At 59.8% G+C, this 56,173-nt stretch carries 58 protein-coding genes (1 of these 58 cut by a window edge); 11 read left to right on the forward strand and 47 right to left on the reverse strand.

Annotated features, from left to right (window positions below; translation table 11 throughout):
* The first annotated feature begins 188 nt into the window (after positions 1-188).
* The 3 genes from ACZ9IM_RS09470 to ACZ9IM_RS09480 all read left to right on the forward strand — a co-directional run bounded on the left by ACZ9IM_RS09470 (position 189) and on the right by ACZ9IM_RS09480 (position 1,305).
* Positions 189-503: a hypothetical protein gene (locus ACZ9IM_RS09470; RefSeq protein WP_476223769.1), complete on the forward strand. Its 315-nt coding sequence runs from the start codon at positions 189-191 to the stop codon at positions 501-503.
* 54 nt (positions 504-557) lie between these two features.
* Positions 558-812, forward strand: a complete 255-nt coding sequence (locus ACZ9IM_RS09475) for a hypothetical protein (protein WP_427625923.1) — start codon at positions 558-560, stop codon at positions 810-812.
* 112 nt (positions 813-924) lie between these two features.
* Positions 925-1,305, forward strand: coding sequence for a Rho termination factor N-terminal domain-containing protein (locus ACZ9IM_RS09480; RefSeq protein ID WP_476223770.1), 381 nt, complete (start codon positions 925-927; stop codon positions 1,303-1,305).
* A 135-nt stretch (positions 1,306-1,440) separates the two neighbouring features.
* Here the strand turns inward: ACZ9IM_RS09480 and ACZ9IM_RS09485 are convergent, their stop codons facing one another.
* The 10 genes from ACZ9IM_RS09485 to ACZ9IM_RS09530 all read right to left on the reverse strand — a co-directional run bounded on the left by ACZ9IM_RS09485 (position 1,441) and on the right by ACZ9IM_RS09530 (position 12,567).
* Complete coding sequence (locus ACZ9IM_RS09485) at positions 1,441-2,370, reverse strand: PfkB family carbohydrate kinase (protein WP_476223771.1); 930 nt, start codon at positions 2,368-2,370, stop codon at positions 1,441-1,443.
* Complete coding sequence (locus ACZ9IM_RS09490; RefSeq protein ID WP_427625920.1) at positions 2,363-3,829, reverse strand: purine-cytosine permease family protein; 1,467 nt, start codon at positions 3,827-3,829, stop codon at positions 2,363-2,365. Before ACZ9IM_RS09490 ends, ACZ9IM_RS09485 begins: the two co-directional genes overlap by 8 nt.
* A gap of 209 nt (positions 3,830-4,038) precedes the next feature.
* Positions 4,039-5,046 carry an ADP-ribosylglycohydrolase family protein gene (locus tag ACZ9IM_RS09495; protein WP_476223772.1) on the reverse strand — a complete coding sequence of 336 codons (1,008 nt, stop codon included), beginning with the start codon at positions 5,044-5,046 and terminating at the stop codon, positions 4,039-4,041.
* Positions 5,043-5,756, reverse strand: coding sequence for a GntR family transcriptional regulator (locus ACZ9IM_RS09500; protein ID WP_008067814.1), 714 nt, complete (start codon positions 5,754-5,756; stop codon positions 5,043-5,045). Before ACZ9IM_RS09500 ends, ACZ9IM_RS09495 begins: the two co-directional genes overlap by 4 nt.
* A 221-nt stretch (positions 5,757-5,977) precedes the next feature.
* Positions 5,978-6,946 carry an L-arabinose ABC transporter permease AraH gene (gene araH / locus ACZ9IM_RS09505; RefSeq protein ID WP_007903950.1) on the reverse strand — a complete coding sequence of 323 codons (969 nt, stop codon included), beginning with the start codon at positions 6,944-6,946 and terminating at the stop codon, positions 5,978-5,980.
* A 9-nt stretch (positions 6,947-6,955) separates the two neighbouring features.
* Entirely contained in the window at positions 6,956-8,500 is a 1,545-nt protein-coding gene (araG, locus tag ACZ9IM_RS09510) for an L-arabinose ABC transporter ATP-binding protein AraG (protein ID WP_427625918.1), read from the reverse strand.
* A gap of 66 nt (positions 8,501-8,566) precedes the next feature.
* Entirely contained in the window at positions 8,567-9,571 is a 1,005-nt protein-coding gene (locus ACZ9IM_RS09515) for a substrate-binding domain-containing protein (protein WP_427625917.1), read from the reverse strand.
* A 121-nt stretch (positions 9,572-9,692) separates the two neighbouring features.
* Entirely contained in the window at positions 9,693-10,511 is an 819-nt protein-coding gene (locus ACZ9IM_RS09520) for an SDR family oxidoreductase (RefSeq protein WP_476223773.1), read from the reverse strand.
* A gap of 273 nt (positions 10,512-10,784) precedes the next feature.
* Positions 10,785-11,660 (reverse strand): SMP-30/gluconolactonase/LRE family protein, encoded by an 876-nt coding sequence (locus tag ACZ9IM_RS09525; RefSeq protein ID WP_476223774.1) that lies wholly within the window; start codon positions 11,658-11,660, stop codon positions 10,785-10,787.
* Between the two features lie 190 nt (positions 11,661-11,850).
* On the reverse strand, positions 11,851-12,567 hold the full coding sequence (locus ACZ9IM_RS09530) for a FadR/GntR family transcriptional regulator (protein WP_050683259.1): 717 nt from the start codon (positions 12,565-12,567) through the stop codon (positions 11,851-11,853).
* Positions 12,568-12,815: 248 nt separating this feature from the next.
* Here ACZ9IM_RS09530 and ACZ9IM_RS09535 point away from each other — a divergent pair, with 248 nt between their 5' ends.
* Positions 12,816-13,688 carry an esterase/lipase family protein gene (locus ACZ9IM_RS09535; RefSeq protein ID WP_427625913.1) on the forward strand — a complete coding sequence of 291 codons (873 nt, stop codon included), beginning with the start codon at positions 12,816-12,818 and terminating at the stop codon, positions 13,686-13,688.
* 57 nt (positions 13,689-13,745) lie between these two features.
* Here ACZ9IM_RS09535 and ACZ9IM_RS09540 read toward each other — a convergent pair whose 3' ends face one another.
* The 17 genes from ACZ9IM_RS09540 to ACZ9IM_RS09620 all read right to left on the reverse strand — a co-directional run bounded on the left by ACZ9IM_RS09540 (position 13,746) and on the right by ACZ9IM_RS09620 (position 27,521).
* The gene (locus ACZ9IM_RS09540; protein ID WP_008067797.1) at positions 13,746-14,306 is read right to left on the reverse strand and encodes a DUF1285 domain-containing protein; all 561 of its coding nucleotides are present in this window, start codon (positions 14,304-14,306) and stop codon (positions 13,746-13,748) included.
* Positions 14,307-14,322: 16 nt separating this feature from the next.
* A complete protein-coding gene (locus tag ACZ9IM_RS09545; protein WP_007903975.1) occupies positions 14,323-14,928 on the reverse strand; it encodes a DUF4823 domain-containing protein in 606 nt (201 codons plus the stop codon).
* Between the two features lie 239 nt (positions 14,929-15,167).
* Positions 15,168-16,136 carry a GTP 3',8-cyclase MoaA gene (locus tag ACZ9IM_RS09550; protein ID WP_427625911.1) on the reverse strand — a complete coding sequence of 323 codons (969 nt, stop codon included), beginning with the start codon at positions 16,134-16,136 and terminating at the stop codon, positions 15,168-15,170.
* A 139-nt stretch (positions 16,137-16,275) separates the two neighbouring features.
* Positions 16,276-16,914, reverse strand: a complete 639-nt coding sequence (locus tag ACZ9IM_RS09555; RefSeq protein WP_008067794.1) for a TetR/AcrR family transcriptional regulator — start codon at positions 16,912-16,914, stop codon at positions 16,276-16,278.
* 394 nt (positions 16,915-17,308) lie between these two features.
* Complete coding sequence (locus ACZ9IM_RS09560) at positions 17,309-18,100, reverse strand: TatD family hydrolase (protein ID WP_476223775.1); 792 nt, start codon at positions 18,098-18,100, stop codon at positions 17,309-17,311.
* 14 nt (positions 18,101-18,114) lie between these two features.
* Positions 18,115-18,471, reverse strand: a complete 357-nt coding sequence (locus tag ACZ9IM_RS09565) for a PilZ domain-containing protein (protein ID WP_008014345.1) — start codon at positions 18,469-18,471, stop codon at positions 18,115-18,117.
* 43 nt (positions 18,472-18,514) lie between these two features.
* Complete coding sequence (locus ACZ9IM_RS09570; protein WP_008067787.1) at positions 18,515-19,501, reverse strand: DNA polymerase III subunit delta'; 987 nt, start codon at positions 19,499-19,501, stop codon at positions 18,515-18,517.
* Positions 19,494-20,126, reverse strand: a complete 633-nt coding sequence (gene tmk, locus ACZ9IM_RS09575) for a dTMP kinase (RefSeq protein ID WP_476223776.1) — start codon at positions 20,124-20,126, stop codon at positions 19,494-19,496. The genes ACZ9IM_RS09570 and tmk overlap by 8 nt, the downstream gene beginning before the upstream one ends.
* A 19-nt stretch (positions 20,127-20,145) precedes the next feature.
* Positions 20,146-21,360: an endolytic transglycosylase MltG gene (gene mltG / locus ACZ9IM_RS09580; RefSeq protein WP_427625906.1), complete on the reverse strand. Its 1,215-nt coding sequence runs from the start codon at positions 21,358-21,360 to the stop codon at positions 20,146-20,148.
* A 3-nt stretch (positions 21,361-21,363) separates the two neighbouring features.
* Entirely contained in the window at positions 21,364-22,179 is an 816-nt protein-coding gene (pabC, locus tag ACZ9IM_RS09585; RefSeq protein ID WP_476223777.1) for an aminodeoxychorismate lyase, read from the reverse strand.
* Positions 22,179-23,423 carry a beta-ketoacyl-ACP synthase II gene (gene fabF / locus ACZ9IM_RS09590; RefSeq protein ID WP_008067780.1) on the reverse strand — a complete coding sequence of 415 codons (1,245 nt, stop codon included), beginning with the start codon at positions 23,421-23,423 and terminating at the stop codon, positions 22,179-22,181. The genes pabC and fabF overlap by 1 nt, the downstream gene beginning before the upstream one ends.
* Positions 23,424-23,531: 108 nt before the next feature.
* Positions 23,532-23,768 (reverse strand): acyl carrier protein, encoded by a 237-nt coding sequence (gene acpP / locus ACZ9IM_RS09595; RefSeq protein WP_003175607.1) that lies wholly within the window; start codon positions 23,766-23,768, stop codon positions 23,532-23,534.
* 191 nt (positions 23,769-23,959) lie between these two features.
* On the reverse strand, positions 23,960-24,703 hold the full coding sequence (gene fabG, locus ACZ9IM_RS09600; RefSeq protein WP_305425726.1) for a 3-oxoacyl-ACP reductase FabG: 744 nt from the start codon (positions 24,701-24,703) through the stop codon (positions 23,960-23,962).
* A 16-nt stretch (positions 24,704-24,719) separates the two neighbouring features.
* Positions 24,720-25,658, reverse strand: coding sequence for an ACP S-malonyltransferase (gene fabD / locus ACZ9IM_RS09605; RefSeq protein ID WP_427625904.1), 939 nt, complete (start codon positions 25,656-25,658; stop codon positions 24,720-24,722).
* Between the two features lie 124 nt (positions 25,659-25,782).
* Positions 25,783-26,793 carry a phosphate acyltransferase PlsX gene (gene plsX / locus ACZ9IM_RS09610; RefSeq protein ID WP_476223778.1) on the reverse strand — a complete coding sequence of 337 codons (1,011 nt, stop codon included), beginning with the start codon at positions 26,791-26,793 and terminating at the stop codon, positions 25,783-25,785.
* A 4-nt stretch (positions 26,794-26,797) separates the two neighbouring features.
* Complete coding sequence (gene rpmF / locus ACZ9IM_RS09615) at positions 26,798-26,980, reverse strand: 50S ribosomal protein L32 (RefSeq protein ID WP_003179396.1); 183 nt, start codon at positions 26,978-26,980, stop codon at positions 26,798-26,800.
* A 13-nt stretch (positions 26,981-26,993) separates the two neighbouring features.
* The gene (locus ACZ9IM_RS09620; RefSeq protein WP_004371317.1) at positions 26,994-27,521 is read right to left on the reverse strand and encodes a YceD family protein; all 528 of its coding nucleotides are present in this window, start codon (positions 27,519-27,521) and stop codon (positions 26,994-26,996) included.
* Positions 27,522-27,626: 105 nt separating this feature from the next.
* Here ACZ9IM_RS09620 and ACZ9IM_RS09625 point away from each other — a divergent pair, with 105 nt between their 5' ends.
* Positions 27,627-28,205 carry a Maf family protein gene (locus tag ACZ9IM_RS09625; protein ID WP_476223779.1) on the forward strand — a complete coding sequence of 193 codons (579 nt, stop codon included), beginning with the start codon at positions 27,627-27,629 and terminating at the stop codon, positions 28,203-28,205.
* Between the two features lie 67 nt (positions 28,206-28,272).
* Here ACZ9IM_RS09625 and sppA read toward each other — a convergent pair whose 3' ends face one another.
* The 3 genes from sppA to rluC are packed head-to-tail and all read right to left on the reverse strand — an operon-like array spanning position 28,273 to position 30,900.
* On the reverse strand, positions 28,273-29,262 hold the full coding sequence (sppA, locus tag ACZ9IM_RS09630; protein ID WP_476223780.1) for a signal peptide peptidase SppA: 990 nt from the start codon (positions 29,260-29,262) through the stop codon (positions 28,273-28,275).
* Positions 29,263-29,288: 26 nt separating this feature from the next.
* Entirely contained in the window at positions 29,289-29,951 is a 663-nt protein-coding gene (locus ACZ9IM_RS09635) for an HAD-IA family hydrolase (RefSeq protein ID WP_476223781.1), read from the reverse strand.
* Positions 29,938-30,900 (reverse strand): 23S rRNA pseudouridine(955/2504/2580) synthase RluC, encoded by a 963-nt coding sequence (gene rluC, locus ACZ9IM_RS09640; protein WP_008014368.1) that lies wholly within the window; start codon positions 30,898-30,900, stop codon positions 29,938-29,940. The genes ACZ9IM_RS09635 and rluC overlap by 14 nt, the downstream gene beginning before the upstream one ends.
* Positions 30,901-31,600: 700 nt before the next feature.
* On the opposite strand from rluC, the gene rne reads away from it, so the two are divergent.
* Positions 31,601-34,783 (forward strand): ribonuclease E, encoded by a 3,183-nt coding sequence (gene rne, locus ACZ9IM_RS09645; protein WP_476223782.1) that lies wholly within the window; start codon positions 31,601-31,603, stop codon positions 34,781-34,783.
* Positions 34,784-34,978: 195 nt separating this feature from the next.
* On the opposite strand, the gene ACZ9IM_RS09650 is transcribed toward rne, so the two are convergent.
* The 12 genes from ACZ9IM_RS09650 to ACZ9IM_RS09705 all read right to left on the reverse strand — a co-directional run bounded on the left by ACZ9IM_RS09650 (position 34,979) and on the right by ACZ9IM_RS09705 (position 46,442).
* On the reverse strand, positions 34,979-35,572 hold the full coding sequence (locus ACZ9IM_RS09650; protein WP_476223783.1) for a nucleotidyltransferase family protein: 594 nt from the start codon (positions 35,570-35,572) through the stop codon (positions 34,979-34,981).
* Complete coding sequence (locus ACZ9IM_RS09655; RefSeq protein ID WP_427627277.1) at positions 35,569-36,552, reverse strand: XdhC family protein; 984 nt, start codon at positions 36,550-36,552, stop codon at positions 35,569-35,571. The genes ACZ9IM_RS09650 and ACZ9IM_RS09655 overlap by 4 nt, the downstream gene beginning before the upstream one ends.
* Positions 36,552-38,873 carry a xanthine dehydrogenase family protein molybdopterin-binding subunit gene (locus ACZ9IM_RS09660; RefSeq protein ID WP_476223784.1) on the reverse strand — a complete coding sequence of 774 codons (2,322 nt, stop codon included), beginning with the start codon at positions 38,871-38,873 and terminating at the stop codon, positions 36,552-36,554. Before ACZ9IM_RS09660 ends, ACZ9IM_RS09655 begins: the two co-directional genes overlap by 1 nt.
* Positions 38,870-39,340: a (2Fe-2S)-binding protein gene (locus ACZ9IM_RS09665; protein WP_048395810.1), complete on the reverse strand. Its 471-nt coding sequence runs from the start codon at positions 39,338-39,340 to the stop codon at positions 38,870-38,872. Before ACZ9IM_RS09665 ends, ACZ9IM_RS09660 begins: the two co-directional genes overlap by 4 nt.
* A gap of 247 nt (positions 39,341-39,587) precedes the next feature.
* A complete protein-coding gene (gene murB / locus ACZ9IM_RS09670) occupies positions 39,588-40,607 on the reverse strand; it encodes a UDP-N-acetylmuramate dehydrogenase (protein ID WP_476223785.1) in 1,020 nt (339 codons plus the stop codon).
* Positions 40,604-41,068, reverse strand: coding sequence for a low molecular weight protein-tyrosine-phosphatase (locus ACZ9IM_RS09675; RefSeq protein ID WP_427627270.1), 465 nt, complete (start codon positions 41,066-41,068; stop codon positions 40,604-40,606). Before ACZ9IM_RS09675 ends, murB begins: the two co-directional genes overlap by 4 nt.
* A complete protein-coding gene (gene kdsB / locus ACZ9IM_RS09680; RefSeq protein WP_476223786.1) occupies positions 41,068-41,832 on the reverse strand; it encodes a 3-deoxy-manno-octulosonate cytidylyltransferase in 765 nt (254 codons plus the stop codon). The genes ACZ9IM_RS09675 and kdsB overlap by 1 nt, the downstream gene beginning before the upstream one ends.
* Positions 41,829-42,014, reverse strand: coding sequence for a Trm112 family protein (locus ACZ9IM_RS09685; RefSeq protein WP_003174668.1), 186 nt, complete (start codon positions 42,012-42,014; stop codon positions 41,829-41,831). Before ACZ9IM_RS09685 ends, kdsB begins: the two co-directional genes overlap by 4 nt.
* A gap of 25 nt (positions 42,015-42,039) precedes the next feature.
* On the reverse strand, positions 42,040-43,050 hold the full coding sequence (gene lpxK / locus ACZ9IM_RS09690) for a tetraacyldisaccharide 4'-kinase (protein ID WP_427627266.1): 1,011 nt from the start codon (positions 43,048-43,050) through the stop codon (positions 42,040-42,042).
* Positions 43,050-43,478 carry an ExbD/TolR family protein gene (locus ACZ9IM_RS09695; RefSeq protein WP_427627264.1) on the reverse strand — a complete coding sequence of 143 codons (429 nt, stop codon included), beginning with the start codon at positions 43,476-43,478 and terminating at the stop codon, positions 43,050-43,052. Before ACZ9IM_RS09695 ends, lpxK begins: the two co-directional genes overlap by 1 nt.
* Entirely contained in the window at positions 43,475-44,110 is a 636-nt protein-coding gene (locus ACZ9IM_RS09700) for a MotA/TolQ/ExbB proton channel family protein (RefSeq protein ID WP_008067747.1), read from the reverse strand. Before ACZ9IM_RS09700 ends, ACZ9IM_RS09695 begins: the two co-directional genes overlap by 4 nt.
* Positions 44,111-44,207: 97 nt before the next feature.
* Positions 44,208-46,442, reverse strand: a complete 2,235-nt coding sequence (locus tag ACZ9IM_RS09705) for a DNA internalization-related competence protein ComEC/Rec2 (RefSeq protein WP_476223787.1) — start codon at positions 46,440-46,442, stop codon at positions 44,208-44,210.
* A 136-nt stretch (positions 46,443-46,578) separates the two neighbouring features.
* Here ACZ9IM_RS09705 and ACZ9IM_RS09710 point away from each other — a divergent pair, with 136 nt between their 5' ends.
* Entirely contained in the window at positions 46,579-47,094 is a 516-nt protein-coding gene (locus ACZ9IM_RS09710) for a DUF2062 domain-containing protein (protein WP_192343982.1), read from the forward strand.
* 84 nt (positions 47,095-47,178) lie between these two features.
* Here the strand turns inward: ACZ9IM_RS09710 and ACZ9IM_RS09715 are convergent, their stop codons facing one another.
* The 4 genes from ACZ9IM_RS09715 to ACZ9IM_RS09730 all read right to left on the reverse strand — a co-directional run bounded on the left by ACZ9IM_RS09715 (position 47,179) and on the right by ACZ9IM_RS09730 (position 50,346).
* A complete protein-coding gene (locus ACZ9IM_RS09715; RefSeq protein WP_007905224.1) occupies positions 47,179-47,958 on the reverse strand; it encodes an ABC transporter permease in 780 nt (259 codons plus the stop codon).
* Complete coding sequence (locus ACZ9IM_RS09720) at positions 47,955-48,887, reverse strand: ABC transporter ATP-binding protein (RefSeq protein ID WP_454187452.1); 933 nt, start codon at positions 48,885-48,887, stop codon at positions 47,955-47,957. The genes ACZ9IM_RS09715 and ACZ9IM_RS09720 overlap by 4 nt, the downstream gene beginning before the upstream one ends.
* Positions 48,888-49,019: 132 nt before the next feature.
* On the reverse strand, positions 49,020-49,643 hold the full coding sequence (locus ACZ9IM_RS09725; protein WP_427627255.1) for a glutathione S-transferase family protein: 624 nt from the start codon (positions 49,641-49,643) through the stop codon (positions 49,020-49,022).
* 43 nt (positions 49,644-49,686) lie between these two features.
* Entirely contained in the window at positions 49,687-50,346 is a 660-nt protein-coding gene (locus tag ACZ9IM_RS09730) for a transglutaminase-like domain-containing protein (RefSeq protein WP_427627253.1), read from the reverse strand.
* A gap of 248 nt (positions 50,347-50,594) precedes the next feature.
* Here ACZ9IM_RS09730 and ACZ9IM_RS09735 point away from each other — a divergent pair, with 248 nt between their 5' ends.
* Together ACZ9IM_RS09735 and ACZ9IM_RS09740 are read left to right on the forward strand one after the other, a co-directional pair.
* Complete coding sequence (locus tag ACZ9IM_RS09735) at positions 50,595-53,042, forward strand: acyl-CoA dehydrogenase (RefSeq protein WP_476223788.1); 2,448 nt, start codon at positions 50,595-50,597, stop codon at positions 53,040-53,042.
* A 100-nt stretch (positions 53,043-53,142) separates the two neighbouring features.
* Positions 53,143-53,550 (forward strand): PA2817 family protein, encoded by a 408-nt coding sequence (locus ACZ9IM_RS09740; RefSeq protein WP_007905217.1) that lies wholly within the window; start codon positions 53,143-53,145, stop codon positions 53,548-53,550.
* 194 nt (positions 53,551-53,744) lie between these two features.
* Here the strand turns inward: ACZ9IM_RS09740 and ACZ9IM_RS09745 are convergent, their stop codons facing one another.
* Complete coding sequence (locus tag ACZ9IM_RS09745) at positions 53,745-54,743, reverse strand: LysR family transcriptional regulator (protein ID WP_476223789.1); 999 nt, start codon at positions 54,741-54,743, stop codon at positions 53,745-53,747.
* Between the two features lie 90 nt (positions 54,744-54,833).
* On the opposite strand from ACZ9IM_RS09745, the gene ACZ9IM_RS09750 reads away from it, so the two are divergent.
* Together ACZ9IM_RS09750 and ACZ9IM_RS09755 are read left to right on the forward strand one after the other, a co-directional pair.
* Positions 54,834-55,460, forward strand: coding sequence for an alanyl-tRNA editing protein (locus ACZ9IM_RS09750; RefSeq protein WP_476223790.1), 627 nt, complete (start codon positions 54,834-54,836; stop codon positions 55,458-55,460).
* Between the two features lie 92 nt (positions 55,461-55,552).
* Positions 55,553-56,173 carry the 5' portion of a 2OG-Fe(II) oxygenase gene (locus ACZ9IM_RS09755; protein ID WP_305446515.1) on the forward strand. 150 nt of this gene lie beyond the right edge of the window, so only the first 621 of its 771 coding nucleotides appear in the window; its start codon is at positions 55,553-55,555; its stop codon lies off the right edge, out of view.

Below are 56,173 nucleotides of genomic sequence, written 5' to 3' on the forward strand. Positions count from 1 at the left end.
TTTCTGGGCGGTCAGCCCCGCTGTAACAAAGGGTGGCCGCTGGCGTGGGGGGGTTTCTAATTGGGTTCCCCGGCCGCGCGGGTAAATCTTTGACAACGCCCCCTGGACCACTCGTCGTTCATCAGGCACCAATTCAGCTCGGGAAGGACCAATATCGGGTAAGGACTCTAATCAACGGAGACGACACCATGATCACGTCCCGACTGACCGCCCTCGCTCTCACCACGCTGCTCTCCTCTGTTGCGCTCGCCGCGACCAGCTCTTCCGGGACCGACCCGACCGATCCACTCCAAAGGCCCGAATCTGCGACCACCCAAGGCATCGATAGCGGCCGATCGCCTTCTCCGACGGACACAGACCCACGGATTTATCACGACGACGCGGGCGCTCAGGGCGGGATGAATACACCCGGCCCTCAGACTCCCGACAACGCCGGAACCGGCGTCGGCTCGAAAACCACCACCGGTGGCTCGGGCTCCGAAGGCCGTAGCGTCAATCAATAAAATCGCCGATGCGAGCGACCTGCAATACCTATCCGTCCTAACGAAGAGGTAACCATGAACGTCGATAAAAACCTGGAAAAAGAAGTCCTGACCCGTCTGCTACACGCCCACCCAAATGGCCTGGGCAAGGAGGTTCTGGACAATTACCGGGGGGAGAAAGTCGTGGCCAGCACCCTCGCCACTCTGCAGGAACGCGGGCTGATCCAGCACGGTCATGTGATCTGCAACGAAGCCGGCGAGCACTCGCTAAACCTGCCGATCAAACTCAGCGCCGCTGGGGTTGAAGCGGCGCGCAAGCTGGATGTCTAACTGAGTAGGCGCTGCAACAGGTTGCGATCTTTTGCCTGTGAATGTTTGAAGAGCAAAGATCGTCCGAACGCGGCTCGAGCCTTCGCCAGCGCCTACAACCAGGAGAAGTCCCATGCCTCGTGGAAGCAAAGACAAATACACCGCCGAGCAAAAACGCAAGGCCGAACACATCGAAGAAAGCTATGAGCACAAAGGCGTGTCGAAAGATGAAGCCGAAGCTCGCGCCTGGGCCACGGTGAACAAGCAGTCGGGCGGCGGTGAACGCGCCGGCGGCTCGGGGCGCAAGAAGCCGGCCAGCGCCAAGTCTGCAGATCGCAAGGAGTCAGCCCGGCGTGCGGTGGCCACCCGTGAAGGCAAGCCGCGCAACAGCAAGGCTTCGCGCGAGACGCAAACGGTGGACAGCCTGATGAAAGAAGCCCGGGCGAAGAAGATTCCGGGGCGCTCGAGCATGCGCAAGCAGGAGTTGATCGAGGCGTTGCGCAAGGCCGGGTAAGGGTCCGGATTTGAGGGTGAATTCGAGGGCCTCATCGCGAGCAGGCTCGCTCCCACATTGGATTTATGCCAGCCGCCAATATTGCGGCTCACACGAATCAACTGTGGGAGCGAGCCTGCTCGCGATAGCGGTCAATCAGGCGCCGTAGGTCTCGCGGATCAACGCATCCACCTCAACCGCCCCCGGCGAAGTCGCCGGCCCCCAGCGAGTGACCGCCAACGCCGCAGCCGCATTCGCCCGCCGCGCCGCTTCGACTGCCGATAATCCGTGCGCCAACCCGGCGACAAAAACGCCCGCGTGAGCATCCCCGGCGCCATTGCTGTCCACCGCCACGACCTTGAATCCCGGCACATGCTGGTGATCGCCACGCTGGCTGATCCAGCACCCTTGCGGCCCATCGCGTACCACCATCAGTACCTCGGTCGGCAGATGATCAGCCAACCGATGCAATGCCTCGCCGATGTCCGTCGCCCCGGTAAACCGCAGCGCCTCGACACGGTTGCTGGTCCACAGATCGATGCACGGCAGCAAGGCCTTCATCAGCGGTGCGTCCGGCGAATCCACCAACGGTCCCGGATCGAACACCACCTTGATCCCGACCGGCAACTCCAGCACCCAATCCACCAGCGCCTGAGCCTTGCCGCCATGCAGCAGGCTGTAGCCACTGACGTAGACAAAGTCGCCCGCCTCGGCCGGCACACTCGCCAGGTCTTCGGCGGTCAATTCGCCTTCGGCACCGATGCAGGAAATGAACGTGCGCTCGGCCGAAGCTTCGGTCAGCGCGACACACAGCCCGGTGTCGCGCTCAGTGCTCTGATCGATGCCGATCCGAATGCCTTCAGCCGTCATCGCCTCTCGGGCCATGTCGCCGAAACGGCCCTTGCCATGGCCACCGAGGTAGACCACCGGCAAGCCGTTTCGCCGGGCCGCAGCCATCACATTGAAGCCACCGCCAGCCTCGAAACGGGCGGATTGCGCCAGCACGTCGCCGCCTGAATGAGGCAATTTATCCACGGCCATGACCAGGTCGATCATGACCTGGCCGGTGTGTAGCAGATTAGGCATGAGCCGGCTCGATCAACGCAGTACGGCGATCCTTGGCACCGCCGAGTACCCAGTAAACGCCACCGGCCACCAGGAACGTGACGATCCAGCCCAGGCCGTTGTGGCCCAGCCAGGAGTCGGACAAAAAGCCCCGGAACCAGACATCTTGTTCAGTGGTGCCAATGGTGGTGAAACTGAAACCCAGCACGATCGCCAGCGCCCATGCACCGAAGGCGCGCCACTCGACGCCACCGCGATACCAGTAGGCGCTGCTCGGGCTGACGTCCAGCAGGTCTTGGGGGCTGTAGTAATGACGATGAATCAGGTCGACCACAAAGATCCCGACCCATGCCGTGATTGGCACCGCCAGCAAGGAAATGAAGGTGATGAACGGGCCGTAAAAACTCTCGGCGATCAGCATGAAGTAGATCGAACCGGCGAAGATCGCGATGATATCGAGCACCACCGCATACACGCGCTTGACCTTCAGGCCGAGGGTCAGCGTGGTCAAACCGGCGGAGTACACCGACAGGTTGTTCGACAGCAGCAGCCCGCCGAATGCGGTGATCAGGTACGGCACGGCCATCCAGGTCGGCAGCATGTCGCGGATCGCGACGATTGGGTCAGTGGCCGAGGCCAGATCGTTATTGCCCACTGACAGCAAACCACCGAGGGTGATCAGCAGCACCAACGGAATCCCCGCACCGAACGCCGCCGACGCCACCAGACGCACGGCTTTGACGCTGCGGTGCTGGTAGCGCGACATGTCGGCACCGGCGTTGGCCCAGCCGATCCCGGTGCCGGCGGCCATGGTGCCGATGCCGATGATCATTGCGCTCAGGGGCGCTGGCGTGGCGTTGAATACGGCGCTCCAGTCGATGGTCGCGCAGAGGAAACCGCCGACCAGGATGTTCAACGCACCGAACACGTAAGTCGCCCATCTCTGGATCACCAGCAACGTGGGGTGGCCGAGGCCGGACACCGACAACGTCAGCAGTACAAAAATCGCGATAAACACCAGGGTCAGCAGCGGCGCGCTTTTGGCTTCCACTGGCGAGCCGAACAGAATCGAGCACAGCGACAGCAAGACGAATGCGGCGGTGGTGGTGTTGACGGTTTCCCAACCCAGTCGCGACATCAGCGAGACCAGCGTCGGGCCGATATTGCCGCGCACCCCGAAGATTGCTCGCGACAGCGTCAGGCTCGGTGCGCGACCACGACGCCCGGCAATGGAGATGATCCCGACCACTGCGAAAGAGCCGGCGGCACCAAGGATGGCGACGATGATCGCCTGCCAGATCGCCAGGCCGCGGAAGGCCACCAGCGTGGCGCCCAACGGTAAGCCGAGGATGGAAATGTTGGCCGCGAACCAGACCCAGAACAGTTGCAGTGGGTGACCGTTGCACTCCCCTTCCGGCACCGGCTCGATGCCACGGGTTTCCAATTGCCCGGCACTTTGCCCGGTGTTCGATGAACTCATAAAAATGCTCCTGTTGCCATTGTTGTGGTTATGGGCAATTTCGGAAGTCGAGATAACATTCCGGCGATCCTTGCCATATCAGTGCGTCCATTGCGGGTGAAATTCTAAATAGGCGGTGCCCCCATCGCGAGCAGGCTCGCTCCCACAGGTACGGCGTGTGCCTTGAGATCGCACCATACCCTGTGGGAGCGAGCCTGCTCGCGATGGCGTCAGTGCGAATAGCGCAAAGCCAGAAGTCCCTGCACCAACGGTTCCAGCTGCAAATCATTTACTGCTTTAACCTGCTCGATCATTGCAGCAGGCCAACTCTCAAGCCCCAGGCAGGCACCAAGCATGGCGCCGAGAATCGCCGCGATGGTATCGGTATCTCCACCCAAACCGGCAGCCATGCACAACGCTTCGAAGGCTGTCATCTGCCCGATAGCCACTTGCCGAGCCAGGGCAAACGACACCACCACCGATTCCTGCGAGGCCACCGACGTGCCGATCACGTCGTACAGCAAGTCCGCCAGCAACGCCTTGTCGCTGTCGACGCTGATGCTCCACGCCCAACCGATGCGCGCGGCGATACGTCCGCCAGCGACCCAGTGGCCATGGCTTTCGGCTTGCCGAGCGATCTGCTGGCCAAGGTTCAATGCTTCGCCCAGGTCCATGCCGTTGATCCCGGCAGAAACCACCGCCGCCACCGCCGCCGCACTGGCAATTCCCAGCGTGGTGTTGTGGGTCACCTGACAGGCTTGCACCACAGCGCGGATGAAACGCTCGGGATCGGCAACATCGGCCGCAATCCCCACCGGCGTGATACGCATGGCCGCGCCATTGGTGGTGCCGTGGCGGCCTGCCTCTTCCAGCGAGTGGCCGGCGAGGATCATCTCGATCGCGCGTTTGGTCGAGGGACCGAGCAAATCCTGCGAACCCTTGGCCTGCATCCCGGCTTCCCATTCGATCAAGCGCTGGGCCAGCACCGCCGGTTCGATCCAGCCTTCGCCTTCAATCAATAACTGACCGACCAGGATCGCCTGCTCCGTATCGTCAGTGATCGAGCCTTTGGGCATGTTTGCGGCGATCGGTTGATCCGGGCCAGCGTCTTGCAGATCGGTGATCTCGCCGAAACGCGCCTTGATCTCGGCGCGGCTCAGGGATTGTGTAGGCATGCCCAACGCATCGCCCAGGGCCAGCCCATAGAAGGCGCCCAGCGCACGGTCGAGCGCGGTCATTTTGAAGTTCCAATTTGCAGATGCAGACGAAAATGCACCGGATCGAGCAGGCTTTCGACCTGCTCCATGAAGCGATTCTGACGGTCGTAAGTGGTGCGCAGGGCCTTGAGGAACACCGTGCCCTCCGGGCGCCCGAGCAATTCGGCGTCTTCGGCATTCAAGGGTTCGGCGCCGATCCACTGATCGCCGTGATCGCCAATGTAGCCATAGGCGGCCAACGTGATGGTCAGGGAGTCATCGATCAGGCCGACTCGCGGCAGGCCTTCCAGGCCTCCGGTGGCGGGCATCAATGAGCGCTCAAGAGACACCAGCGTGCCATCGGTGCCACGGCGGCGACGGTCGAGGGTGATGAATTGGTCGGTACCGAAACGCGCCAACAGGTCCGGTCGGGTCACCGCCTCCAGCCGCAGCACTTCGGTATTGATCAGCGCCCCATTGTCGGCCAGCGCCTGGGCCCAGCCGTTGCGCTGATCGAGCACCACACCATCGAACGTGACGATGGACCCCACTGCGCCTTGCGTAACGATGTCGTGGCGCCGCTTCAGTTCGACCAGGGCTTCACGCAGCGTGCCGCGGCTGACCTTGAACTCCTGAGCCAACTGATGTTCGCCCGGCAATAGAACGCCGTCCTCCATGAGGCCGTTTTCGATGCGCCGGACGAGCTCGTCGACCACCTGTTGTTTCTTGTCAATTCGTAGCGGTCTAATCATGTACACCTCGGGTGTACCGTCATAGCTGAAACGGGTTGGGGCGAGCAAGGGATATTTTGTGAAAGTGGGTGAAGGATCCTTCAAATGATCGTTCCCATGCTCCGCGTGGGAATGCCTCAATGGACGCTCTGCGTCCGCTGTTGGGACGCGGAGCGTCCCGGGCTGCATTCCCACGCAAAGCGTGGGAACGATCGGTGACAACCCGCTCCCACAAGTGGAAGTCAGCGCTGTTTCAACCGGTCAATCACCACCGCCAGCAACAGGATCGAACCACGAATCACGTACTGATAAAACGTATCGATATTCTTCAGGTTCATCGCATTCTCGATGATCGCCAGAATCAGCACCCCGGCAATCACATGCCGAATCATCCCGATCCCGCCACTCAACGACACCCCGCCGAGTACGCAAGCCGAGATCACCGTCAGCTCGAAACCCTGGCCAATCATCGGCTGACCGGACGTCATGCGCGACGCCAGGATCACCCCGGCCAACGCACCGATCACACCGTGTACGGCGAAGATGAGGATCTTGGTCCGGTCAACGTTGACCCCGGCCAGCAACGCCGCTTCCTGGTTGCCGCCGATGGCCATGGTGTTGCGCCCGTAGGTGGTGTAGTTCAGCAACCAGCCGAAAAACAGGAAGCAGACGATGGTGATTAGAATCGGCACCGGCACGCCGAACAACTGACCATTACCGAAGACGAAGAACTGTTCCTGCGAAACGCCCACCGCTTTGCCGTTGGCAAAAATGTACGCAAGGCCCCGAACGATCTGCATGGTCGCCAGCGTGGTGATCAACGCATTGACCCGCAGCTTGGCAATCACGATCCCGTTGATCAGCCCGACGATCAGCCCCATCACCAGCGCCGCACTGACACCGAGGAACACGCTGTCGGTGTCGCGCATCACCACCGCCGCGACTACGCCGGCGCAGGCAATCACCGAGCCCACCGACAAGTCGAAATGCCCGGACGCCAGGCAATACAACATGGTGCATGCGGCAATCCCGGTTGTAGAAATCGCCAGGCCCAAGCCACGCATGTTCAGTGGCGACAGGAAGTTGTCGATCAGCAAGGTGCAGAGCACGAAGATCCCGACGGCCGCCAGCAGCATCACCCAGTCATCGAGAAAGCGCCGCAGGTCCAGAGGTTTTCGCGGGGTTGGCAGAGCATTGTTTTGGACGGTCATAGTCACCTCTCAGTTCGCCACGTCGGCAGCACGTTGGCGTGGCAACGCCAGTTGCAGCAGGTTGGATTCATTGGCTTGTTCGCGGGTCAGTTCGCCGCGCATCGCGCCTTCGCAGAGCACCAGGATGCGGTCAGAAATACCCATGACTTCCATCAGGTCGCTGGACACCACAATCACCGCGATGCCGCTGGCGGCCAGGTTATGGATGATCTGGTAAATCTCGGCTTTGGCACCGATGTCGATCCCCCGGGTGGGCTCGTCGAGCAGCAGGACTTTCATCGGCATCGACAGCCAGCGACCGAGAATCGCCTTCTGCTGATTGCCGCCAGACAGGTACATGATTTTCTGCGCCGCGTTGGGCGTCTTCACCTTCAGCGCCTTGATCTGCTTGTCGGCATTGTCTTTTTCCCACAGGCCGCGCAACAGGCAGCCGAAGGTGGAATGGGCGCCGCGAGCGCTGATGTTGATGTTCTCGGCGACACTTGCCAGCGGCAGGATGCCCTCCTTCTTACGGTCCTCGGGGCACAGCAGAATCCCCGCGGCGATGGCATCGCGTGGCGAATGCAGTTTCAGTTCGCGACCGCGCAACTCCAGGCGCCCGGCGGTGTTGCGCGTGAGCCCGCTGAGCATTCGGAACAGCTCGGTGCGCCCGGCCCCGACCAGGCCGAACAGCCCGAGGATTTCCCCCTTGTGCGCCTCGAAACTCACCGGCTCACGCAAGCCCGGCCCCAGTAACCCGTCGACCTTGAGCGCCACCGCACCACGCGCACGGCTGCGGTAATCGTAGATGTCCTGAATGTCGCGACCGACCATGCACGTCACTAACTGATCATGGGTCAGCGCGCTCATGTCCTCGAAGGTGCGCACGAAGCGACCGTCCTTGAACACCGTCACCGCGTTACAGATGCGGAACACTTCTTCCATGCGATGTGAGACGTAAAGCACCACTTTGCCTTCGTCGCGCAGGCGTCCGATGATCGCCATCAAGCGATCGATTTCCCGCGCCGACAGGCTGCTGGTGGGCTCGTCGAATGCAATCACATGCGCGCCACGGGACAACGCCTTGGCGATTTCCACCAGTTGCCGCTGACCGAGGGACAAGCGCCCGACTTTCTCTTGTGGATCGATTTCATCGGCCAGGCCTTTAAGGCAGGCCAATGCCTGTTGCCGCAAAGCGCCGCGATTGATCAGGCCGAAACTCGCCGGCAGATGCCCGAGAAACAGGTTCTCGGCGACGGTCATTTCCGGCACCAGGTGCAGCTCCTGATGGATCACCGCAACCCCGCTGCCAATGCTGTCGGCGGTGGACTTGAAGACCCTCGTCCGCTCACCGATCTGCAGATCGCCGCTGCTCGGCGTGTAAGCACCGCCAAGGATTTTCAGCAGCGTGGATTTACCGGCGCCGTTCTCGCCCATCAAGGCGTGAACCTGCCCCGGATGGGCGACGAAACTGATGCCGTCCAGCGCCTTCACCCCGGGAAAGGTTTTGCCGATCCCGTTGAAGCGCAGGCTGCCGCCAATGCTCTGTTCATTTGTTTGTACGTGCGCGTGCATAAACCCACCTCATCACACCGGTCAGGCAGCCCCGTCGCCAGGGCCGCCGATGAAATCAACCGCGCCTCAGTTCCACAGGCCGATTTTTTCCAGTTCCTGCTTGAAGTTGTCGCGCGTGATCAGCGTAACGTCGTCCATCGCGGTGTATTTGGGCGGTTCTTTGCCGGTGGTGACCCACTCGTACATCATGCTCGCGGTGTTGTAGCCCTCAATGTGCGGGCTCGGCAGCATCGAGCCGAAGAAGCCGCTGTTGGGTTTCTTCAGTTCACCGATGGCATCGGTGCCGTTGATGCCGATGCCGATCACGTTGGCTGCGGCAAAACCGGCGCTCTCAGTGGCGCGCACGCCGCCCAGCACGGTGTTGTCGTTCATGCCGCCGATGATCAGGTTTTTCGCCGCGCCCGGAAGCTTCACCAAGGCCGAGTTGGTGGCGTCCATGCTGCCCGGTACGTCGAGGGTTTTCAGCGCAGAAAAGAGGATGTGGTCTTTCGGCATACCGGCGTCTTCCAGCGCTTTGACAGAACCGTCAGTGCGTTTCTTACCGGTATCAAGTTCGTTGTAGGTGTTGATCACCGCGTAGGTGTCTTTCCAGTCCCAGCCGCGTTTCTTCGCCTCTGTGGCCATGGCGGCGCCCTGCTTCTGGCCGACTTCGAAGGCCGCCATGCCGAGGTACGGCACGTCCTCCATGAACTTGCCGCCGGCATCGACGAAACGGTCATCGACGGCGATCACTTTCAAACCGTTGAGCTTGGCCTTGGCCATGATCGCAGGGCCCAGGGACACGTCCGGCGGGCAGATCACGAAGCCCTTGGCGCCGTTGGCCGCCAGGCTGTCGATGGCCGAGAGGGTTTTCTCGCCATCAGGCACGGCGATTTTGATGAGGGTGAAGCCCTTGTCCTTGCCGGCCTTTTCGGCGAAGGCCCATTCGGTCTGGAACCAGGGCTCTTCCGCTTGCTTGACCAGAAAACCAATCTTCACTTCCTCGGCCGCCAGCAATGTACTGCTGAGGCTGACCGCGGTGACCGCCAAAGCGGCACAGCACAGGGAACGGATCCCACGACGACGTTTCATAAGCTGACTCCTTGTTATTTTTTTTGAGCGTTATTTGAAAGCCTTCAAAGCATGCAGCTAATAGTCATATCGTATGATGATTGGATTTCAGACGTAGTTTCGCGCTTGAAACCCGAGTTATTCAGTCGTGGTACATGACCGAGCGCCCACCATCGATGGTGATGCACGAGGCATTGATGAACGGCGCTTCATCGCTGGCCAGGAACACAGCGGTCATCGCCACTTCAATCGGCTGGCCGATGCGCCGCGGTGGATGCAGGTCGAAGGCCCGCTGACGTTCGGCATGGGGGTCGGCAAAACCGTTCCAGTAATCGACGTTCAGTTGGGTTTCGATGTAGCCCGGTGCGATGGCGTTGACCCGAATGCCCTTCGGTGCGTATTCGATACCCAGCGCGCGGGTCAGGCCGAGCAAACCGTGCTTGGCCACCGGATACGGGAAGCAGCCGGGAATAATGTGAGTGGAATGGGTCGAGGCAATGTTGATGATGCTGCCGATGCCCTGCTCGATCATTTGCGGCAACACGGCTTTGCAGCCATACCAGGCGCCGTCCAGATCGATGGCGAAGCAACGACGCCAGTCTTCTTCGGTCATTTGCAGCGGATCGCGGAACACGTTGACCCCGGCGCAGTTGACCAGCACATCGATCCGGCCGTGAAGCTCAATGGCCAATCTGGCCATGGCGTGCAGGTCTTGCTGGCGCGATACGTCGGCCTTGATCGCCACGACATCCGCACCTTGTTCACGCCAGTGCGCCGCGACTTTTTCGACTTTCTCGCCCTGGATATCGCTGATGACCAGCCTGGCCTGCTGAGAGGCGAAGGTCGCAACAATCGCTTCGCCAATACCCTGAGCGGCGCCGGTCAGCAGCACGACCTTGTTTTTCAACCGCTCGCCCTTGGGCGGTTCGGGCACTGGTGGCAAGGAAAGAGGTTCAGCCATGGATCAACACTCCTGTTTGAAGGCACGACGAAAACCGGACATCTGTCGATGTCCGGTCAAAAGGCTTTTGGAAATAGGCAGGCAGGCGCGAAAACGCCCGGGCGCCGAGGCGGCCTGAAGCACTGACTCCGTACGGGAGTGCGGTGGAATATCGCTGCATCACTTCACCTGTTTTGTTTTTTTAAGTGTGAGTGCGTGTAACTGATGGGGCCGACTATAAACCCGACCGCCAAATAATCTCAATATATAATTTTACATCCCATATTTTGGGATTTATCCAGCGAATCGCTGACAGGGTTTTCCGGGCACATCCACGCGAATCGATAACAGCGCGCCGTCCAGCGGGTGATTGAGCGGGCTTGCGGCGCTGGTGATGTACAGGGTTTTGAAGTCTTCGCCACCGAACACGCAACTGGTGGGACGGCTGACCGGCAGTTCGATCACCCGATCCACATAACCATCCGGGTTCAGCCTGAGCAGACAACTGCCATCCCATCGGGCATTCCAGATATAGCCCTCGGCATCCATCGCCGAGCCATCGGGGCCGCCACGTTCGTGGGGGCCAAACCAGACATAGGCGGTGTCCAGGTTGCCGTCGGTATGGATGAAATGCCGGTAAAGCGTGCTGTCGAGGCTGTCGGCGAAATACAGGGTTGTGCCGTCGTCGCTCCATAGCAACGTGTTGGGGATGCCTAATCCTCGTAGTAGCGGCGTGACCCGAGCATCGCGGTCGATGCGAAACAGGCCCCCCGAGCGGCGCACGACGGGTAAATCTTCGCCCTGCTCACCGATGTTGTTTTGCATGGTGCCCAGCCAGAGCCGGCCCTGGGCATCGCAGCGGGCTTCGTTGGGGCGATTGCCGGGTTGCGGATCGGCGACGCAGAACAAGGTCAGCCGAGGTTCCAGGCCTGGGGAATCCAGATCCAGCCGATAAACCCCACAGCTCAATGTCACCAGGGCATCGCCGCTTTCGCAGGGGATGAACGCGGACACATGCTCCGGCATCTGCCAGATTTCCACGTTGGCGCCGATCAGCCTCAGCGCTTGCTTACCCGCGATATCTACCCAATACAGCGCCTGGGTCGGAGCATCCCAAAACGGGCCTTCGCCGAGTTGCGCACGGTGTCCGGTAACCGCAGTCCACGTCATGAAACCTCCTTTTTTATTGCTTTTATGTTGGAACAAGCCTGTGTGGCGAGGGGGCTTGCCCCCGTTCGACTGCGAAGCAGTCGTAAAACCGTTACATGCGGTTTAACTTTGAAATGCCGGGGCCGCTTCGCGACCCAACGGGGGCAAGCCCCCTCGCCACACAAGCCCGCTCCCACAAGGGTTCTTATTGTCAGCTAGCCTTCTTGTCGGCCATGACTTGCGGGTAGAAGCGTTTGATCGCCAGGTCCGCGTTATCGATCAGGGTCATGCAAGCCCACACACCCCGCGCGGCATCCCGGGCGGCGATGGCGTCGGCCATGTCTTTGTGGATTGGCAAGGTTCGGCGCAGTTCGTCCGGGTCGGCGGCAGACACTTCGAAAGACACGGCCAGCAACGCACCGAGGGCCGGGACCATTTGTTCGATGAATTGATTGTGGCTGGCGGCGAGGATGCACTCGTGGAAGAACTGGTCGGCGCGGTTGTAATCGATGCCGCTGTCCACTGCCCGTTCCAGTGCGTTATAGGCCTGGAGTACGGCTTGCACTTGTTCCACCGTCGCCCGCTCGCAGGCCCAGCGCACCGCCATGGGTTCGATGGTGCGGCGCAGGTCGAGCAAATCGTCGACGAAGTTTTCCGGTAAGCCGCTGCGCGATAGCCAGCCGACGACTTGCGGATCGAAGAGGTTCCAGCGTCGCACCGGCAATACGCGTGTGCCGACCTTCGGCCCGACTTCGAGCATGCCTTTGGCCACCAGGGTTTTGATGGCTTCGCGGATGACCGTGCGGCTGACACCGAGCTGCTCGCCCAGGTCGGCTTCGACCTTGATGGTTTCGCCGGGCTTTACCTGGCCGGCAGCAATCCAGCACCCCAGCCAGTCGACCGTCGACGCATGAAAACTGCTGGACATGGGCACCTCGTCGACCGGTGATAAAAAACAAACGACACAACGCCGTTCGCGATGGGTGTCCACGCTAATCATCATATGATTGGGTGTCAATTGGATTTTCAGATGCCTTGCCATACGGACACGGCTGTTCGTCCGAATCCTGCTCGAAGCGCTTTGATCCCATCCACTTTGTAAACTACGGTTAGCCGCAGCAGATCGGGCAGTCAGCGGTCTGTTCTCCTTCAAATCCGCTATCGATAGGTATGAACATGGACATGGATGCGTCTACGAAGTACCCCATTGTGTTGGTTCACGGTCTTTTCGGCTTCGATAAAATCGCCGGTTACCCTTACTTCTTCGAAATCGAGGAAGCCCTTGAACGCGCCGGTGCTCAGGTGTTTGCGGTCAATATTCCAACCGTCAACGGCAATGAAGAACGCGGCGAAAAACTGCTCGAGCACGTCAACCGCATTTTGCTGGAAACGGGAGCTGCCAAGGTCAATCTGATCGGCCATAGCCAAGGCCCTCTGGCCGCACGCTACGTAGCAGCGCTGCACCCGGAAAAGGTCGCGTCGGTCACGTCCGTCAGTTGCCCCAATCATGGCTCCGAGATTGCCGACCAATTGCATAAGGCGCTGACGCCCGGAGAGTTGCCCGAAGCGTTCGTACTGGCCCTGTTTGGCGCGGTCGGCACCTTCATTTCGTTGATCAGCGGCCATCCGGAAAACCCGATTGATGCTGAAGCGGCATTCGAATCGCTGACCAGCGCAGGATTGGCCGCCTTCAATCGCAAGTACCCGCAAGGGGTGCCAAAGGTTTGGGGCGGGGAAGGTAACGAAGTCGAAAACGGCGTGTATTACTACTCCTGGAGCGGGATCGTGCAGAACTTCCAAAGCCTGCAACTCCTCGACCCGACCCATTTGAACTGTAAAGTGCTGTCGAAGTTGTTTTACAAGGAGGAGCACGCCAACGATGGATTGGTCGGCCGCTACAGCTCTCACTTGGGCAAAGTGATCCGATCGGATTACCCCATGGACCATTTCGACGCAGTCAATCAGATGGCAGGGATCAACAGTTGGAACGTGAGCCCGGTCATGCTCTACCTTGAACATGCCGCCAGGCTCAAGAGCAAAGGTTTGTAAGCCCAAAAAAACGGCCCGTTGCAATAACGGGCCGTTTCGTTGCCAACGCTCAATCGACTATGGCTCAAGCCCGATCGGGAAGAATTCGCCACCGCTCCACACGCCCAGCCAACGCTGCCCGTCGATTTCACGACTCACCGCCAGCTCCACCAGTTGGTAGAACACATTGCGATGGATCAGCGCTTCAAGGTTGGTGCGCACATGCACGTACGGCGCAGGTTCCTGAGTTACCGGATCGATCACCACGCGCATAGGGTGCTCGGCGCCGGCATCGGCCGTTTCATCGACGTTGGTGGTAAAGCGCAAGACCTGGGCCTCCCCCTCGCCTTCGACCTCCACGGCAATCGCCACGAACGGCGCATCGTCGACCTTGATGCCAACCTTTTCGACCGGGGTAATCAGAAAGTAATCATCGCCGTCGCGGCGAATGATGGTGGAGAACAGCTTGACCATCGGCTTGCGCCCGATCGGCGTGCCCAGGTAATACCAGGTGCCGTCGCGGGCGATGCGCATGTCGATGTCGCCACAGAAGTCGGGGTTCCACAAGTGGACCGGCGGCAAGCCTTTGGTTTTGGGGATTTGCCCCAACAGATCGTTGGCTTTTTGCGGGCCACTCATGGCGTTCTCCTTTGAATTACTGGTCGCTGAGCCCCAGCAGGCTACGAGCGTATTGCTCCAGCGGCGGGCCCAGCAAGTCTTCTGGCTTGTTGTCGTGGAACGTCAGTAAACCGCCACGACTCTTGATACGTGCAGTATCAATCAAATACTGGGTGCTGGTCTCGATCAACATGATCTGAATTACGCCGTTGTCGATTCCGAGGCGATCCACGTGTTCCTGGTCGAGCCATTCGTCCGAGTTGCCGATGCGGTCGTCAGCCTTGGCGAAACGCGTGTACAGCAGGTAATGGGCGCCGGCGGCACGGGCTTCGCCCATGGCAGCGTCGAGGCCTTCCGGCGCGCGGGCGCGGCGGACCATCGGGAAATATTCGATAAAGCCGTTGAAGGCCTCTTCGGCCACCACGTTAGGTCGCGGGTAGGCATTGCCTGGCGGCACGAAGGCACCTTGGGCGATGTAGATGAACGAGTCCGGCTGAATGCGGAAGTTATTCACACGACGGCTGTCGCTGTGGTCCAGCAGGCCGGCGTCGCTCATGTGGTAGCGAGTCCCTTCGGCCATATCGCTGACATTCATGCAGCCACCAAGCGCCAAAACGGCCAGCAGCAAAACCAGGCTACGCATCCTACCCTCCAGAGGCCGGTGACGGAAAACCGGCGAATGGCCATGGGATGCAGCTTCCGCGCCAGTCCCTGGAACTCATATCATTTCAAGCATGAACTGTGGCGAGGGGGCTTGCCCCCGTTCGGCTGCATAGCAGCCGTAAAACCGATACATGCGGTGCTTCTGACACAATGGGGAGAATGGTTTTAGGGCCGCTTCGCGACCCAACGGGGGCAAGCCCCCTTCACCACAGGGCCCGATCAGCCGCCAATAATCTTCATGATGGTCGCACCACCGGAGAACGCCACTTCCTGCTTGTCGCCCAAGGCTTTGACCAGCAGTCGCTGCAACGCCGGCAGCGCCTGGTGACGAGGTTTATCCAACAAATCGCCGACATAGTGACGATTGCTCGACGACAGGCAGCCATGCAGCCAACCTGTAGACGACAAGCGTAGACGCGAACAGGTGCGGCAAAACGGAACGCTTTCGTTGGCGATCACGCCAAAGTGGCCCAGCCCCGGAATCTGGTAACGCACCGCCGTGGCATCGACTGGCGCATCGGCCTGAAGGTACTCGTAGCGTTCGCCGATCAGGCTCAGCAACTGCTGAAGGCTGACGAACTGTTGCAGGAAGGCATTGGAGTCGCTGGCCAAGTGGCCCATGCGCATCAACTCGATAAAGCGTAACTCGTAGCCGCGCTCCAGGCAGTAGTCGAGCAGCGGCATTACCTGATCAAGGTTCTGCCCACGCAGCGGCACCATATTGACCTTGATCTTCATACCAGCCGCTGCGGCCTGGTCCATACCGTCGAGGACGGTCGCCAGATCACCACCGCGCGCAATGCTGCGAAAAGCGCTGGCATCCAGAGTATCGAGGGAAACGTTGATGCGCCGAATGCCGGCATTCACCAACAGCGGCAGCTTTTTCGCCAGCAACTGACCATTGGTGGTCAGGCTGATGTCCGCCAGGCCCATCTGCCCGACGGCAGTCATGAAGGCTTCGAGCTTGGGACTGACCAATGGCTCGCCACCGGTAATGCGCAAACGCTCGATGCCCGCGGCCTCTATCAGATAGGCCACGCCGCGTGCCATGGCCTCGGCCGACAACTCATCCTGCGCAGCCACCAGCCGCTTGCCGTTGGGCACGCAGTAAGTACAAGCGTAATTGCAGGCTGAGGTCAGACTGATCCGCAAATTGCGAAAACGCCTGCCTTGACGGTCAACGATCATGGATCACTCCGGCGAAAGAAGATTCGAACACGCAAAACTTGACTCACAAATCAAGTTTTAGCAAGCCCTATGCCTGAGTATATTCCTGCGGTACTGCGCCATGTAGCTAAATCATGGCGCAACAAGGCAACTGACGGGTTCAGTTGCTCGGCGTGTCGGTATCGCGTTTGCGCTTGTTGCCCATGCGCACGCCGATGTCCATCAGGAACTGGAAGAAACCTTCCTGATCTTCCAGCACATTGCTCCAGAACGGCGAGTGATACAGCGCCACCGCGCCATGTACCAGAGCCCAGGCCGCGCAGTAATGGAAGTAAGGCGGCACGTCTTCGAGCTTGCCTTCGCTGATCCGGCCCTTGATCAGCAGGGTCAGGCGCTCGAAGTTCGAGGCGCGGATCTTGTGCAGTTCCTCGACCATCTCCGGCACCTGGTTGCCCTTGACCACCTTTTCTTCCAGGCGATCGAACAACCGATAGCGTTGCGGGTCGCGCATGCGGAATTCGAAGTAGGCCCGGGACAGGGCTTCCTTGTCCTTATCGACATCGGCGGAATGCAACAGCTCGTTCAAATCGCGCTCGTAATCGAGCATCAGGCGCAGATAGATCTCCGCCTTGGATTTGAAGTGCTTGTAGATCGTGCCTTTGCCGATACCGACGGCATCAGCAATCATCTCGACGGTGACACTGTCTTCACCTTGGTCGAGGAACAGCTTGAGCGCGGTATCGAGAATTTCTTGCTCGCGGCGACGAAACTCACGGACCTTACGAGGTTCTTTATGCATAAGAAAAGGTCTGTAGGGGTCAAAATTCGAAGCCGCGTATTATGCCTAACTTACGCCAAAATGCACGGATCATCCGACCATATATGTGTTTCTTGAAGAATTCGCGCCACCTCGAGGGTTGATGAGAACTCAACCGAAGCGCGCGTATTCCAAATTTGTTTAAAAACCCGACCAGCTAAACTGGACTCGGCGCAATACTGATCAATACTTCAACTGTCGGCGAGGCATCTCCCCCAAGTGTCGCGCCGATGAAGGTACCAACGGATTGCGTGCCTTTGTTTTACTCCTAATGGTCTTAACCCGGATTCCCCCCCCAGAACCCGGGTTTTTTTTGCCTGTGATTCAGCGGCCAAAGCCACGTAGGTGCTGCCGAAGGCTGCGATCTTTTCTAACGTTACACCGATGCCCTGACGTGCGCCAACGGGAACAAACGCTTGAAATTCTCGGTGGTTTGCTCGGCAAATCGTTCGTAGGACTCACCTCGCAACATGGCCAGAAATTCCGCTACCTCGCGTACGTATTGCGGCAGGTTCGGTTTGCCGCGATAAGGGATCGGCGCCAGGTACGGCGAGTCGGTCTCCACCAGCAACCGGTCAGCCGGTACCTTGCTGGCCACATCCCGCAGGGCATCGGCATTGCGAAAAGTGACAATACCGGACAAGGAAATGTAATACCCCATGTTCAGCGCAGCCTTGGCCATTTCCCAGTCTTCGGTGAAGCAATGCAGCACACCCGCCTGAGGCAGTGCCGCTTCGCGCAGCAGTTCAAGGGTATCGGCCCGCGCGCCACGGGTATGAATGATCACCGGTTTGCCGGTCTTTTGAGCTGCTTGCAGGTGCAGACGGAACGATTCCTGCTGCAGCGCTGCCGCTTCCGGCTCGTAGTGATAATCCAGACCGGTTTCACCGATCGCCACCACTCGCGGATGATTGAGTTCGTGCAACAGCCAGTCCAGCGCCGGTGCGGCACCCGGCTGCACATCGAGTGGATGCACACCGACCGAACAGTCGACATCGTCGTAACGTTCAGCCAGGGCTTTGACGTCGGCGGCGTTATCGGCGCTGACGCCAATGCACAGAAAGTGCCCTACCCCGCGCTCACGGGCCGCATCGAGCGCGGCATCCAGGGAGCCGTCGTGGGCGGTGAGGTCGAGGCGATCAAGGTGACAATGGGAATCTACGAGCATAAAAGGGCTGCAACTTACATCGTATGAGTGGGACGGTCGGACTTCAGGGCTCCGGCCAGATGGGTTTCGATTCGACTGCGCGCGGTGTTGTCGCCTTCGTTGAATTGCACGCCAACCCCGGCGGCGCGATTGCCCTGGGCACCTTTGGGGGTGATCCAGGTGACCTTGCCGGCGACCGGAATTTTTTCCGGTTCGTCCATCAGGTGCAGCAGCATGAAGACCTCATCGCCCAACTTGTAGCTTTTGTTGGTCGGGATAAACAGGCCACCATTCTTGATGAACGGCATGTAGGCCGCGTAGAGCACGGCCCTGTCCTTGATGGTCAAGGACAAAATGCCATTGCGCGGCCCCGGACTGATGGGTTCGTTCATGTTGACCTCCACTGTCTGATGATCAGAGTCTAGTGTCAGACGGTCACTTCTGGGTAGGCAAGGATACCCATTGCACCAACAGCGCCTCTAGCAACAACGCAGGATTGAGGTTGGCTTTGCTCATCACTTTCTGCCGCTGGGCGAGAATCCAGTCCTGGATATTCAGGACTTTGTCCTGAGCGGATTTCTGCGCCAGGTATTGAATCACTTTGCGCATGTCCGCCAACCCCAGCCCGGCTTCATCCTGAGTCAATTGATAACGCAGGATCAGGCTCGACCAGTCGCAGAACCAGTCGAACAGCAGCAACATGGGAATGGTTTTCCACTCCTCGGCCAACTGGGTCGGCGATTGCTGGTGCTTGAGCAACTTCTTCACGCCCTCGACCACCAGAGCCCGCTGCTCGCGCACGCCTTGTGCCTGCAATTTGACCGCGGCCAATGGCGAACCGGCGGCGAGGGTAAGCAGCTCGATGCGCTCTTCTTGCGCACAATCCGGCAAAGCGCTGGCCAACCAGGCCAGACTCATGGCTTCGCTTGGTAATGGACAGGCTTGCTGCACGCAACGGCTCTTGATGGTTGGCAGCAGACGGCTGGTCTGGTGGCTGACCAACAGCAAAACAGTATCGCCGGACGGCTCTTCAAGGCTTTTCAGCAAGGCGTTGGCGGCGTTGATGTTCATCGACTCGACAGGCTCGATCAGCACCACTTTGCGCCCGCCCATCTGCGCGGTCTGAACCACGAAGCTGACCAGATCACGCACCTGATCAACCTTGATCGCCTTGTCCGCTTCTTCCGGCTCCAAAATGTAGTTGTCGGGGTGACTGCCAGCCTTCAGCAGCAGACAGGATTTGCACTCACCACAGGCGTCTTGGGCGGTCGGGCGCTGACACAACAAATGGGCCATCAGACGCTCGGCCAGCGCGCGCTTGCCGATCCCGGCCGGGCCATGCAGCAAATAGGCATGGGCGTGCTGGGCACGGCCGGCCAATTGCTGCCAAAGACTGTCCTGCCACGGATAGGCTTCAGCCACGGGTCAGCTCCAGCAGACGTGGCAACAAGGCATCCAGAGCCTGCTGAACCTGTGCCAACGGCTGAGCGGCATCCACCAGGACATAACGCGCAGGATCCGCCTTGGCACGCTCGAGGAAGGCAGTGCGCACCGCATCGAAAAACGCTCGGCCTTCGAGCTCGAAGCGGTCCAGACGACCGCGGGCGCTGGCGCGGGCCAGACCCACTTCTACCGGCAGATCGAAAATCAGCGTCAAGTCCGGGCGCAAATCGCCCTGGACGAATGTTTCGAGGGTCGCAATGCGCTCCAGCGACAAACCGCGACCACCGCCCTGATAGGCATAAGTCGAATCGGTAAAGCGATCGCACAGGACTACCGCGCCACGGGCCAGCGCCGGACGGATCACCTCGGCCAGATGCTGGGCTCGCGCGGCGAACACCAAGAGCAACTCGGTGTCGGGGTTCATGACCTCATCGACCGGCGCCAACAGCACGTCGCGAATCCGCTCAGCCAGGGGCGTGCCGCCGGGCTCCCGGGTCAACACCACCTCGATCCCGGCAGCGCGCAGACGCTCGGCCAGGTATTCGCGATTAGTGCTCTTGCCGGCGCCTTCCGGGCCTTCCAGGGTAATAAACAAGCCAGTCACAGGCAGTCCTTAGTCAGAGTCATTGCGGGCTTTGCGGCGCAGGCGCATCCGCTTCGGGTGCTGGCGCAGGTTCTTGTGCAGGCTCTTGTGCAGAGCCTTGCTCAGAGTCTTGCGGCGCTACTGGCGGCATTTCTTCGGGCGCCGTATTGGGCGAAGCCGCCGGGATTGGCGCCTGGGCATCCTCCGTCGACGGCGTAACAGTCGGCGCAGGGCTGGAACGGTAATCGGCACGTCGATTGATCTGGAACTCGCGCACCGCATTGTTGTGGGCGTCCAGATCATCGGAGAACACGTGGCTGCCATCACCGCGCGCGACAAAATACAGGCTGTTGCCGTCCGCCGGATTCAACGCCGCATGGATCGCTTCGCGACCCACCATCGCAATCGGCGTCGGCGGCAGCCCAGCAATCATATAGGTGTTATACGGCGTCGGCTCCTTGAGATGAGCACGGGTCAACTTGCCGTTGTAACGATCACCCAAACCATAAATCACCGTTGGATCGGTCTGCAACAGCATGCCCATCTCCATGCGCCGCACGAACACGCCGGCGATCTGCCGACGCTCCTGCGGCACACCGGTTTCCTTTTCCACCAGCGAGGCCATGATCAGCGCCTGATAGGGCCCGGTGTAAGGGACGTCGGCAGCGCGCTGGTTCCATTCCTTGAGGAGGACCTCATCGAGGCGGTCGTAAGCTTTCTTGAGCAGATCGGCGTCGGTCATGCCCCGCACGAAACGATAGGTGTCGGGGAAGAATCGTCCTTCGGGGAAAATCCCGCTGTGGCCGAGTTTGTCCATCACTTGGCTGTCGCTGAGACCGTTCAGGGTCTGTTCGAGTTTTTCATCCTTGGCCAGGGCCGCGCGAACCTGATGGAAATTCCAGCCTTCGACCAGCGTCAGGCTGTACTGCACCATTTCTCCGCGCTTCCACAGGTCGATCAGCCCATTGACTGTCATACCCGGCACCATGCGGTATTCACCGCTGTGCAACGGTTGCCCTGCCAGATTAAAGCGCCAATACACGCGCAGCCAGAAAGCGTCTTTGATGACGCCATCGGCTTCGAGTCGAAGGAAGGTGCGGTTTGGCGTAGTGCCTTTGGGCACTTCCAGCAGCTCTTCCTGGGCGATGTTCAGCGGCTGTTCCAGCGCCGAATCGATTTTCCAGGCGCAAGCGCCGGCCAACAGCCCCGCCAGAACCAATCCGGTTTCCAGCAGCAGCAAGAATTTACGTCTCACGAATCAAGCATCCAGTAGCGCACGGGCAATGGTTTGGAGTTTACGGGTGAGCGGCCCAACCGGCCAGCTCAGTGCGGCATAGGCGCGCACCGGCCAAACGCCATACACGCTGTTGCAGACAAAGACCTCGTCAGCCCATTGCAGCTGCTCGAGGGTGATATCGGTGATGTGCGTGGGAATCCCCAATGACTTGGCTTGAAACAATAATTCGGCACGCATCACACCCGCCACGCCACAGCGTTTGAGATTGGCGGTTACCAGCACGCCATCGCGCACCAGGAACAGATTACTGAACACACCTTCGACCACCCGCCCGATCTGATCCAGCATCAAGCCTTCGGCATGCTCGGTGTCCTGCCATTCGGAACGGGCAATGACCTGCTCCAGACGATTCAAATGCTTGAGACCGGCGAGCAATGGCTGTTTGGAAAGCCGTGTCGCACAAGGAAACAGCCGAACGCCCTGCTCCGCATGAACAGCCGGATAAGCAGCAGGAGGATTGCCTTGCAGAATGCGCCGAGCCTGAGCCGAGGGATCGACGGCGTAACCGCGCAGGCTGTCGCCGCGGGTGAGGATCAGTTTGAGCACGCCCTCGCCCAACGCGGCGGCATAGGCCAGCAGCTCTGCACGGATCAGTTGATGATCAGCGGCAATCGCCAGGCGCGAACATCCCTCCGCCAGACGCGACAGATGTCGATCCAGCAGCAGCGGCTGCCCGCCCTTGACCGCAACGGTTTCGAACAGACCGTCACCGTAAGCCAGGCCGCGATCCTTCAGCGACAAAGCGTCAGCCGGTTGACCGTCGACCCAGCTGTCCATCAGTCAGCGAACCGGCGGAACACCAGCGAGCCATTGGTACCACCAAATCCGAAGGAGTTGGACAGCACCACGTCGATATCCATGCCACGCGCGGTGTGGGGTACGAAGTCGAGGTCGCAGCCTTCGTCCGGCTCATCGAGGTTGATGGTCGGCGGTGCTACCTGGCTGTTGATTGCCAGCACGCTGAAAATCGCCTCGACCGCGCCCGCCGCACCCAACAGGTGACCGGTCATGGACTTGGTCGAACTGACCGCCAGCTTGTAGGCATGATCGCCGAACACGGATTTGATCGCACAGGCTTCGGCAAGGTCGCCAGCCGAGGTCGAAGTGCCGTGGGCGTTGATGTACTGAACCTGATCGCTATTGATCTTCGCATCGCGCAAGGCATTGGTGATGCAACGCGCAGCACCCGCGCCATCGGCCGGTGGCGAGGTCATGTGGTAAGCATCGCCACTGGTGCCGAAGCCGATCAGCTCGGCGTAGATGGTCGCGCCACGGGCCTTGGCATGCTCCAGTTCTTCGAGCACCAGTGCGCCGGCGCCATCGGACAGCACGAAGCCATCACGGCCCTTGTCCCATGGACGGCTGGCGCGGGTCGGCTCGTCGTTGCGGGTCGACAGTGCGCGGGAGGCACCGAAGCCGCCCATGCCCAGACCACATGCGGCCATCTCGGCCCCACCGGCAATCATCACGTCGGCTTCGTCGTACATGATGTTGCGTGCCGCCATGCCGATGCAGTGCGTACCGGTGGTACACGCCGTGGCGATGGCGTAGTTAGGTCCCTGTGCGCCCAAGTGGATGGACAGGAAACCGGAAATCATATTGATGATCGAGCCTGGCACGAAAAACGGAGATATCCGTCGTGGGCCGGAATCATGCAGCGTGCGGCTGGTTTCTTCGATATTGGTCAGACCGCCAATACCCGAGCCCATGGCCACGCCAATCCTCTCGCGGTTAGCGTCGGTGACCTCAAGACCTGCGTTACGCACGGCTTGAAAACCTGCAGCCAGACCGTATTGAATGAACAGGTCGAGTTTGCGAGCTTCCTTGACCGACAGGTATTCCTCGACATTGAAGCCCTTTACCGAGCCGCCAAAACGGGTGGAATAGGCAGAAAGGTCGGTGTGTTCGATCAGACCAATGCCACTGCGGCCAGCCAGAATGCCCTGCCAGCTGCTCGGCACATCCGTGCCCAGTGGCGACAACATACCCATACCGGTGACTACGACGCGTCTACGCGACACAGCACTCTCCTTTTTCAAATGACGACTTTGCATCAGGCCTAAAGAAAAAACCGCACGCCAGGATGGCAGTGCGGTTTTTCCATGACAGCGAGCGACGACTAAAAACTATTACGCCTGGTGGCTGGTAACGTAGTCGATTGCTGCTTGTACAGTAGTGATCTTCTCGGCTTCTTCGTCAGGGATTTCGGTCTCGAATTCCTCTTCCAGAGCCATCACCAGCTCAACAGTGTCAAGGGAGTCGGCACCCAGGTCTTCAACGAAGGAAGCAGTGTTGACCACTTCTTCTTCTTTAACGCCCAGTTGCTCAGCAACGATTTTCTTGACGCGCTCTTCGATGGTGCTCATACCTTGTTTTCACTCCTAATGGACAAATTCAGGCAGCTGGCCGGTGGGTAAGTGTATAGAAAGACTTTTCAGTTTTTCAACTGAAAGCTTCACTCCTCAAACCCGGCGACCCTCTGTCTATAAATAGATTGCAGCTTTATAACGGATTTTAGACAGCTCGTATGACATTTTTTTGAAGCAATCCGTCACATTTAACTCATGTACATCCCGCCGTTCACCGGGATTGTAGCCCCAGTAACGTAAGCCGCACCGTCGGATGCAAGAAAAGCGACCACAGACGCGATCTCTTGAGCTTGCCCCAGACGACCCAGCGGAATCTGCGTCTGCAAGGCTTCACGCTGCGCCTCGGGCAGTTCACGGGTCATATCGGTGTCGATGAACCCTGGGGCCACCGAGTTTACCGTAATCGAACGCGAACCGACTTCACGCGCCAGTGCACGGCTGAAACCTTCCAGACCGGCCTTGGCGGCAGCGTAGTTTACTTGGCCTGCGTTGCCCATGGCACCCACAACCGAACCAATACTGATAATTCGTCCCCAACGGGCTTTGGTCATGCCGCGCAAAACGCCCTTGGACAGGCGGAACAGACTGTTCAGATTGGTATCGACGACGTCATGCCATTCGTCATCTTTCATGCGCATCATCAGATTATCGCGGGTGATACCGGCATTATTGACCAGGATCGCCGGCGCACCGAATTGCGCCTGGATGCTCGCCAGCACGGCCGCTACGGACTCGTCGCTGGTGACATTGAGTTCCAGGCCAGTGCCCTGAATACCATTTTCTTTCAGGGTCGCAGCGATACGCTCGGCCCCCGAAGCGGAAGTCGCGGTGCCGATAACAATGGCACCCTGACGACCCAATTCCAGAGCGATAGCCTGGCCGATACCACGGCTGGCACCGGTAACCAGTGCAACTTTACCTTGCAGACTCATGCAAGCTTCTCCTTGTTCAGGCCAGCGCTGCGCGGGCGGCAGCGAAAGCGTCTGGGGTATTGAGGTTAGAGGTCGACACGCCTTCAGCGCAACGTTTGTTCAAACCGGCAAGCACTTTACCAGGGCCGCACTCGACCAGATTGGTCGCGCCCTTGGCCGCCAGCGCCTGGATCGACTCGACCCAGCGTACAGGCTTGTAGAGCTGTTCAAGCAGATCGCGCTTCAGGGTTTCCAGATCCGCCGGCACGTTGGCGCTGACGTTCTGTACTACAGGAATCTGCGGTGCCTGCCAGTCGATCGCTGCGATCGATTCGGCGAACCGCTCGGCGGCCGGACGCATCAATTCGCAATGAGACGGCACGCTGACCGGCAATGGCATGGCGCGCTTGGCGCCACGTGCCTTGCAGCCTTCGATGGCGCGCTCGACCGCCGCCTTGGCGCCAGCGATCACTACCTGGCCCGGGGAGTTGAAGTTGACCGCGCTCACCACTTCGCCTTGCGCCGCTTCGGCACAGGCTGCCAGTACGTCAGCATCTTCCAGACCCAGGATTGCAGCCATGCCGCCCTGCCCGGCCGGAACAGCCTCTTGCATCAACTGACCGCGACGCTCTACCAGCTTCACTGCGTCGCCCAGGCTCAGACTGCCTGCAGCCACCAGGGCGCTGTATTCGCCCAGGCTGTGACCGGCAACGTACGCCGGTCGCGCGCCGCCTTCAGCCAGCCACAGACGCCACAAGGCGATCGATGCGGTCAGAATGGCCGGCTGGGTTTTATCGGTTTGATTGAGTTGTTCTTCCGGCCCTTGCTGGGTCAGTGCCCACAGGTCGTAACCCAGAGCATCGGAAGCTTCTTTGAATGTTTCGAGGACCACCGGATGTTGCGCGCCCAACTCGGCCAGCATGCCGAGGGACTGCGAACCCTGTCCTGGAAAGACGAATGCGAGGGAAGCAGACATGTAACAAGCCCCTAATGATCTTGTCGTCGGAGAATGACGTCCCGTTTCTGGAACGCAAGAAACTCACAGTTGGATGGCCCATTGAACTGAGCGGTCACATTTAAGCATTGTCCGACGAAAACGCCTAAGGCAACAAATCTTCCAGGCGCCCATGAAGCCGCTCCGGCAGGTTTTCCTGGATCTCGATCAGCGCTCGCTGTATCGCACTCTGAAAACCCTGCACCCCCGCCGAACCGTGGCTTTTCACGACAATTCCCTGCAAACCGAGGAAACTTGCGCCGTTATGCCGTGCCGGCGCCAGCTCAGCCTGCAAGCGTTTCATCAGCGGCAGCGCCAGCGCACCCACCACTTTGGACGCGAAATTTTTCTTGAATAACGCCTCGATGCGCCCGGCAATCATGGTCGCCAGGCCTTCGCTGGACTTGAGCAGGATATTGCCGACAAAGCCGTCACACACCACCACATCCGCCTCGCCACGGTACAAGCCGTCACCTTCGACAAACCCGATGTAATTGATGCCACGAGCATTCTGCAACAACGTAGCCGCCAGCTTGACCTGCTGATTGCCCTTGATGTCTTCAGTACCGATGTTCAGCAATGCGACCCTCGGGCGAACGATACCCAGGGTTTCTGCCGCGACCGAACCCATCACTGCGAACTGCAACAAGTGCTCGGCAGTGCAATCGACATTGGCACCCAGATCGAGCAACTGGCAGTAGCCCTTCTGCGTTGGAATAGCCGCGATCATTGCCGGCCGATCGATGCCCGGCAAGGTCTTGAGCACAAACCGTGACAATGCCATCAGCGCGCCGGTATTGCCGGCACTGACACAGGCCTGGACCTTGCCGTCTCGCAGCAACTCCAGCGCCACGCGCATCGACGAATCGGGCTTGCCACGCAAGGCCTGGGCAGGTTTTTCGTCCATGGTGATGACTTCGGACGCCGGCACAATCGACAGGCGCGAGCGATCCACAGCCGATTGGCTAGAGAGCAGTTCTTCAAGAAGGGAGGGTTGACCGACAAGGGTCAGGTGCAGCGAGGGTGTAGCAGACAGACAAGCAAGGCTGGCCTGAACAATGCTGCGGGGACCGAAGTCCCCGCCCATTGCGTCAATCGCGATGACTTGAGCGGACAAGTGATTACTCGTCAGCGCCCTTGTCGATCACTTTACGGCCACGGTATACGCCTTCTGGCGATACGTGGTGACGCAGGTGAACTTCACCGGTGGTTTTTTCTACAGACAGGGTGCTAGCCTCGAGAGCGTCGTGCGAACGACGCATGTCACGGGCAGAGCGGGATTTTTTGTTCTGCTGAACAGCCATAATTGATTAACTCCTAAACGTTTGGGTCACGCTTTAACTGCGCCAATACACTGAACGGGTTGGACCGCGTTACCTCGTCCTCGCTCGGTTCGGGCTCATCGAGACCCGCCGGCTGCTGGCATTCTTCCGGATGATGAGCAGGCACAATGGGCAAGGCGAGCAGAAGCTCCTCCTCGATCAGTGACTGCAGATCCAAAGGATCTTCGCCCAGTTCCAGCACGTCATAACCTTTCGGCAACGACTGGGTATTCGCACCCTCCTTCACCACAGCATAACTGCATTCGCTATGGATCGGCAGGGTGACCAGCTCAAGACAACGCTGGCAAACCATTTTGACTTCGGTGTCGATAAAGCTGTGAATTACCACAGATTTACGTTCATCTCGTTCAAAAACGAATTTAGCCTGCACCGTACCGACAGTATCGGAAAGCGGGTCGCAGAGTCTCTCCAAATCGGCCAGCAGCAGTTCACCTTGAAGGGTGGTGCCACGGTCAGCCAATTTGCGCGGGTCAACGTGAGGTGGAATCGGGTCATTCAACATAGGCGCAGCATTATAGGGATGCCCCCAGCCATGTCAAAGGAAATTCAGCCCTGTCCGTCACTTGAGCCTGCGCTAGAATTCGCCCCTGCCCTTTTGGAGATGCGCATGCTGCCTTTATTACTCGCTTCAAGCTCGTCCTATCGCCGGGAACTGCTGGCCCGCTTGCAGCTGCCGTTCACGTGCAGCTCGCCGGATATCGACGAAAGCCATCGCCCGGACGAGTCAGCCGTCGAACTGGTAAAGCGTCTCGCCGAAGAAAAAGCCCGTGCACTGGCAGGCAGTCATCCGGCCCATTTGATCATCGGCTCGGATCAGGTCGCCGTACTCGGCGAGCGGATTATCGGCAAACCTCACACTTTCGAAAAGGCCCGCGAACAACTGCTGGCATCCAGCGGCGCCAGCGTGACCTTCCTGACCGGCCTGGCACTGCTCAATAGTCAAGCCGGCCACTGCCAGGTCGACTGCGTGCCCTTTACCGTGCACATGCGCGCACTCGACGCAGCGCGCATCGAACGCTACCTGCGCGCTGAACAGCCCTATGACTGCGCTGGCAGCTTCAAGGCCGAAAGTTTGGGGGTGAGCCTGTTTCAAAGCACCGAAGGCCCTGACGCCACCAGCCTGGTCGGCCTGCCATTGATTCGCCTGATCGATATGCTGCTGGCTGAAGGCGTGCAAATCCCCTAAAGCCGCTACAACCGCGCTCGCACAAAAAACCGGCCACTCGGGCCGGTTTGTTTATGCAGCCAGATGATCAGCGCAATGCTGGCCCCTGGAAGCCCATCCACATCGCCAAATGCTCAGCCACGCTGGCCCCGAGCTTCTTCGAGAAGCGATCGAATGGCGACTCCTCAACAGTGAAATCCACCAGTTCTTTCTCACCGATCACATCACGAGCAACCGAACTGGCATTGCCCAGCCCATCGATCAAGCCCAGCGACAGGGCCTGCTCACCCGACCAGATCAGCCCGGAGAACAGCTCCGGATGCTCTTTATCCTTCAGGCGATCACCACGACCCTTCTTGACGCTATTGATGAACTGCTGATGGGTGGTATCGAGCACGCTCTGCCAGAATTGGATTTCCGCGGGCTTCTGCGGCTGGAACGGATCGAGGAACGATTTGTGCTCCCCAGAAGTGTAGGTACGACGCTCCACACCCAACTTCTCCATGGTCCCGACAAAACCGTAACCGGCCGCCGTCACACCGATGGAACCCACCAGGCTCGCCTTGTCGGCGTAGATCTGATCCGCGGCGCTAGCGATGTAATAGGCACCGGAAGCACCCAGATCCGAGATCACCGCATAAACCTTGGTATCTGGATTCAAGCCGCGCAAACGACGGATTTCGTCGTAGACATAACCCGACTGCACCGGACTGCCGCCAGGGCTGTTGATCCGCAGAATCACACCCTTGACCTTCTTGTCCTCAAAGGCTGCACGCAGACTGCCGACGATATTGTCAGCACTGGCCGGCTCTTTGTCGGCAATCATACCCGTCACATCAATCAGCGCCGTGTAGCCAGAGCCGAGGCTCGCGCCTTTCTCCATGCCTATCAACGGCGATAACAGAATCAACGCGCCGAGCAGGTACAAAAAAGTCAGCGACTTGAAGAATATCCCCCAGCGACGGGACCGGCGCTGTTCCTGCACACCAGCCAGCAAGGTTTTTTCCAGCAGCTTCCAGCTTTTCTCGTCACCGCTTTCCGCACTCGCCTTGGCGGGCGCTTTCCATTCGTCGGTCATGCCATGTACCCCAGCAAAAAAACCAATTAAACCCGCTGATTCAGCCAGGCGTGCAACTCTGAAAAACGATCAATGGCCAGTTTCGGTTCAAATAGCTTCAAGGCGTCGATCGATTGAGCGCCATAGCTGACCGCCACCGAATCCATGCCCGCATTGCGCGCCATCTGCAGGTCGAACGACGAATCGCCAACCATCAGCGCTTGCTCCGGGCGAACCTCGCAATGGGCGAGAATCTGCTCAAGCATCAACGGATGGGGTTTGCTGGCGGTTTCGTCAGCAGCACGGGTGATATCGAAATAATCTTCCCAACCGTGAGACTTCAGCACCCGATCCAGCCCACGACGAGCCTTGCCGGTCGCTACTGCCAGATGATACCCCTCGACACGAAACGCTTCGAGAGACTCGACAACACCCTCAAACAGCGGGGAAGGCTCGGCCTCCGCCGCAATGTAGTGATCCGCATAGTGCTGACGGAATGCTATCAGCTCGGTGTCGCCAATCTCGGGGTACAGGGTGCGAATCGCTTCCGGCAAGCCCAGACCGATAATGCCTTTGACGGCAAAATCATCACGCAACTGAAAACCGGACCGCTCGGACGCGACATGCATCGCCTCGACAATCCGACCAATGGAGTCAGCCAGCGTGCCGTCCCAATCGAAAATCAGCAGCTTGTAATCAGTAGGGTGCACTCAAGCGCTCCACGGTTTTGGCCCACATCTCGTCGACCGGCGCCTGCAACTTGAGCTCACCACCATCAGGCAACGGCACCGTCAGCATGTACGCGTGCAGAAACAGACGCTTGCCGCCGAGATCACGAATCTCTTTGCTGAAACCCTCATCGCCGTACTTGGTATCACCAGCAATGCAATGTCCGGCATGCAGAGTATGGACGCGAATCTGGTGAGTGCGACCCGTGATCGGCTTGGCTTCGATCAGGGTAGCGAAGTCGCCAAAACGACGCAGGACCTTGAACACGGTCACAGACTCCTTGCCCTCCTCCTCGTCCACCTCGACCATGCGCTCGCCGGAGCGCAGATTGCTCTTGCCCAGCGACGCACGGACTTGCTTGATCGAGGCCGCCCAGTTGCCGCGCACCAGCGCCATGTAGCGCTTATCGACGCCATCGCCGCGCAATGCCGTGTGCAAGTGGCGCAACATGCTGCGCTTTTTGGCAATCATCAGCAGGCCGGAGGTATCACGATCGAGACGATGAACCAGTTCGAGCTCCTTGCAATCCGGACGCAACTGACGAAAGGCTTCAATCACGCCGTAGGTCAAGCCACTGCCACCATGAACCGCAATGCCGCAAGGCTTGTTGACCACGATCAGCGCCTTGTCTTCGTAGACAATCGAGGCCTCGAGCCGCTGCAGCAAACCCTGGGCTAATGGCACGGGTTCATCGCGCTCAGGCACGCGAACCGGCGGCACGCGCACGATATCGCCCGCCTGCAGCTTGTATTCGGGCTTGATCCGACCTTTGTTCACCCGCACTTCGCCCTTGCGCAAAATGCGGTAAATCAAGGTCTTGGGCACGCCTTTGAGCCGAGCGAGAAGGAAGTTATCAATACGTTGGCCGGCATATTCCGGCGAGACCTCCAGCAGTTGTACGGCTGGGGTCGAAGGGGCAGTAGTCGTCATGGTGCGGATGATAACAATTTTTTATGGAATTGAAGCACTTAATCATTGCTGCTATAGTCGCGAACGCCGCCAAAAGTGGCCTGGACAGCGGACTAACGGTCAAAAACCGGCCCTGACCAACGCAATTCACGAGGACGAGAGGCCGTCCTACGGGGCTTTCGCTACGTAACGGCAGAGTTTGCAGTTGTAACGAGCGCAGGTGACATAAGGCCTGAATCATGCCGCAAAGCAGAGTTTTCACTCGCCTTCCGAGCAAATATTCACGGCCAGTTCACAAAGTGCAGTCAGCTGCGAACGACCCCGAGCGAACGCTTCGGAAACACCGCCTAAATTAGCCATGATGCGTGACCTCCCCTTTCGGAGCTCACGGTAAATGCCAACCCGCTGCGGATTCTGCGCGCGGCAGCACCCGAATTATCAGGGATACGTGTAGGGTGGAGATGCACAACCGCTGGACTGTGTAGCAATAGGCTTTATCAAGACGCTTCATCTCGTCCACAGCCGCCGGTTGATTCCTCCTCCTGACTGAGTGCTTAAGTAGCCACAGCAAGCAGGACGCGTACGTCGCGACACCGGCCCAATTGGCCGGGGTTCGCTAGACACTGGAGTGGCCAACCACTCCTGACGCACCTGACACCGACCGTGAGAAGTCGTGTGTGCCGAACGCCGTTTCCGGCAGCCCGGAAACCGACGGTACTACATGAAAAGAATGCTGATTAACGCAACTCAACCCGAAGAGTTGCGTGTTGCACTGGTAGATGGCCAGCGCCTCTACGACCTGGACATCGAATCCGGTGCACGCGAGCAGAAGAAGGCCAACATCTATAAAGGCCGGATTACTCGCATCGAACCAAGCCTCGAGGCTGCCTTTGTCGATTTCGGCTCTGAGCGCCACGGCTTCCTGCCCCTCAAAGAAATCTCCCGCGAATACTTCAAGAAAGCCCCCGAAGGCCGCGTCAACATCAAGGACGTCCTGAGCGAAGGCCAGGAAGTCATCGTTCAGGTCGAAAAGGAAGAACGTGGCAACAAGGGCGCCGCCCTGACCACCTTCATCAGCCTGGCCGGTCGTTACCTGGTGCTGATGCCGAACAACCCGCGTGCCGGCGGTATCTCCCGTCGCATCGAAGGTGAAGAGCGCAACGAACTGCGTGAAGCCCTGAACGGTCTGGTTGCCCCGGCCGACATGGGTCTGATCGTTCGCACTGCCGGCCTTGGTCGCAGCAGCGAAGAAATGCAGTGGGACCTCGATTACCTGCTGCAACTGTGGACCGCCATCAAAGAAGCTTCGCTGGACCGTTCCGCGCCGTTCCTGATCTACCAGGAAAGCAACGTGATCATCCGCGCCATCCGCGATTACCTGCGCCAGGACATCGGCGAAGTACTGATCGACAGCGTTGAAGCCCAGGATGAAGCCCTGACCTTCATTCGTCAGGTGATGCCGCAGTACGCCAGCAAAATCAAACTGTACGAAGACAGCGTTCCGCTGTTCAACCGTTTCCAGATCGAAAGCCAGATCGAAACCGCCTTCCAGCGCGTCGTCGAACTGCCTTCCGGCGGCTCCATCGTTATCGATCCGACCGAAGCTCTGGTGTCCATCGACATCAACTCGGCGCGCGCCACCAAAGGCAGCGACATCGAAGAAACCGCACTGCAGACCAACCTTGAAGCTGCCGAAGAAATCGCCCGTCAGTTGCGCTTGCGCGACATCGGCGGCCTGATCGTCATCGACTTCATCGACATGACCCCTGCCAAGAACCAGCGCGCCGTGGAAGAGAAAGTCCGCGAATGCCTGGAAGCCGACCGCGCTCGCGTGCAAGTCGGTCGCATCTCGCGCTTCGGCCTGCTGGAAATGTCCCGTCAGCGCCTGCGTCCATCCCTGGGCGAAAGCAGCGGCATCGTCTGCCCGCGTTGCAATGGCACCGGCATCATCCGTGACGTTGAATCGCTGTCGCTGGCGATCCTGCGCCTGATCGAAGAAGAAGCCCTGAAAGACCGCACCGCCGAAGTTCGCGCACAAGTGCCGATTCCGGTTGCAGCTTTCCTGCTCAACGAAAAACGCAACTCGATCACCAAGATCGAACTGCGCACCCGTGCCCGCATCGTCATTCTGCCGAACGATCACCTCGAAACGCCGCACTTCGAAGTTCAGCGCCTGCGCGATGACAGCCCGGAAGCCGCGGTCGGCCAGTCCAGCTACGAAATCGCCGCTGCCGCTGCCGAAGTCGAAGAAGTCCAGCCAGCCGCCGCGACCCGCACCCTGGTTCGCCAGGAAGCCGCGGTCAAGACGGCTCCGGCCCGCGCCAACGCTCCGGTTCCGACCGAAGTCGTCGCGGCTCCGGTAGCTGCACCGGCCGTCGCCCCAGAGCCAAGCCTGTTCAAAGGCCTGGTGAAGTCGCTGGTCAGCCTGTTCGCCACCAAGGAAGAGCCTGCTGCGCCGGTTGTGGTTGAAAAGCCAGCCACCGAACGCCCTGCTCGCAACGAAGAGCGCCGCAACGGCCGTCAGCAGAGCCGCAACCGTAACGGTCGCCGCGATGAAGAGCGCAAGCCTCGTGAGGAACGTGCACCGCGTGAAGAACGCGCACCACGTGAGCCACGTGAGGCCCGCGAAGAAGCTCCAGCAGTTGCCCTGGAACGCGCTCCACGTGAAGAGCGTGCACCACGCGCCCCTCGTGAAGAACGTGCACCGCGCACCCCGCGTGAAGATCGCAAGCCACGTGGCGAGCGTGAAGAACGTCCGGTTCGTGAATTGCGCGAGCCTCTGGATGCCGCTCCGGCCGCCGCTGCCAACGCTGAAGAGCGTCCAGCCCGTCAGCCACGTGAAGAACGCGCTCCACGCCCACCGCGTGAAGAACGTCAGCCACGTACCGAGCAAGCCGCTGCTGCCGTTGCTGAAGAAGAGTTGAGCACCAACGAAGAGCAACTGCAGGAAGACGGTCAGGAAGGCACCGAAGGCGATCGTCCTCGCCGCCGCTCCCGTGGCCAGCGTCGTCGCAGCAACCGTCGTGAGCGTCAACGCGATGCCAACGGCAACGTGATCGAAGGTTCGGAAGAGTCCGAATCGGCTGAAAACGCCGAAGCGCCAAGCGCTGCCGATCTGGCCGCCGGCCTGGCTGTTACCGCAGCCGTTGCCAGTTCCGTGATCAGCGCACCTGCTGAAGCACAAGCCAATGAGCAAGCTGAACGCGCCACTGCCGCCACTCTGGAAACCGCTCCGGTTGAAGCTCCAGTGGTTGAAGCGACCACACCAGTAGAAGTCACCGCTGCTCCGGAAATCGAAGTAGCACCGGTTCGTGAAGCACAGCCTGAAGTTGAAGCTGCCGCTGAGCCGGCCGTCGTCGCTGAACCAGTGGCTGCTACCGAGCCTGTGGTTGAAGCGCCGGCTGAACCGGTACGTGAAGTTCGCGAAGAACAAACCACGTTCAACTGGGTTGCCGAGCCACCTGTAGCGGTCGAAGCTCCAGCGCCAGCCGCTGAAGCTCCGGTTGCCGAAGCCATGGTCTCCGAGCCAGTGGTTGCTGCTGCCGAGCCTGCTCCGGTGGTTGAAGCGCCTGTGGTTGCCGAACCGGTGGTTGAAGCCACCCCTGTCAGCGCCCTGACCCCAAGTGGCCGTGCGCCGAATGACCCGCGTGAAGTGCGTCGTCGCAAGCGTGAAGCCGAGCGTCTGCAGAAGGAAGCCGAACTGGCTGCCGCTGCTGCTCCGGCCGCTGCCGAGCCAGCCCCGGTTGTTGCTGAAGTTGTCGAGGCAGCCCCTGCCCCGGCCGCTGAAGTCGCTGCCGAACCGGTTGAATCCGCGATCGACGAAGCACCGCGCTCCGTTCAGGAAGCGGTAGAGCAACACGAGCAAGCCCAGGAAAAAGAGCACGAGCCTAAACCCCTCGCCTGATTCCATCGGCCATTAAAAAGCCCCGCCTGGTGATCCCAGGCGGGGCTTTTTTATGTTTGCGGGGAAGCAGCGGGACCGCGTTGTGGATCGTTCCCACGCTCTGCGTGGGAATGCAGCCCGGGACGCTCCGCGTCCCAAGCGGACGCAGAGCGTCCATTGAGGCATTCCCACGCAGAGCGTGGGAACGATCATCCATCAGGCAAAGATCAACGCCTCTGGCACATCCACATCCCACAACACCCCGGGATCCTCCACTGCCACCTCGACCACCCTCGCCTGTGCGAACAGCGACTTGGCGCCGTGATCACCGGTCAACGCCATCAATCCCGGACCAAAGCTTCGCCCGAACCCCACCGGATGCCCATACTGCCCCTCATGCACCGGCACGCTGACGGCATCATCCGCAATGGCCGCGACGACCTGCTCAATACTGGACGGCAGAATAAACGGCATGTCCCCCAGCACGATCAACCAGCCACCGAGTTGTGAACACGCCGTCACACCCGCCGCAATGCTGTCGCCCAGACCGGTCGACTCGATCCGCACAATCTCGCAACCATAGGCCTGAGCCATGCGAATCACTTGCGGGCGATCCGCCGTGGTCACCAGCACGCGCTTCTCAAGCGTGGCCGGCAGATTTACCAGCACCTGCTCGATCACCGAATGCACGGTGACGCCATCACGAGCGGTGCAGTCCACTAGCAGCTTGTCCTTGTCGTCACCCGCTACCTGTCGAAACCGACTGCCCTGCCCCGCGGCCAGAACGATAACGCCAATGGAGTCGCTCATACGCCCTCCTGCAACGGCCTCTTGTGTTTCAGCTCGACGCCGTTCTTGATCGCCACAATTTCGGCCAGCAGCGACAAGGCGATTTCCGCCGGTGTATGGCTGCCGATGTGCAAACCGATCGGGCCGTGCAAGCGCTCGATGGCCTGTTGTGACAAGCCTAGCTGAGCCAGGTTGTCCCGGCGCTTCTGGCTATTGATCCGCGAACCCAGCGCACCGACATAAAACGCCTTGGAGTCCAGCGCCGTGAGCAGCGCCATGTCATCCAGGCGTGGATCGTGGGTCAGCGCGACAATGGCTGTGCGCTCGTCGGTCTGGATGGTCAGCACCGCTTCGTCGGGCATGCCCGGGACGAAGCGACCGTGTTGCTCTTCCCAGCCGTAGACGAACTCGGTGCGCGGATCGCAGATCAGCACTTCGAAATCCAGCAGCCGTGCCATCTCGGCAACGTAGCGCGACAGTTGGCCGGCGCCGATCAGCAACAGCCGCCAGCGCGGACCATAAATGGCGCGCAAGGTCTGTCCGTCAAACACCAGCACATCAGTCTTGCTCGCTGGCTGCAGAATCACTTCACCGGTCGCCAGGTTCAGCTCACGCGCAACGATTTCATGGGCCTCGCAGCGCGTCAGCAATTCGGCAACCCACGCCGGATCACCGACGCGCTCCTCGGTCAGGCGCAACGTGCCACCGCACGGCAAACCAAACCGTGCGGCCTCCTCCCGGGTGACGCCATAGGTAATCAACTGCACCGGCGGCCCATCGGCCGGGATACGGCCATCGTGCAGCCGGGCAATCAGGTCATCCTCGACGCAGCCACCGGACACCGAGCCAATCACCACGCCGTCTTCACGCAAGGCCAGCATGGCGCCAGGTGCCCGGGGTGCGGTGCCCCAGGTCTGGACCACGCTGTACAACATCACCCGCTGACCGGCGCGGCGCCATTCCAGCACGCTGCGCAGGACGTTCAGATCGACGCTGTCCATCAGGCTTGTGCCTTCTGCCAACCTTGCAGCTGATAGCGTACCGGCAGATTACGGATGCGCTTGCCGGTGGCGGCGAAGATTGCGTTGCACAGCGCTGGCGCAATCGGCGGCACGCCCGGCTCACCGACTCCGCCCAATGGCACATTGCCCGGTGGCGTGACCAGATGCACGGCGACTTCCTTCGGCGCCAGGGACATGCGCGCCACTTCGTACATGTGGAAGTTGTCCTGCTGAACCTTGCCGTCCTTGAAGCTGATCTCCCCCAGCACAGCGTTGCCCAGCCCCATGACGCAGGCACCTTCGAATTGCGAGCGAATCCGCTCGGGGTTGATCTGCGGGCCGCAATCCACGGCGATGTCGGCCTTGTGCACGATCAGCGTGCCATCGTCTTTGACTTCCACCTCGATCACCGCCGCCACATAAGTGACAAAACTGTAGTGCACCGCCAAGCCCAAGCCTCGGCCCTTGGGCAACTCACGCCCCCAACCGGCCGCTTTGGCGGCGGTTTCCAGCACGGTGCGCATCCGTGCAGTGTCGATTGGATAACGCTCGGGAGATTCGCCGTAGTTCCACTCTTCACTCAAGGTGCGCGGATCGATCTGACGGTCCGGCCCGAGCAATTTGATCTGGTACTTGAGTGGATCCTGGCCAGCCTTGTGGGCCAGTTCATCGACAAAGCTCTGAATCGCAAAGCCGTGGGGAATGTTCGACACCGAGCGATACCAGCCGACCCGGGTATGGACCGTCGCTTCAGGGTTTTCCAGGCGCACGTTGGGGATCGCGTAAGCCATGTTGGTAAAGCCCATGCCCAGTTCGAAAGCCGCCTCATGGTTCATGCCCGGCGCGAACAGTGCGGTGATACTCGGCGCCACTGTGCGGTGCAGCCAGCCGGACGGCAGGCCGTCCTTGTTCAGGCTGGCTTTCAGGTATTCAGCAGACACGGTGTGGAAATAGGAGTTGTGGATGTCGTCTTCACGGGTCCATTGCACCCGCACCGCCTTACCCGGGAACTCCTTGGCCAGGATCGCCGCTTCAACGACGAAGTCCGGCTTGGACTTGCGACCGAAACCGCCGCCGAGCAAGGTGACGTTGAACGTGACGTTATCGAATGGAATGCCGAGGCGCTCGCCGATCCGTTCGCGGGTGACTTGCGGGGCCTGGCTTGGGGCCCAGGCTTCGCACACGCCGTCCTTGAAGCGGGCGATGGCGACCATCGGTTCCATTGGCGATTGCGCCAGGTGCGGCAGGTAGTAAGAGGCTTCGAGGGTGCTGTCGGCGCTGCTCATGGCCTGGTCGATGCTGCCGGTATTGCGCACCACTTTGCCGGGCTTGAGGGACGCGGCTTCGAGTTCCTTGCGGTAGGCGATCGAGTCGTAACTGGCGTTGGGGCCGTCATCCCACTCGATCTTCAGCGCTTCGCGGCCCTTGATAGCGGCCCAGGTATTGCTGGCCACCACGGCCACGCCGCCCAGAGGTTGAAATTCGGACGGCAATGGTCGGCTTTCGATTTGCAGAACCTTGATTACGCCCGGGACTTTCATCGCGGCGCTGGCATCGAAGGATTTTACCTTGCCGCCGTAGACCGCTGGCCGCGCGATGGTGGCGAACAGCATGCCGTCGAAATGCACATCGGCGCCGTAGACCGCACGACCATTGACGATGTCCTCACCGTCGATGGCCTTGGTGCCTTCCTTGCCGATGTAACGGAATTCCGATGGCTGCTTGAGCCGCAGACTGTCGCGGGCCGGCACCGCCAGTGCACCGGCAGCAGCGGCCAGCGCGCCGTAGCCCAGTTCACGACCGGTCGGTTGGTGAATGACTTTATGCAGTTGCGCACGGCACTCGCTGACTGGCACTTTCCACTGCGCGGCGGCGGCTTGCTCAAGCATGGTCCGCGCGGCAGCACCGCAACGGCGCATCGGCTCGTACCAGTGACGCATGCTGCGCGAACCGTCAGTGTCCTGATTGCCGAAACGCACTTCGTCGCCCGGCGCCTGTTGCACTTTGACCAGCGCCCAGTCGGCGTCCAGTTCATCAGCTACTACCATGGTCAGGCTGGTGCGTACGCCTTGGCCCATTTCCGAGCGGTTGCAAACCACGGTCACGCTGCCATCGGCGGCGATGCTGACGTAAACCTTAGGATCATCGATCCAGCCATTGGGCATGCCGTCGGCGCCGAACTTCTTGTCTTTTTCAGCGGCGAGCGCGTCTTGCCAACCCCAACTGGCTGCCAGCACCAGCGCACTGGTGGCGCCCACGCCTTTGAGGAAACCACGGCGGCTGAGGTTGCTCAGCGCAAAATCATTGGGTAGCTGGCTCATGCCTTGGCCTCCTTCAGGTGAGTGGATGCCTGACGGATGGCGGTCTTGATCCGGTTGTAGGTGCCGCAACGGCAAATATTGCCGACCATCGCCTCTTCAATCTGCTCGTCGCTGGGGTTGGGATTGGTTTTCAGCAACGCCGTGGCCGACATGATCTGCCCACCCTGGCAGTACCCGCACTGAGCCACGGCGCTGTCGAGCCAGGCTTGCTGCACGACTTTGCCAACCGGGTCGGCGTGCAGGTTATCGATGGTGGTGACGTTCTGGCCGATTACCGAGCCGATTGGCGTTATGCAACTGCGCGCAGGCGCGCCGTCGATATGAATGGTGCAGGCGCCACACAGGCCCATGCCGCAGCCGAATTTGGTGCCGTTGTAACCGGCCACGTCACGGATCGCCCAGAGCAGCGGCATGTCCTCGGTGACATCTAGTTGATGATCTTGTCCATTGAGTTTCAGGGTAATCATGGGCACGCCCGCCATTTTTTCTCATAAGAGGTCGAGGTTATGGGGTCGAGCAATCTGTCGCTGGGTTCCTTCACGCAGATCGACTCAGGCTAATGGGCTCTCTTATGCAGACGGCGACGTCTGCATCGGGCCTTTGGTGGAGCAAATGCTTGCATCGTTAGGTGGCTAAGTTAACTGAGCATTAACAAAAAAGCCCTGCACATTTGAAAGATGTGCAGGGCTTTGGAATCAGCCTGAAAGCCTAGCCTCAATACTGATTGGGTTCCATTTCCAGGTCGACTTTGAATCGCTCTGAAATATCTTTCTGAATACGTTGTGCCAGGTTCAGCAATTGCAGGCCTGTTGCGCCGCCGTAGTTGACCAGCACCAGTGCCTGTAATTTGTGTACACCGGCATCGCCTTCGCGAAAGCCTTTCCAGCCGGCCCGTTCGATCAGCCAGCCCGCCGCCAGCTTCATTTGCCCGTCGGGTTGCGCGTAGGCCACCAGCTCCGGGTATTGCTCCTTGAGTTGCGCCACTAATGTTGCCGGCACCAAGGGGTTCTTGAAGAAGCTGCCGGCATTGCCAAGCACCGCCGGGTCCGGGAGCTTTTCGTTGCGAATGCTGCAAATGGCCTGGCTGACATCGGTGGCAGTCGGGTGATCAATGCCCTGTTCAGTCAGGCGCTGACGCACCGGGCCGTACTCCAGATGCAGGTGTGCGGCGTGATCCAGGGCAAAACGAACGCGCAGGATCAACCACCGCCCCGGTTCCTGTTTGAACAGGCTGTCGCGGTAGGCGAAGTTGCACTCGGCCAGCGAGAAGTCGCGCAGCTCACCGGTCTGGCGATCGAGGGCGGTCAGGCCGGCAAAAACGTCTTTTATCTCGACGCCATAAGCGCCGATGTTCTGCATCGGTGCCGCGCCGACAGTGCCGGGGATCAAGCTGAGGTTTTCCAGCCCCGACAGCCCTTGCACCAAGGTGTGCTGCACAAACGGATGCCAAGGCTCGCCGGCCTCGGCTTCAATCACGACCTTGCTGCCGTCATCACTGAGGATGCGAATCCCGCGTGTGGCCATGCGCAGTACCAGCGCCTGCACATCAGCAGTCAGCAGCAAATTGCTGCCGCCGCCGATCACCAGCACCGGCACATCATGTTCCAACCCATAGGCCAGGGCTTCGCGCACGTCAGCATCGCTATGGGCTTCGGCAAACAGCCGGGCCTGAACATCTACGCCAAAGCTGTTGTACGGCTTGAGCGAAACCCGGGGTTGAACCTGCAAACTCATAACCGGCCCTTCAATTCGATTACGAGCAGATCGCTGGCGCGCTCGATCAGGTCCAGCACCTGTTCGAAACCCTGGTCGCTGTCGTGATAAGGGTCCGGCACTTCATCGATTTCCGACTGGTAGCGACGAAGGAACAGGTCCAACTCGGCCTTGCCCTTGGCCGGTTGCAAGGCCTTGAGGTGGCGCAGGTTGCTGTTGTCCATCGCCAGAATCAGGTCGTAGGTGGCGAAATCGGCGCGGGTCACTTGCTGAGCGCGCTGGGCGGACAGGTCGTAGCCGCGCAGCTTCGCCGCGGCCTGGCTGCGCTTGTCCGGGGCCTTGCCGACGTGCCAGTCACCGGTGCCGGCGGAGGCCACTTCGACTTGATCGGCCAGCCCCGCCTCACGCAGTTTGTGCCGCAATACACCTTCGGCCGTGGGCGAACGGCAGATGTTGCCCAGACAGACGAACAGAACCCGCATCAGGCCTCCAGCAAGCGACGAACGCGCTCGAGGTCTTCAGGGGTGTCGACGCCGGTGGGCGGTGCGATCAGCGCATCGGCGACGTGAATCCGCACGCCGTGCCAGAGCGCCCGCAGTTGCTCCAGAGACTCGGTGTTTTCCAGCCAGCACGGGCCCCAGATGACGAAGTCCTGCAGGAAACCGGCGCGATAGGCATAAATGCCGATGTGGCGGCGATACGGCACGCCTTCCGGCAATTGCTCGCGGCTCTTGGCGAACGCGTCGCGAGCCCACGGCAAAGTGGCTCGACTGAACGTCAGCGCCAGGCCATTGAGGTCGCTGACCACCTTGACCACGTTGGGATTGAACAAGATTTCCACGTCTTCGATCGGCTCGGCCAGGGTGGCCATGCGCGCTTCGGTGTGGGCGGCCAGGTTGGCGGCGACCTGATCGATCACGCTCGGCGGAATCAACGGCTCGTCGCCCTGAACGTTGACCACAATGGCGTCCGGGGCCAGGCCCAGTTTCGCCGCGACTTCGGCCAGACGGTCAGTGCCGGAATTATGGTCTTCGCGCGTCAGCACCACGTCGGCACCAAAGCTTTTGCAGGCCTCGACAATGCGCGCATCGTCAGTGGCAACGACCACGCGCTGGGCACTGCTTTTGCTCGCCTGTTCCCAGACGTGCTGGATCATCGGCTTGCCGGCGATCAGCAGCAGGGGTTTGCCCGGCAGACGGGTGGAGGCATAGCGCGACGGAATGACAACGGTAAAGGCTGTGGTCATTTATCCAGACGCTCGTCGGTGGTCAGGGTGCGCGCTTCACTTTCGAGCATCACCGGGATGCCGTCGCGAATCGGGTATGCGAGGCCAGCGCCCTTGCTGATCAGCTCGGTTTTGTCGGCGCTGAGCTTGAGCGGACCTTTGCAGATCGGGCAAGCGAGGATATCGAGCAATTTGGTGTCCATGAACATTCCCTGGATAGAAACGGATTTAAGGCAAAAGACGAGCCGGCAACAGGCGCATCAGCTGCGTATCGAACCAGGCCACGAAGGCCGGCGATGGCGCAGCATCGACCGCCAGGTACCACCAATCGGCGGCGGCGAAGGCACGGCACTTCACCGCGTCCTTTTCCGTCATCACCACTGGCAATGACGGTGTGAAATTCAAGGCCTGCACGCTGTACTCGGCGTGGTCGGCAAATGCATGCAACACTGGCCGCCAGTGTAGCGTTTCGAGGGTCGTGAAGAAACGCTGGGGATTGCCGATCCCGGCCACGGCGTGAATAGCCTGGCCTGAGGGGAAGTGGTCAAGGGGCCGGCGTTCGCCGCTTTGCAGGTTGACCAGTGCTGTGGGTTGCAGCTGGAAGGCAAAACCGTCGATGCGGTCGGCCGTGGCACCGTTGTAAAGCACCGCATCGACGCTTTGCAGGCGCTCGATCGGTTCGCGCAACGGCCCGGCCGGCAGGCAACGCTGGTTGCCCAGCCCCCGGGCGGCATCGATCAGCACCAGTTCCAGATGCCGGGCCAGCCGGTAATGCTGCATGCCGTCGTCGGAGAGGATCAGGTCCAGCGGCTCGCTCGCCAGCAAGGCTTTGACCGCGCGGCTGCGGTCCGGATCGATCATCAGCGGCACGCCGGTACGCTGGACGATCAGCAATGGCTCATCGCCCGCCATGTCCGCGCCTTGATCCGCCTCGACCCGCCACGGCAATTGCGCAGGTTTGGCGCCGTAGCCACGGCTAACCACGCCGACCCGCAGACCGTTGCGCTGGCAGTGCTGGATCATCCACAGAATCAGCGGCGTCTTGCCGGTGCCGCCTACCGTGATGTTGCCGACCACGATCAGCGGCACCGGCGGTTGGTAGATCTCGCCCTCGCCCGCCAAAAAGCGTTTGCGCTTGCCGGTGACCACGCGTCGATACAGCCATTCCAGAGGCTGCAACAGCTTCAACGCCGGATGACCTTCGTACCACGCAGCGAGCAATCGATCGGACATGGCCATCAGGACGCCGGTGCCGCCTCGACTGTGGTCATGCGCAAGTGACTGAAACCGAGCTTGCCGGCAGCGTCCATTGCGGTGATAACGGACTGATGGGGGGTCTTGCCATCAGCGCTGATGGACAACGGCAGGTTGGTATCGCCGTTGGATTCTTTCTGTAGCGCTTCCATCAGGCTGGTCAGGTCATTCTTGGGCAACAATTGGTTGTTGACCGAGAACACCCCTTCGGCGCTGATAGCGATGTCCAGTTGCTTGGCCTGCTGGTCTTCGGCCGGGGAACCGCTGACCGCTTCCGGCAGGTCGACGCGCAACTGGGTTTCACGGGTGAAGGTGGTGGTTACAACGAAAAACAGCAGCAGGATAAACACCACGTCGATCAACGACGCGAGGTTTATGTCGACCGTTTCCCGCGGTTTACGACGGAATTTCACGCTTTGCCCTCAGCCAGATCCACGTCGCGGTCACCCTGCACCACCTCAACCAGCTTGATCGCTTCCTGCTCCATGCCTACCACCAGCTCATCTATGCGGCGTTGCAGGAAGCGGTGGAAGAACACGGCCGGAATACCGACCATCAGGCCTGCAGCGGTGGTGATCAGCGCCTTGGAAATACCACCGGCCAGCACCGAGGCGTTGGTGCCCATGCCCGTGCCCATGAATGCACTGAAAATATCGATCATGCCCAGCACCGTACCCAGCAGACCCAGCAACGGGGCCATGGCGGCGATGGTGCCGAGGGCATTGATGTAGCGTTCGAGCTCGTGAATCACCCGCGCAGCGGCTTCTTCGATGCACTCTTTCATGATCTCGCGGCCATGCCTGGAATTCGCCAGACCGGCGGCCAGGATCTCGCCCAACGGAGAGTTGGCACGCAGTTCCTTGAGCTTTTCTTTATTGAGTTGTTTGTCCTTGATCCAGACCCAGACCTGCCCGAGCAAATGCTCCGGGGTCACGCGGCTGGCACGCAGGGTCCAGAGACGCTCGGCGACGATCGCCATGGCCGCGATGGAACTCAGAATGATCGGCAGCATCATCCAGCCGCCGGATTTGACCAATTCCCACACAGTGACAGTCCCCTCGAAAAAGTGCGCCACTCTAACATAGGGGGTGGACGCACCGAAGACCGCGATGTCGTATCCGGTCGGGCTTCGACAGTTCGGGTTACTGGCTGGATGGTGGCAGATCGCGCCAGAAGCGCCGTTCTTGAAGCATCGTCCACGGCGGCTTGAAGCGCCCCAGTTGCAGACGAATGGCACCTTGCTCGGCGCTGTCGTAAATCGCCACGCCGCGTTTTTGATACCGCGCCACGACCGTGGGATGGGGGTGGCCGAAAGAATTGCCGTTGCCACGGGAGATCAGCACCGCTTTGGGTTGCAATATGCTGAGCAACGCCATCGAAGATGAACTGCGACTGCCATGGTGCGGGGCCTGCAACCAATCCGTCGGCACCGCCAATGGACCGTCGAGCAGCGCCCGCTCGGCCGCGCTATCGATATCGCCAGTCAGCAGCAACCGCTCGCCATTGGCTTCGATCTGCAGCACACAGGACTTCTGATTGCTGTCGATGGCAGACGGCCACTGCCAGAGTTGAAACTTCACATCGTCCCACGCCCATTGCCGACCGCTCTCGCAGCCCTCGGCGTGCAGTTCGTCTGGCAGGGCCTGGTGATCGCCGCTCAGTATTTGCTTCACCGGTATTCCATTGGCAATTGCTCGCGCACCGCCGGCGTGATCGGCGTCGGCATGGCTGATCAGCATCAGATCGAGCCCGTTCACACCCAGTTTGCGCAATGACGGCAACACCACCCGCTCACCCAGATCGATATCGCCGAACCGTGGCCCGGCGTCATACAGCAAGGTGTGATGGCGGGTACGCACCAGGATTGCCAAACCCTGACCGACATCCAGTTGCCAGACCTCGGCCATGCCTTCAGGCAACGTGTGCCGGGGCGAAAAAACCAGTAACAGCAGCATCGGCCAGCCCAACGGGCGCAACGGCACGCCTCGCGGCAATAACAGCAGAAAAGCCCCCAATGTGCCGACCGCCCATACCCACAACGGGACCGCCACCGGAACCCACGCGGGCAATTGCCCGGCGATCAACGCCAACCCCTTGAACAAAAGATCGATCAGACCGCCGGCCAACCACAGCAATCCTTCGCCCACATAAGGAACGGGCAACAACATCGTCCCAAGCAAGGCCGGCGGCAGGACAACCAGACTGACCCAGGGCACCGCCAGCAAATTGGCAAGCGGCCCGCTGAGACTGATCGGCAACCCCAGCACCAACAGCAGCGGGCACAGACCGATCGCGATCAGCCATTGAGCGCGAGTCCAGGTTTGCCACCAGCGCCATGCCCCCAATCGGCCGCCAAAAGTGAAAATCAGCACCGCGACCGCTGCAAAGGACAACCAGAAACCCGGTTGCAGGCTCGCCAGCGGGTCCAGCAGCAAAACGCCATCAAGCGCCAGCAACAGCGGCCACCATGCGCCGAGGTGACGAAACCGTAGTCGCCACAACAGCACCAGACCGATCATCAGACAGGCTCGCTGCACCGGCACTTCGAAACCGGCCAGCAGCCCATAACCGAGCGCCGCCGCGAACGCCAGTCCGCATGCCCATGGTAGCCACGGCAAGCGCTTGGGCCACAAACCATAACGCGCCAATCCGGCAATCAGCAGATAGACCACCCCCGCCAGCAAGCCGATGTGCTGCCCGGAAATCACCAACAAATGCACGGTGCCGGTGTCTTGCAGCACCTGCCAGTCCTCACGACTCAGCCCGGCGCCATCCCCCAGCACCAACGCCGTCAGCGCCCCCGTTCGCCCTTGGGCATCCACCGCCTGCAAACGCTGACGGATGCCGTCGCGCCAGGCCCATTGCGCGTCCATCAGTCGCTGGCCATCCTTGACGGTCCCCGTGGCGCCGATGTGCCGGGCCAATAACCAGGCGTCGTAATCGAACGCATGCGGGTTGAGCAACCCGGCAGGACGCTTCAATTTGACCGCCAGCCGCCAATGCTCGCCGCTGTTGACGGGCGGCCCGCCATACCAGGCCAGGCGCAGGTGCCGAGGCAGTCTGGTGCGACGCGACTGACTGTCCGTCAGTTCGAAACGCACTACGCCCTCGGCCTGCTGCGGTAATCCGGTCACACGACCTTCGAGCCAGCGAGTCTCGCCATCGAGCGTCGCGGCCAGGCGATCATTCAGCGCCCACTGTGCATTCGCACCCGCCCAACTGAAACCGAACAGAAAAAATGCCAGGGAAAAAGTTCGAAACGGCAACAACATCAAACCCACTACCGGCAACAACAACCACAACCCTGCCGGCGGTAATACCGGTAAAAAATTTAGGGCCAGCAAACCCAACGCCAGCGCCATCATCCCTGTGCGCATAAGCCCGTCCTTGAGAGTCCCTTCCCTAGGCTTAGTCGGTGCGCCGCACGTACGTCGTTATCAATTGTCACAAAGTCTGAATGGGCGGCTCGTAGAATCCAGACATACTTGCCGCCTGAACCGACCGAGAAGCCTTATGCCCCGGCGCTTATTCAAACGTTACATGCCAGACCCGACCAGCATCAGGGAACACAAATCCTTACGCTTTCTCGGCACCCTGCTGCATGACCCGAACCTCTGGCACCTCAATCGCCACTCTGTCGCACGGGCCATGGCGGTCGGTCTGTTCGCGGCGTTCCTGCCCATCCCGTTGCAGATGCTGTTGGCGGCCATCCTTGCCATTGTGGTACGCGGCAACATGCCGATTGCTGTCAGCCTGGTTTGGCTGACCAACCCGATCACCATGCCGGCGGTGTTCTTTTGCACTTACCAGACCGGCGCCTGGCTGATGGATGTCCCCGCCCGCAGCCTGCCGGATGAGTTGACCTGGGAATGGATCAGCGGCGAACTCTCGAGCCTGTGGCAACCGTTCTTGCTTGGTTCGGTGGTGACGGGGCTGGTGCTGGGTGCCCTCGCCTATTGCCTGGTGATGATGTATTGGCGCTGGTGGGTGAGTCGGCAGTGGAAGCGGCGTAAGCGTAGCCGGATGTAAGAATGCAAAACGGCCTCCGCTTGGGAGGCCGTTTTTTTGCGGTGTTTGTGCTGACGCCATCGCGAGCAGGCGACTCGATCTTCCTTAGGTACGCATCCCACGCCCACTCACCAGCAACCGCGCACAACCGATATACAGCACAACGGTCGCAATGAGCATGAAGGTGATCGCCACGCTGATCTTGATATCCGACACACCGAGGATGCCGTAACGGAAGGCGTTGACCATGTGCAGCACCGGGTTGGCCAGCGACACGGTTTGCCAGAACGGTGGCAGCAAGCTGATTGAGTAGAACACCCCGCCCAGGTAGGTCAACGGCGTCAGCACGAACGTCGGGATGATCGAAATGTCATCGAAGTTGCGCGCAAATACCGCGTTGATGAAACCCAGCAGCGAGAAAATCGTCGCCGTCAGCACCACCACCAGAACGGTGACGCCCAGGTGATGCACCTGCAATTGAGTGAAGAACAACGACAGCAGGGTCACGATGATCCCGACCATCAACCCGCGCAGCACGCCGCCCAAGGTGTAGCCAATCAGAATCGTATGCGGCGACACCGGCGACACCATCAATTCTTCGATGGAACGCTGGAATTTGCTGCCAAAGAAACTCGACACCACGTTGCCGTAGGAGTTGGTGATCACCGACATCATGATCAGCCCCGGCACGATGTACTCCATGTAGGTGAAACCACCCATGTCGCCGATCTGCCGACCGATCAGGTTGCCGAAAATCACGAAGTACAAAACCATGGTGATTGCCGGCGGCAGCAGGGTCTGCGGCCAGATCCGGGTGAAACGCTTGACCTCACGGTAGACGATGGTATTGAGGGCAACGAGGTTAGGTTGCAGCTCGGAACTCATACCGCCACCTTCGACAGATTCTTCTCCACCAGGGACACAAACAACTCCTCGAGGCGATTGGTTTTGTTACGCAGGCTCAACACTTCGATGTTCTGCTGCGCCAATTGGGTGAACAGCGCGGTAATGCCCATGGCCTTGTCGACCTGGACTTCCAGGGTATGACTGTCGATCAGTTTGGCCGGGTAACCGAGCAATTGCGGAGCCACTTGCAAGGTGTTCTTCATATCCAGCAGGAAGGTTTCGACATGCAGCTGGCTGAGCAACTGCTTCATGCTGGTGTTCTCGACAATGGTGCCGTGGTCGATGATGCCGATGTTGCGGCACAACTGCTCAGCCTCTTCCAGATAGTGGGTGGTGAGGATGATGGTGATGCCTTTCTTGTTCAGCTCGGTGAGGAAAGTCCACATCGAGCGACGCAATTCGATGTCCACCCCCGCCGTCGGTTCATCGAGAATCAGCAGGCGCGGTTCGTGAACCAGCGCTCGGGCGATCATCAGTCGGCGCTTCATGCCGCCGGACAGGGAGCGCGACGGCACATCGCGCTTGTCCCACAGGCCCAGTTGGGTCAGGTACTGCTCGGCGCGTTCCTTGGCGATTTTCGCCGGGATGCCGTAGTAACCGGCCTGGGTCACGACAATGTCGAACGTCTTTTCGAACTGGTTGAAATTGAATTCCTGGGGCACCACACCAATGGAGCGCTTGAGTTGCGCAGGATTCTTGTCCAGGTCGTGACCGAAGATATTCACCGTGCCGCTGGTCTTGTTCACCAGGGTTGAAAGAATGCCGATGGTCGTGGATTTGCCGGCGCCGTTGGGGCCGAGCAAGGCGAAAAAGTCACCTTCGGCGACGTCCAGATCGATACCACTCAAGGCCTGGAAACCGTTGCCGTAGGTTTTGGTTAGCTGCCGGATGGACAGAGCGGAACTCATATCGGATTACGCACCAAGAAGGGAAGAAAGGAATAAATAAGGGCGGGCGGCGAGCAATGCAACCGCGGCGCACGAGCGCAATGGTGCTTGTCGCTGCCGCACAAGTACAGTCAAGTGTGTCGATAGTGAGTATTAAGTCAACGCGGTCATGACCGCCTTCTGATAGGCCGGACGCTGTTTCAGGCGCTCGTACCAGGCCTGCAAATGAGGCTGCGGCGCGCGCTCGATCGGCATCTCGAACCAGGCATAAATGAAACTGCCCAGGGGAATGTCGCCCATGCCGATCTCATCGCCCGACAGATACGGTTTGGCCGCCAGCGCTTGATCGGCCATCGACAGCAGATCGTCGCACTCCTTGATCGCAGCCTTGATGGCCGGCCAGTCCTGCTGGTCTTCCGGGGTGCGCAACACGCCCCAGAACACCGTGCGGAACGGGGCGGCAAAACTTGAGGTGGTCCAGTCCATCCACTTTTCGGCAGAGGCTCGGGCTTGCAGGTCTGTCGGATACCAGGCAGTACCGCTGGCATGACGGGCCATCAGGTAACGGACGATGGTGTTGGATTCCCACAGCACAAAACCGTCGTCGTCGATCACCGGCACGCGGCCGTTGGGATTCATCGCGCGGTACTCAGGCGTGTCGACTACACCAAAGGCGCCGCCGGCATCGATGGCTTCATAGGCCAGGCCCAGTTCTTCGGCCGCCCACAACGGCTTCCTGACATTCGACGAATTTTTCCGACCCCAGATCTTCAGCATGACCGCCCCTTTTTGGATGAATGCGCAGGCAGCATACGCCGGATCAGGCGCGACTCAAATCGCTCTGCATGTCCCCCAGTAGCACCGGCAGCTGCTCGCCAAACAGATGCGGATAGCACTTTTCCAGGTGTTCGAAAAAGAACGCTTCAGGCACATCGGTGAACTGGCCGTGATCGATCAGATATTCCATCAACTGCTCGCCGTCACGGTTGAAGGGGTGGAACACGCTGTCGTTGATCCCGTCGAACTCCAGCGGCGCGACATTGAACAGTTCGCAGAGTTGTTGATTGAAAGCCGGTGTGGCTTTGACCCAACGATCGTTCAGATACAACTCGGTGTAGCCGTGCATGGCGAACACATCGCTTTTGAGCAACTCGAGCAGACGCGGCGTCGACAAATGATTACGCACATCTGCCAGACCGATACGCGCCGGGATCCCGCAATGCCGGGCTGCACCTGCCAACAGCGTGGCTTTGGGCACGCAATAACTCTCCCCCGCCGCCAGCGCATAGCTGCCGCGCAAGGTTTCTGGATCGCGGCTGAAGGTGTAAGGGTTGTAGCGTACGGCCTCGCGCACTGCGTAATAGAGATTGATCGCCTGTTCGAGCGGATCGCGCCCGGCGCCACGATGTTTTTCGGCGAACTCCATCACCGAGGGATGGTCACTGTCGATGAAGCGGCCGGGGCTCAGATACGCATGCATGGCAACAATCTCCAGGGGGAAGCCACGAGTCTAGCGACACCTTCAGCACAGAGATAACGACGTTTCGGCCAAATATCAGCGTTTACCGCGCTGTCGATAACAGCGCTTAACCGTCCGCCCTCGAAATAACTGACGAATTTCAGCCGTTGCTTCCTACACGCTCAGACTCATGCTCTGGCCCCCCACTTTTATGGATGCCGTCTAAGCTCTGAAAGTGGTTTTGCCCCTGGCTTCATGGAGAATTGAATATGTTGCTGTTGTGGATACTGGTTCTGGTGGTCGGGATTGCCTACCTGGCACATCGCCGCACTGCGCCTCTGCCCGCCTTGGGCATCATCGCTGTCTATCTGCTGGCGATGGGCATCTTCAGCCATGCCCCCGTCTGGCTCATGCTGATTTTCTGGGTGATGCTCGCGGCCGTGACCGCTTTCCTGTTGCTGCCGGATCTGCGCCGAAAACTCTTCACTGCGCCAATATTCGGCTGGTTTCAAAAAAACCTGCCGCCGATGTCGCAAACCGAACGTGAAGCCATTGAAGCTGGCACGGTCTGGTGGGACGGCGAGCTGTTCAGCGGGCGCCCGGACTGGAACAAGCTGCTGGCTTATCCAAAAGCGCAACTGAGCGAAGAGGAACAAGCGTTCATCGATGGCCCGACCGAAGAGCTCTGCGCCATGGTCAGCGATTGGCAGATCGGCCAGTTGCTGGATCTGCCGCCCAAGGCTTGGGATCACATCAAACAACATGGCTTTTTTGCCCTGATCATCCCCAAGGAATATGGTGGCAAAGGCTTCTCGGCTTATGCCCACTCCCAAGTGGCGATGAAACTGGCCACCCGCAGCGGCGACCTGGCATCGACCGTCATGGTGCCCAATTCCCTCGGCCCGGCGGAACTGCTGCTGCATTACGGCACCGACGAACAACGCAATCATTACCTGCCACGGCTGGCCCGCGGCGACGATATTCCCTGCTTTGCCCTGACAGGCCCGATGGCGGGCTCCAACGTCGGCGGGATGACCGACACCGGGGTGATCTGCAAAGGTGAATGGGAAGGCAAGGAAACCCTCGGCTTGCGTCTGAACTGGGAAAAACGCTACATCACCCTCGGCCCGGTTGCGACCTTGATCGGCCTGGCGTTCAAGGCTTATGACCCGGATCATCTACTGGGCGACAGAGTCGACCTGGGGATCAGCCTCGCCTTGATTCCAACCCAGACCCCCGGTGTAGAAATCGGTCGGCGTCACCTGCCGCTGGGCGCCTCATTCATGAACGGCCCGAACTCCGGCAAGGATGTATTCGTACCGCTGGAATTCATCATTGGCGGTCAGGAGATGCTCGGCGAGGGCTGGATGATGCTGATGAACTGCCTGTCGGTCGGGCGTTCCATTTCGCTGCCTGCCATCGGTACCGCTGCGGGCAAGTTCACCAGTCTGGTGACGGGCCAATACGCGCAGGTTCGCGAACAATTCAACGCACCACTGTCAGCCTTCGAAGGGATTCAGGAAGCACTGGCGCGGATCGGCGGTAGTACCTGGCTGATGGACAGCGCACGGATGCTCACCGCCAACGCGGTCGATCTCGGCGAAAAGCCGTCGGTACCTTCGGCCATTATCAAATACCACCTCTCCGAACGCGGCCGCGAATGCATCAGCCACGCCATGGATGTTCACGGCGGCAGGGCCATCATCATGGGCCCGAACAACTACCTGGCGCGTAGCTGGCAAGGTGCGCCCATTTCCGTCACGGTCGAAGGTGCGAACATCCTCACACGCAATTTGATGATCTTCGGCCAGGGCGCTATTCGCTGCCATCCGTTCGTGCTCAAGGAAATGGCCCTCGCCCACCGCGAAGACAAACAACAGGCACTGATCGAGTTCGATGCACTGCTGCTCGACCACATTGGTTTTGCCGTGAGCAACGCCGCCAGCACGCTGGTGCTGAACCTCGGCCTCGGGCATTTCGAACACGTGCCCGGGGACAAGCTCAGCCAAGGCTATTTCCGTGCCCTCAACCGTCAAGCCGCGGCCTTTGCGCTGCTTGCAGACCTGAGCATGATGCTGCTGGGCGGCGAACTGAAACGCCGCGAACGGCTGTCCGCACGTCTGGGCGATGTACTCAGTTACCTGTATCTGGCCTCCGGCGCACTCAAGCGTTATCACGATCTCGATTCGCCGGAGCATATGCGTCCGCTATTCGCCTGGGCCATGGAAGAGAGCCTCGGCCAGTCCGAACGTGCGCTGGACGAACTGCTGACCAACTTCCCGAACAAGGTACTTGGATGCCTGCTACGGATGATGGTGTTCCCGTTCGGTCGTCGCCACAGAGGCCCGTCGGACAGGCTGGCGGCCGAAGTTGCAGCCGTCACTGGCCGCGCCAAGGGCGATCCAACCCTTGAGGAGTTACTGGGCGGCTGCTATCGCCCGCAATCGCCAGAGGATTCGGTCGGCGCCCTGCAGCACGCCTGCGACTTGTTGAACGCTGCCAAGCCGCTACAGAAAAAACTCAATACGGCACTGAAAAGTCGCCAGGTCAAACCCACTGTCGGAGAGTCTCCCATTGATGCCGCCCTGGAGGCTGGCGTCTTGCAACCGCTTGAAGCCCAGACCCTGCGCGAGGCAGAAGTGGCGCGACGCAAGGTGATCGATGTCGATGATTTCGATCCAAAGGAGTTGGTATTGGCCAAAGGCAAGGTCCGCTGATCCGGCGGACCCTGTGTCTTGCATGGGGCTCTTTAATATGTGAAAAGGGGCGCAGGAGCTTTATACTCCCGCGCCCGTTTTGCTCTTGAGGACTTATCTCGTGTCCAATGTCGTTGCCGATCATCTCGTCTTGCTCGACCACCTGCGCAGCATCCTGGTCGCCGTAGGTGAGGCCGAACAGGTTCCCGAAGAAAGCCATGCCTTGTTCCTGGAGCGCTTCGACGAACTGCGTGCATTGCTGCCGGTCGACCCGATCGAAAGCCAATACCTGGGCCAGGACATTCTGTGTCAGGTGATCACTCGCTATCCGCAAATCGCCCACCTGGTCCCGCGCGACCTGCTGTGGTACTTCGCCGGCGACTGCCTGCATTACATGCCCGATGATGAAATCGACCTGTACCAGGCCCTTGAAGAACGTCGCTTCGAAGCCGAACAGAACGACGAACCGTTCGACTGGAATCAGGAAAAACAGCTACTGGCGATGTCGAACCAGGACAGCAAGCACTGATTCCACTGTCAGCAAATGCAAAGGCCCGCATGGTTATTCATGCGGGCCTTTTTTTGTGGCATTGCCGAGTGATGTGGTGTTTGGGCTGCCGTCTTCGCGAGCAAGCCCGCTCCCACAATGGATTTCTGTCATACATAGAATTTGTGTCCACTGAAGATCAAATGTGGGAGCGGGCTTGCTCGCGAAGAGGCCCGTCAAAGCAACCCATCACTTTCGGGCAACTCATACTCTGCCGCGACCTTGCCCAACGCACCCGGTTTGCCCGGCCGGCTCAAGGTCGGTTCCTTCTCCAGGCACTCCACCAGGTAGTCGATAAATACCCGTAACTTGGGCGGTAGATAGCGGGTGGGCGAATGCAGCAGCCAGGCGCCTCCGTGGTAGGACGCCAGAAAAGTCCAGTCCGGCAATACCTGCACGATCAGCCCTTGTTCCAGCGCATAACGGGCGGTGAAGTACGGCAGGCTGCCGATTCCGATGTGTTGCAATACCGCGCCCAGTCGCACGCCCGTGTGATTGGCGGCATAACGTCCGCGCACGCCGACAGTCACGGCTTTGCTGCCTTTCTTGAATTTCCAGCGCGCATCGCTCGGGGTTTCGCCCAGATAGATACAGCTGTGGTTGAGCAAATCATGGGGATGAGTCGGGGTGCCGTGTTCGGCCAGGTACTGTGGCGTTGCACAGAGTAAATGATCAATGGTCAGCAACTGCCGCCCCACCAGCCCCGCGGGCGGGCGCTCGGTAATACGGATCGCCAGATCGACGTTGTCGTCGATCAAATCCACCTGACGGTCCTCGAGCAACAACTCCACATTCACTTTGGGATAGCGCCGCAGAAATTCGGGCATGTGCGGATGAATCACGAATCGCCCGACAGCCTTGGGCACGCTGACACGCACCAGCCCTTCCGCCTCATGGGTGAACTGACCGCTGATTTCCATCACCGACTTCGCCGCGCTGACCATCTCCTGGCAACGCTTGAACACCTCTTCGCCACCGTCACTCAGGCGCAGCTTGCGCGTGGTTCGCTGCAGCAGCCGCGTGGCGAGTGCCTTCTCCAGCCGCGAAATGCTGCGACTTACCGCCGAGGGTGAAGAACCTAATTGGCGTGCTGCTTCGGAGAAACTGCCAGTCTCGACAACCTTGACGAAAATCGCCATTTCACCGAGCAGCGGCAGGGGAAGATTTATGCTCACAGCGCAACAGTCCTTTGATGATTGAACGGATTATCACGCAATTCCACGGTTCATATAATAAAAATAGAATCTTTAATAAGAGCATGGAATATGACGCTTCGCCTCTTCTTCCATAGTGATGAGCTCAAGGCCAACGTGGAAGTCCTGGAATGCACACCCCAGGAGAACGAATTCGCTGTGGTGATGCGCGCCACACTGTTTCATCCTCAAGGCGGCGGGCAACCCTGGGATACCGGCTGGATCGGCGAAAGCCAGGTGCTGCGCGTGGTTCAGGATCCGGACCGGATCATCCATTTTGTCGACCACCCGGTAAAACTCGGCATGACCCAGATTCGGGTTGACGAGCAACGACGCCGGTTCAACACGCGCATGCATTCAGCGGGGCACCTGATCGGTCACTTCGTCCAGGCGATGGGCTGGATGCCGATCAAGGCTCATCACTGGCCCGATGAAGGACGTGTCCAGTTCAAGCCGGCTGATAGCGCGCAGGAGGTCGATGCGCAGACGATTCAGCACGGCATCAAGCAATGGATCGCCCATGACCTGCCGCGCCTGACGTCGTTGCGCGAAGGCGCCCGGGAAATCGGTTTCGGTGAACTGCCCGCCTACGGTTGCGGCGGCACCCATGTACGGAGCCTGAAGGATTTGGGCACGGTCACGATCGCTTCCCTTTCACAGAAAAAGGGAACGCTGTCAGTCCACTACAGCGTGGATTGAGCATTTGGGCGATGTCGGCCCCGTCATCGCCTGACGCCGGGGGAGTCTGCGTTCGCGGGCTCTGTTGACTATCGATAGATGGACCTAAAGACATGATGCTTGACGTCGAGCGTCTCGATGAGACGTGCATACAAAAACTGGCCAATGAAGAAGTCCTCGCCATCCGCGTCAAGGGCTTGTTGCCTGGGCCGCTGGCGATCCAGATCGGCGACAAGATCCTCGCCCCCGGCTTCGAAGGCTACATCAACGCGCCGAGTATCGGCCGCATTGGCATGGCGTTTTATGAAGCGGAAAACCAGCCGCTGTTGATCGAAGACTATTTCGAGCGCGCCACCAGCAATATCGCCGAGTTGCGCAGCCGTTGTGCGCCCTACTCCTCTCCTGTCGACACGCTGCGCTGCATGCTCGACGAGTCCTGGCCGGCGGGGGCGCACCTGGAAAATCTCTATGGCCGCAAGATGTATGTGGGCCTGTCCCGGGTCGTGAAGCCCGGCGTGTGCTTCCTCGCCCATCACGACATTTTCGCCAAGGATGCCCCGGACAGCTTCCAGGCCAAAAGCCTGGAAGCGCAGTTCGCCTGCAATGTTTACCTGAACATGCCGACCGAGGGCGGCGCATTGCAGATGTGGGACCACGACATTTCTCCGGACCAGTTCGATGAAATGCGTGGCGACAGTTACGGCATCGACCCGGCCTTGCTTGGCCCTCCGACC

It is taken from the genome of Pseudomonas sp. TE12508 (genome assembly GCF_056279485.1).

Excerpts from the sequence above, each read along its gene's own strand:
- ACZ9IM_RS09470 (WP_476223769.1), top strand. The coding sequence starts at position 189 with ATGATCACGTCCCGACTGACCGCCCTCGCTCTCACCACGCTGCTCTCC.
- ACZ9IM_RS09475 (WP_427625923.1), top strand. The coding sequence starts at position 558 with ATGAACGTCGATAAAAACCTGGAAAAAGAAGTCCTGACCCGTCTGCTA.
- ACZ9IM_RS09480 (WP_476223770.1), top strand. The coding sequence starts at position 925 with ATGCCTCGTGGAAGCAAAGACAAATACACCGCCGAGCAAAAACGCAAG.
- ACZ9IM_RS09485 (WP_476223771.1), bottom strand. The coding sequence starts at position 2,370 with ATGCCTAATCTGCTACACACCGGCCAGGTCATGATCGACCTGGTCATG.
- ACZ9IM_RS09490 (WP_427625920.1), bottom strand. The coding sequence starts at position 3,829 with ATGAGTTCATCGAACACCGGGCAAAGTGCCGGGCAATTGGAAACCCGT.
- ACZ9IM_RS09495 (WP_476223772.1), bottom strand. The coding sequence starts at position 5,046 with ATGACCGCGCTCGACCGTGCGCTGGGCGCCTTCTATGGGCTGGCCCTG.
- ACZ9IM_RS09500 (WP_008067814.1), bottom strand. The coding sequence starts at position 5,756 with ATGATTAGACCGCTACGAATTGACAAGAAACAACAGGTGGTCGACGAG.
- araH (WP_007903950.1), bottom strand. The coding sequence starts at position 6,946 with ATGACCGTCCAAAACAATGCTCTGCCAACCCCGCGAAAACCTCTGGAC.
- araG (WP_427625918.1), bottom strand. The coding sequence starts at position 8,500 with ATGCACGCGCACGTACAAACAAATGAACAGAGCATTGGCGGCAGCCTG.
- ACZ9IM_RS09515 (WP_427625917.1), bottom strand. The coding sequence starts at position 9,571 with ATGAAACGTCGTCGTGGGATCCGTTCCCTGTGCTGTGCCGCTTTGGCG.
- ACZ9IM_RS09520 (WP_476223773.1), bottom strand. The coding sequence starts at position 10,511 with ATGGCTGAACCTCTTTCCTTGCCACCAGTGCCCGAACCGCCCAAGGGC.
- ACZ9IM_RS09525 (WP_476223774.1), bottom strand. The coding sequence starts at position 11,660 with ATGACGTGGACTGCGGTTACCGGACACCGTGCGCAACTCGGCGAAGGC.
- ACZ9IM_RS09530 (WP_050683259.1), bottom strand. The coding sequence starts at position 12,567 with ATGTCCAGCAGTTTTCATGCGTCGACGGTCGACTGGCTGGGGTGCTGG.
- ACZ9IM_RS09535 (WP_427625913.1), top strand. The coding sequence starts at position 12,816 with ATGGACATGGATGCGTCTACGAAGTACCCCATTGTGTTGGTTCACGGT.
- ACZ9IM_RS09540 (WP_008067797.1), bottom strand. The coding sequence starts at position 14,306 with ATGAGTGGCCCGCAAAAAGCCAACGATCTGTTGGGGCAAATCCCCAAA.
- ACZ9IM_RS09545 (WP_007903975.1), bottom strand. The coding sequence starts at position 14,928 with ATGCGTAGCCTGGTTTTGCTGCTGGCCGTTTTGGCGCTTGGTGGCTGC.
- ACZ9IM_RS09550 (WP_427625911.1), bottom strand. The coding sequence starts at position 16,136 with ATGATCGTTGACCGTCAAGGCAGGCGTTTTCGCAATTTGCGGATCAGT.
- ACZ9IM_RS09555 (WP_008067794.1), bottom strand. The coding sequence starts at position 16,914 with ATGCATAAAGAACCTCGTAAGGTCCGTGAGTTTCGTCGCCGCGAGCAA.
- ACZ9IM_RS09560 (WP_476223775.1), bottom strand. The coding sequence starts at position 18,100 with ATGCTCGTAGATTCCCATTGTCACCTTGATCGCCTCGACCTCACCGCC.
- ACZ9IM_RS09565 (WP_008014345.1), bottom strand. The coding sequence starts at position 18,471 with ATGAACGAACCCATCAGTCCGGGGCCGCGCAATGGCATTTTGTCCTTG.
- pabC (WP_476223777.1), bottom strand. The coding sequence starts at position 22,179 with ATGGACAGCTGGGTCGACGGTCAACCGGCTGACGCTTTGTCGCTGAAG.
- acpP (WP_003175607.1), bottom strand. The coding sequence starts at position 23,768 with ATGAGCACCATCGAAGAGCGCGTCAAGAAAATCGTTGCTGAGCAACTG.
- fabG (WP_305425726.1), bottom strand. The coding sequence starts at position 24,703 with ATGAGTCTGCAAGGTAAAGTTGCACTGGTTACCGGTGCCAGCCGTGGT.
- fabD (WP_427625904.1), bottom strand. The coding sequence starts at position 25,658 with ATGTCTGCTTCCCTCGCATTCGTCTTTCCAGGACAGGGTTCGCAGTCC.
- rpmF (WP_003179396.1), bottom strand. The coding sequence starts at position 26,980 with ATGGCTGTTCAGCAGAACAAAAAATCCCGCTCTGCCCGTGACATGCGT.
- ACZ9IM_RS09620 (WP_004371317.1), bottom strand. The coding sequence starts at position 27,521 with ATGTTGAATGACCCGATTCCACCTCACGTTGACCCGCGCAAATTGGCT.
- ACZ9IM_RS09625 (WP_476223779.1), top strand. The coding sequence starts at position 27,627 with ATGCTGCCTTTATTACTCGCTTCAAGCTCGTCCTATCGCCGGGAACTG.
- sppA (WP_476223780.1), bottom strand. The coding sequence starts at position 29,262 with ATGACCGACGAATGGAAAGCGCCCGCCAAGGCGAGTGCGGAAAGCGGT.
- rluC (WP_008014368.1), bottom strand. The coding sequence starts at position 30,900 with ATGACGACTACTGCCCCTTCGACCCCAGCCGTACAACTGCTGGAGGTC.
- rne (WP_476223782.1), top strand. The coding sequence starts at position 31,601 with ATGAAAAGAATGCTGATTAACGCAACTCAACCCGAAGAGTTGCGTGTT.
- ACZ9IM_RS09650 (WP_476223783.1), bottom strand. The coding sequence starts at position 35,572 with ATGAGCGACTCCATTGGCGTTATCGTTCTGGCCGCGGGGCAGGGCAGT.
- ACZ9IM_RS09655 (WP_427627277.1), bottom strand. The coding sequence starts at position 36,552 with ATGGACAGCGTCGATCTGAACGTCCTGCGCAGCGTGCTGGAATGGCGC.
- ACZ9IM_RS09660 (WP_476223784.1), bottom strand. The coding sequence starts at position 38,873 with ATGAGCCAGCTACCCAATGATTTTGCGCTGAGCAACCTCAGCCGCCGT.
- ACZ9IM_RS09665 (WP_048395810.1), bottom strand. The coding sequence starts at position 39,340 with ATGATTACCCTGAAACTCAATGGACAAGATCATCAACTAGATGTCACC.
- murB (WP_476223785.1), bottom strand. The coding sequence starts at position 40,607 with ATGAGTTTGCAGGTTCAACCCCGGGTTTCGCTCAAGCCGTACAACAGC.
- ACZ9IM_RS09675 (WP_427627270.1), bottom strand. The coding sequence starts at position 41,068 with ATGCGGGTTCTGTTCGTCTGTCTGGGCAACATCTGCCGTTCGCCCACG.
- kdsB (WP_476223786.1), bottom strand. The coding sequence starts at position 41,832 with ATGACCACAGCCTTTACCGTTGTCATTCCGTCGCGCTATGCCTCCACC.
- ACZ9IM_RS09685 (WP_003174668.1), bottom strand. The coding sequence starts at position 42,014 with ATGGACACCAAATTGCTCGATATCCTCGCTTGCCCGATCTGCAAAGGT.
- lpxK (WP_427627266.1), bottom strand. The coding sequence starts at position 43,050 with ATGGCCATGTCCGATCGATTGCTCGCTGCGTGGTACGAAGGTCATCCG.
- ACZ9IM_RS09705 (WP_476223787.1), bottom strand. The coding sequence starts at position 46,442 with ATGCGCACAGGGATGATGGCGCTGGCGTTGGGTTTGCTGGCCCTAAAT.
- ACZ9IM_RS09710 (WP_192343982.1), top strand. The coding sequence starts at position 46,579 with ATGCCCCGGCGCTTATTCAAACGTTACATGCCAGACCCGACCAGCATC.
- ACZ9IM_RS09715 (WP_007905224.1), bottom strand. The coding sequence starts at position 47,958 with ATGAGTTCCGAGCTGCAACCTAACCTCGTTGCCCTCAATACCATCGTC.
- ACZ9IM_RS09720 (WP_454187452.1), bottom strand. The coding sequence starts at position 48,887 with ATGAGTTCCGCTCTGTCCATCCGGCAGCTAACCAAAACCTACGGCAAC.
- ACZ9IM_RS09725 (WP_427627255.1), bottom strand. The coding sequence starts at position 49,643 with ATGCTGAAGATCTGGGGTCGGAAAAATTCGTCGAATGTCAGGAAGCCG.
- ACZ9IM_RS09730 (WP_427627253.1), bottom strand. The coding sequence starts at position 50,346 with ATGCATGCGTATCTGAGCCCCGGCCGCTTCATCGACAGTGACCATCCC.
- ACZ9IM_RS09735 (WP_476223788.1), top strand. The coding sequence starts at position 50,595 with ATGTTGCTGTTGTGGATACTGGTTCTGGTGGTCGGGATTGCCTACCTG.
- ACZ9IM_RS09750 (WP_476223790.1), top strand. The coding sequence starts at position 54,834 with ATGACGCTTCGCCTCTTCTTCCATAGTGATGAGCTCAAGGCCAACGTG.